The 56,981-nt window shown below is 70.3% G+C and carries 49 protein-coding genes and 1 tRNA gene (1 of these 50 cut by a window edge); 29 read left to right on the forward strand and 21 right to left on the reverse strand.

The features are described from left to right. Positions 1–165: 165 nt before the first annotated feature. The gene (locus tag ACWDEW_RS10440) at positions 166–768 is read right to left on the reverse strand and encodes an SACE_7040 family transcriptional regulator (protein WP_450511490.1); all 603 of its coding nucleotides are present in this window, start codon (positions 766–768) and stop codon (positions 166–168) included. 105 nt (positions 769–873) lie between these two features. Between ACWDEW_RS10440 and ACWDEW_RS10445 the strand changes: the two genes are divergently transcribed. From ACWDEW_RS10445 to ACWDEW_RS10460, 4 genes are read left to right on the forward strand one after another with little or no spacing between them, the layout of a single operon-like run. Beyond that, positions 874–2,490, forward strand: coding sequence for a carboxyl transferase domain-containing protein (locus ACWDEW_RS10445; RefSeq protein ID WP_450511492.1), 1,617 nt, complete (start codon positions 874–876; stop codon positions 2,488–2,490). A gap of 59 nt (positions 2,491–2,549) precedes the next feature. Next, positions 2,550–4,478 carry an acetyl/propionyl/methylcrotonyl-CoA carboxylase subunit alpha gene (locus ACWDEW_RS10450; RefSeq protein ID WP_450511917.1) on the forward strand — a complete coding sequence of 643 codons (1,929 nt, stop codon included), beginning with the start codon at positions 2,550–2,552 and terminating at the stop codon, positions 4,476–4,478. An 8-nt stretch (positions 4,479–4,486) separates the two neighbouring features. Next, the gene (locus tag ACWDEW_RS10455; RefSeq protein WP_450511919.1) at positions 4,487–5,425 is read left to right on the forward strand and encodes a hydroxymethylglutaryl-CoA lyase; all 939 of its coding nucleotides are present in this window, start codon (positions 4,487–4,489) and stop codon (positions 5,423–5,425) included. A 5-nt stretch (positions 5,426–5,430) separates the two neighbouring features. Continuing rightward, positions 5,431–6,591, forward strand: a complete 1,161-nt coding sequence (locus ACWDEW_RS10460; RefSeq protein WP_399118036.1) for an acyl-CoA dehydrogenase family protein — start codon at positions 5,431–5,433, stop codon at positions 6,589–6,591. Between the two features lie 7 nt (positions 6,592–6,598). Here the strand turns inward: ACWDEW_RS10460 and ACWDEW_RS10465 are convergent, their stop codons facing one another. Both ACWDEW_RS10465 and ACWDEW_RS10470 read right to left on the reverse strand, forming a co-directional pair. Continuing rightward, positions 6,599–7,234 carry a biliverdin-producing heme oxygenase gene (locus ACWDEW_RS10465; protein ID WP_450511494.1) on the reverse strand — a complete coding sequence of 212 codons (636 nt, stop codon included), beginning with the start codon at positions 7,232–7,234 and terminating at the stop codon, positions 6,599–6,601. Further along, on the reverse strand, positions 7,231–8,352 hold the full coding sequence (locus tag ACWDEW_RS10470; protein WP_450511496.1) for a polyprenyl synthetase family protein: 1,122 nt from the start codon (positions 8,350–8,352) through the stop codon (positions 7,231–7,233). Before ACWDEW_RS10470 ends, ACWDEW_RS10465 begins: the two co-directional genes overlap by 4 nt. Positions 8,353–8,561: 209 nt before the next feature. Here ACWDEW_RS10470 and ACWDEW_RS10475 point away from each other — a divergent pair, with 209 nt between their 5' ends. The 6 genes from ACWDEW_RS10475 to ACWDEW_RS10500 all read left to right on the forward strand — a co-directional run bounded on the left by ACWDEW_RS10475 (position 8,562) and on the right by ACWDEW_RS10500 (position 15,687). Next, positions 8,562–9,611, forward strand: coding sequence for an ABC transporter substrate-binding protein (locus ACWDEW_RS10475; RefSeq protein WP_450511498.1), 1,050 nt, complete (start codon positions 8,562–8,564; stop codon positions 9,609–9,611). A gap of 137 nt (positions 9,612–9,748) precedes the next feature. Beyond that, positions 9,749–10,570 (forward strand): siderophore-interacting protein, encoded by an 822-nt coding sequence (locus tag ACWDEW_RS10480; protein WP_450511500.1) that lies wholly within the window; start codon positions 9,749–9,751, stop codon positions 10,568–10,570. 102 nt (positions 10,571–10,672) lie between these two features. Further along, positions 10,673–12,115, forward strand: coding sequence for a lysine decarboxylase DesA (gene desA, locus ACWDEW_RS10485; protein ID WP_450511502.1), 1,443 nt, complete (start codon positions 10,673–10,675; stop codon positions 12,113–12,115). After that, complete coding sequence (locus tag ACWDEW_RS10490) at positions 12,099–13,376, forward strand: lysine N(6)-hydroxylase/L-ornithine N(5)-oxygenase family protein (protein WP_450511504.1); 1,278 nt, start codon at positions 12,099–12,101, stop codon at positions 13,374–13,376. Before desA ends, ACWDEW_RS10490 begins: the two co-directional genes overlap by 17 nt. Beyond that, the gene (locus ACWDEW_RS10495; protein WP_450511506.1) at positions 13,373–13,912 is read left to right on the forward strand and encodes a GNAT family N-acetyltransferase; all 540 of its coding nucleotides are present in this window, start codon (positions 13,373–13,375) and stop codon (positions 13,910–13,912) included. The genes ACWDEW_RS10490 and ACWDEW_RS10495 overlap by 4 nt, the downstream gene beginning before the upstream one ends. After that, the gene (locus tag ACWDEW_RS10500; protein WP_450511508.1) at positions 13,909–15,687 is read left to right on the forward strand and encodes an IucA/IucC family protein; all 1,779 of its coding nucleotides are present in this window, start codon (positions 13,909–13,911) and stop codon (positions 15,685–15,687) included. Before ACWDEW_RS10495 ends, ACWDEW_RS10500 begins: the two co-directional genes overlap by 4 nt. Positions 15,688–15,754: 67 nt before the next feature. Here ACWDEW_RS10500 and ACWDEW_RS10505 read toward each other — a convergent pair whose 3' ends face one another. Next, positions 15,755–17,344 (reverse strand): beta-N-acetylhexosaminidase, encoded by a 1,590-nt coding sequence (locus ACWDEW_RS10505; protein ID WP_450511510.1) that lies wholly within the window; start codon positions 17,342–17,344, stop codon positions 15,755–15,757. 83 nt (positions 17,345–17,427) lie between these two features. On the opposite strand from ACWDEW_RS10505, the gene ACWDEW_RS10510 reads away from it, so the two are divergent. Then, positions 17,428–18,306, forward strand: coding sequence for a DUF4429 domain-containing protein (locus ACWDEW_RS10510; protein WP_450511512.1), 879 nt, complete (start codon positions 17,428–17,430; stop codon positions 18,304–18,306). Positions 18,307–18,366: 60 nt separating this feature from the next. Here ACWDEW_RS10510 and ACWDEW_RS10515 read toward each other — a convergent pair whose 3' ends face one another. Next, the gene (locus ACWDEW_RS10515; protein WP_450511514.1) at positions 18,367–19,947 is read right to left on the reverse strand and encodes a purple acid phosphatase family protein; all 1,581 of its coding nucleotides are present in this window, start codon (positions 19,945–19,947) and stop codon (positions 18,367–18,369) included. Between the two features lie 165 nt (positions 19,948–20,112). Here ACWDEW_RS10515 and ACWDEW_RS10520 point away from each other — a divergent pair, with 165 nt between their 5' ends. After that, positions 20,113–20,370, forward strand: coding sequence for a hypothetical protein (locus ACWDEW_RS10520; RefSeq protein ID WP_450511516.1), 258 nt, complete (start codon positions 20,113–20,115; stop codon positions 20,368–20,370). A gap of 12 nt (positions 20,371–20,382) precedes the next feature. After that, positions 20,383–22,200 (forward strand): glutamine--fructose-6-phosphate transaminase (isomerizing), encoded by a 1,818-nt coding sequence (glmS, locus tag ACWDEW_RS10525; RefSeq protein WP_450511518.1) that lies wholly within the window; start codon positions 20,383–20,385, stop codon positions 22,198–22,200. Between the two features lie 124 nt (positions 22,201–22,324). Here glmS and ACWDEW_RS10530 read toward each other — a convergent pair whose 3' ends face one another. After that, positions 22,325–22,888, reverse strand: coding sequence for a GPR1/FUN34/YaaH family transporter (locus ACWDEW_RS10530; protein WP_450511520.1), 564 nt, complete (start codon positions 22,886–22,888; stop codon positions 22,325–22,327). A 120-nt stretch (positions 22,889–23,008) separates the two neighbouring features. Beyond that, positions 23,009–23,536 carry a universal stress protein gene (locus ACWDEW_RS10535; protein ID WP_450511522.1) on the reverse strand — a complete coding sequence of 176 codons (528 nt, stop codon included), beginning with the start codon at positions 23,534–23,536 and terminating at the stop codon, positions 23,009–23,011. Between the two features lie 313 nt (positions 23,537–23,849). Between ACWDEW_RS10535 and ACWDEW_RS10540 the strand changes: the two genes are divergently transcribed. From ACWDEW_RS10540 to ACWDEW_RS10580, 9 genes are all read left to right on the forward strand, one after another. Beyond that, on the forward strand, positions 23,850–24,170 hold the full coding sequence (locus tag ACWDEW_RS10540; RefSeq protein WP_450511524.1) for a hypothetical protein: 321 nt from the start codon (positions 23,850–23,852) through the stop codon (positions 24,168–24,170). 377 nt (positions 24,171–24,547) lie between these two features. After that, positions 24,548–25,816, forward strand: a complete 1,269-nt coding sequence (locus ACWDEW_RS10545) for a helix-turn-helix domain-containing protein (protein ID WP_450511525.1) — start codon at positions 24,548–24,550, stop codon at positions 25,814–25,816. Between the two features lie 169 nt (positions 25,817–25,985). Then, the gene (orn, locus tag ACWDEW_RS10550; protein WP_043259216.1) at positions 25,986–26,588 is read left to right on the forward strand and encodes an oligoribonuclease; all 603 of its coding nucleotides are present in this window, start codon (positions 25,986–25,988) and stop codon (positions 26,586–26,588) included. A gap of 82 nt (positions 26,589–26,670) precedes the next feature. Then, positions 26,671–26,743, forward strand: a tRNA-His gene (locus tag ACWDEW_RS10555). 212 nt (positions 26,744–26,955) lie between these two features. Further along, entirely contained in the window at positions 26,956–27,765 is an 810-nt protein-coding gene (locus ACWDEW_RS10560) for an alpha/beta hydrolase (protein WP_450511528.1), read from the forward strand. Then, complete coding sequence (locus tag ACWDEW_RS10565; protein ID WP_450511530.1) at positions 27,762–28,592, forward strand: SDR family NAD(P)-dependent oxidoreductase; 831 nt, start codon at positions 27,762–27,764, stop codon at positions 28,590–28,592. Before ACWDEW_RS10560 ends, ACWDEW_RS10565 begins: the two co-directional genes overlap by 4 nt. 176 nt (positions 28,593–28,768) lie before the next feature. Beyond that, on the forward strand, positions 28,769–29,758 hold the full coding sequence (locus tag ACWDEW_RS10570) for an alpha/beta fold hydrolase (RefSeq protein ID WP_450511532.1): 990 nt from the start codon (positions 28,769–28,771) through the stop codon (positions 29,756–29,758). A 20-nt stretch (positions 29,759–29,778) separates the two neighbouring features. Continuing rightward, entirely contained in the window at positions 29,779–30,258 is a 480-nt protein-coding gene (locus tag ACWDEW_RS10575; RefSeq protein WP_450511533.1) for a cupin domain-containing protein, read from the forward strand. A gap of 32 nt (positions 30,259–30,290) precedes the next feature. Further along, positions 30,291–31,124, forward strand: a complete 834-nt coding sequence (locus ACWDEW_RS10580) for an alpha/beta fold hydrolase (RefSeq protein WP_450511535.1) — start codon at positions 30,291–30,293, stop codon at positions 31,122–31,124. 207 nt (positions 31,125–31,331) lie between these two features. Here the strand turns inward: ACWDEW_RS10580 and ACWDEW_RS10585 are convergent, their stop codons facing one another. The 8 genes from ACWDEW_RS10585 to ACWDEW_RS10620 form a co-directional block, all read right to left on the reverse strand. After that, positions 31,332–34,106: an AAA family ATPase gene (locus ACWDEW_RS10585; RefSeq protein WP_450511537.1), complete on the reverse strand. Its 2,775-nt coding sequence runs from the start codon at positions 34,104–34,106 to the stop codon at positions 31,332–31,334. Between the two features lie 92 nt (positions 34,107–34,198). Next, positions 34,199–36,913 (reverse strand): ATP-binding protein, encoded by a 2,715-nt coding sequence (locus tag ACWDEW_RS10590; RefSeq protein ID WP_450511539.1) that lies wholly within the window; start codon positions 36,911–36,913, stop codon positions 34,199–34,201. A gap of 149 nt (positions 36,914–37,062) precedes the next feature. Beyond that, positions 37,063–37,836: a serine/threonine protein kinase gene (locus ACWDEW_RS10595; RefSeq protein ID WP_450511541.1), complete on the reverse strand. Its 774-nt coding sequence runs from the start codon at positions 37,834–37,836 to the stop codon at positions 37,063–37,065. Between the two features lie 30 nt (positions 37,837–37,866). After that, complete coding sequence (locus ACWDEW_RS10600) at positions 37,867–38,922, reverse strand: LacI family DNA-binding transcriptional regulator (RefSeq protein ID WP_381249364.1); 1,056 nt, start codon at positions 38,920–38,922, stop codon at positions 37,867–37,869. A gap of 172 nt (positions 38,923–39,094) precedes the next feature. Continuing rightward, on the reverse strand, positions 39,095–40,549 hold the full coding sequence (locus ACWDEW_RS10605) for a GH1 family beta-glucosidase (protein WP_450511543.1): 1,455 nt from the start codon (positions 40,547–40,549) through the stop codon (positions 39,095–39,097). A gap of 161 nt (positions 40,550–40,710) precedes the next feature. Continuing rightward, positions 40,711–41,631 (reverse strand): carbohydrate ABC transporter permease, encoded by a 921-nt coding sequence (locus tag ACWDEW_RS10610; RefSeq protein WP_450511545.1) that lies wholly within the window; start codon positions 41,629–41,631, stop codon positions 40,711–40,713. 14 nt (positions 41,632–41,645) lie between these two features. After that, positions 41,646–42,638: a carbohydrate ABC transporter permease gene (locus ACWDEW_RS10615; RefSeq protein ID WP_381249356.1), complete on the reverse strand. Its 993-nt coding sequence runs from the start codon at positions 42,636–42,638 to the stop codon at positions 41,646–41,648. A 288-nt stretch (positions 42,639–42,926) separates the two neighbouring features. Continuing rightward, on the reverse strand, positions 42,927–44,249 hold the full coding sequence (locus tag ACWDEW_RS10620; RefSeq protein ID WP_450511547.1) for an ABC transporter substrate-binding protein: 1,323 nt from the start codon (positions 44,247–44,249) through the stop codon (positions 42,927–42,929). Positions 44,250–44,741: 492 nt separating this feature from the next. On the opposite strand from ACWDEW_RS10620, the gene ACWDEW_RS10625 reads away from it, so the two are divergent. Further along, positions 44,742–45,785: a LacI family DNA-binding transcriptional regulator gene (locus ACWDEW_RS10625; protein ID WP_450511549.1), complete on the forward strand. Its 1,044-nt coding sequence runs from the start codon at positions 44,742–44,744 to the stop codon at positions 45,783–45,785. Between the two features lie 115 nt (positions 45,786–45,900). After that, entirely contained in the window at positions 45,901–47,325 is a 1,425-nt protein-coding gene (locus ACWDEW_RS10630; protein ID WP_450511551.1) for a GH1 family beta-glucosidase, read from the forward strand. 90 nt (positions 47,326–47,415) lie between these two features. Here ACWDEW_RS10630 and ACWDEW_RS10635 read toward each other — a convergent pair whose 3' ends face one another. The 3 genes from ACWDEW_RS10635 to ACWDEW_RS10645 are packed head-to-tail and all read right to left on the reverse strand — an operon-like array spanning position 47,416 to position 48,510. Continuing rightward, a complete protein-coding gene (locus ACWDEW_RS10635) occupies positions 47,416–47,835 on the reverse strand; it encodes a PIN domain-containing protein (RefSeq protein ID WP_450511553.1) in 420 nt (139 codons plus the stop codon). Then, a complete protein-coding gene (locus ACWDEW_RS10640) occupies positions 47,832–48,041 on the reverse strand; it encodes a type II toxin-antitoxin system VapB family antitoxin (RefSeq protein WP_450511555.1) in 210 nt (69 codons plus the stop codon). Before ACWDEW_RS10640 ends, ACWDEW_RS10635 begins: the two co-directional genes overlap by 4 nt. Positions 48,042–48,093: 52 nt before the next feature. After that, entirely contained in the window at positions 48,094–48,510 is a 417-nt protein-coding gene (locus ACWDEW_RS10645) for an ATP-binding protein (RefSeq protein WP_450511557.1), read from the reverse strand. Between the two features lie 233 nt (positions 48,511–48,743). On the opposite strand from ACWDEW_RS10645, the gene ACWDEW_RS10650 reads away from it, so the two are divergent. From ACWDEW_RS10650 to ACWDEW_RS10670, 5 genes are all read left to right on the forward strand, one after another. After that, positions 48,744–49,625, forward strand: coding sequence for a helix-turn-helix domain-containing protein (locus ACWDEW_RS10650; protein WP_399118014.1), 882 nt, complete (start codon positions 48,744–48,746; stop codon positions 49,623–49,625). Between the two features lie 11 nt (positions 49,626–49,636). Continuing rightward, on the forward strand, positions 49,637–49,840 hold the full coding sequence (locus tag ACWDEW_RS10655; RefSeq protein WP_450511559.1) for a DUF397 domain-containing protein: 204 nt from the start codon (positions 49,637–49,639) through the stop codon (positions 49,838–49,840). Positions 49,841–49,889: 49 nt separating this feature from the next. Beyond that, positions 49,890–51,422, forward strand: a complete 1,533-nt coding sequence (locus tag ACWDEW_RS10660; RefSeq protein WP_450511561.1) for an HAL/PAL/TAL family ammonia-lyase — start codon at positions 49,890–49,892, stop codon at positions 51,420–51,422. Positions 51,423–51,566: 144 nt separating this feature from the next. After that, on the forward strand, positions 51,567–52,169 hold the full coding sequence (locus ACWDEW_RS10665; protein WP_450511562.1) for a DUF4328 domain-containing protein: 603 nt from the start codon (positions 51,567–51,569) through the stop codon (positions 52,167–52,169). A 118-nt stretch (positions 52,170–52,287) separates the two neighbouring features. Continuing rightward, complete coding sequence (locus ACWDEW_RS10670; protein WP_450511564.1) at positions 52,288–52,977, forward strand: hypothetical protein; 690 nt, start codon at positions 52,288–52,290, stop codon at positions 52,975–52,977. Positions 52,978–53,041: 64 nt separating this feature from the next. On the opposite strand, the gene ACWDEW_RS10675 is transcribed toward ACWDEW_RS10670, so the two are convergent. The 3 genes in view from ACWDEW_RS10675 to ACWDEW_RS10685 are tightly spaced (at most 55 nt apart) and all read right to left on the reverse strand, a layout consistent with a single transcriptional unit that may run on beyond the window. Next, entirely contained in the window at positions 53,042–55,042 is a 2,001-nt protein-coding gene (locus ACWDEW_RS10675) for a beta-galactosidase (protein WP_450511566.1), read from the reverse strand. Beyond that, positions 55,039–56,355 carry a glycoside hydrolase family 36 protein gene (locus ACWDEW_RS10680; RefSeq protein ID WP_450511568.1) on the reverse strand — a complete coding sequence of 439 codons (1,317 nt, stop codon included), beginning with the start codon at positions 56,353–56,355 and terminating at the stop codon, positions 55,039–55,041. Before ACWDEW_RS10680 ends, ACWDEW_RS10675 begins: the two co-directional genes overlap by 4 nt. Before the next feature lie 55 nt (positions 56,356–56,410). After that, on the reverse strand, positions 56,411–56,981 hold the 3' portion of the coding sequence (locus tag ACWDEW_RS10685) for a carbohydrate ABC transporter permease (protein ID WP_450511570.1). The gene runs 323 nt beyond the window's last position; the window shows 571 of its 894 coding nt (coding positions 324–894); its start codon lies off the right edge, out of view — the gene reads right to left on this strand; its stop codon occupies positions 56,411–56,413.

The raw sequence follows: 56,981 nt of genomic DNA on the forward strand, positions 1-56,981 counted from the left end.
CGTCGCCAGCCGCGCCCGCCCCGAAGGGCTTCCGGCCCTCGGCTCTTGGCTTTCGGTTTTCGGCTTCGCGCCTCCGGCCTTCGGCTTGCGGCTTGCGGCTTGCGGCTTCCGGCTTCCGGCTTCCCTCTCTCGTCTGTTCGGTTCGCGGTCCCGGATCCGCCCGCGTCACCCCGCCGAAGACGCCGCCCCCAGTGCCCCTCTCGCCATCCGGTGCAGCAGCTCCGCCGTAGCCCCACGCCCGGGCAGCGACCCCGGCCGTCCCAGATGCGGTGTCGAGTTGAGCAGGCCGAACACCGAGTGGACCGCCGACCGCGCGCTGGGTTCGGCCAGGTCCGGGTACACGTCCCGGACGACCTCCACCCACAGTTCGACGTACTGGCGCTGGAGCTGGCGGACCAGCTTGCGGTCGGTGTCGCGGAGGCGGTCCAGTTCGCGGTCGTGGAGGGTGATCAGGGGGCGGTCGTCGAGGGCGAAGTCGATGTGGCCCTCGATGAGGGAGTCGAGGAGGGTCTCCGAGGAGGTCACGCCCTCCGCCTCGGCCAGCCGGCGCTTCGCGCCTGTCAGGAGCTGGCCGCTGATGCCGACCAGGAGTTCCGCGAGCATCGCGTCCTTGCCGGGGAAGTGGCGGTAGAGGCCGGGGCCGCTGATGCCGACCGCGGCGCCTATCTCGTCGACACCGACGCCGTGGAATCCCCGCTCGGCGAAGAGCCGCGCGGCCTCCTTGAGGATCTGCTCGCGGCGGGTGGGGGCGTCGGTTCTCGTGGTCATGAAAGCAATTCTAGACAGGGAGGTTAGCGGTCGTTAACCTGAAGGAAATGGTTAACGCTCATTAACAGTCGAGAGCAGCCGATCGCTGTGCGAGGGGACCACGGAATGCAAGAGGCACCGGAGCTGACGAGCGCGGCGGATCCCGCGTCGGAGGCGTGGCGGGCCAACGAGGCGGCGCACCGCGCGTTGGGCGAGGAGCTGCGCACCAAGCTGGCCGCGGCCCGGCTCGGCGGGGGTGAGCGGGCCCGGGAACGGCACACCGCGCGCGGCAAGCTGCTCCCCCGCGACCGCGTGGACACCCTGCTCGACCCCGGCTCGCCCTTCCTGGAGCTCGCTCCGCTGGCCGCGGACGGGATGTACGACGGGGCCGCCCCGGCCGCCGGTGTCATCGCCGGGATCGGGCGGGTGAGCGGGCGCGAGTGCGTGATCGTCGCCAATGACGCCACGGTCAAGGGCGGGACGTACTACCCGATGACCGTCAAGAAGCATCTGCGCTCCCAGGAGATCGCCCTGGAGAACCGGCTTCCCTGCATCTATCTCGTCGACTCCGGGGGTGCCTTCCTGCCGATGCAGGACGAGGTGTTCCCGGACCGCGAGCACTTCGGGCGGATCTTCTACAACCAGGCCCGGATGTCGGGGGCGGGGATTCCGCAGATCGCGGCCGTGCTCGGGTCGTGTACCGCCGGGGGCGCCTACGTCCCGGCGATGAGCGACGAAGCCGTCATCGTCCGGAATCAGGGGACTATCTTCCTCGGTGGGCCTCCCCTGGTGAAGGCCGCCACCGGTGAGGTCGTCACCGCCGAGGAGCTGGGCGGCGGCGACGTCCACGCGCGTGTGTCGGGCGTCACCGACCACCTCGCGGAGGACGACGCGCACGCGCTGCGGATCGTGCGGAACATCGCCGCCACGCTCCCCGCGCGCGGGCCCCTCCCGTGGGAGGTCACTGAAGCGGTGGAGCCGAAGGTCGACCCCTACGGGATCTACGGCGCCGTCCCGGTCGACTCCCGTACCCCCTACGACGTACGGGAGATCATCGCGCGCGTGGTCGACGGCTCCCGTTTCTCGGAGTTCAAGGCCGAGTTCGGGCAGACCCTGGTCACCGGCTTCGCCCGGATCCACGGCCACCCGGTCGGCATCGTCGCCAACAACGGCATCCTGTTCTCCGAATCCGCCCAGAAGGGCGCCCACTTCATCGAGCTGTGCGACCAGCGCGGCATCCCGCTCGTGTTCCTCCAGAACATCTCGGGGTTCATGGTCGGCAAGGACTACGAGGCGGGCGGCATCGCCAAGCACGGCGCCAAGATGGTCACCGCCGTCGCCTGCGCGCGCGTGCCGAAGCTGACGGTCGTGGTCGGCGGCTCGTACGGCGCGGGCAACTACTCGATGTGCGGCCGGGCCTACTCCCCGCGCTTCCTGTGGATGTGGCCCGGCGCCAAGATCTCCGTCATGGGCGGCGAGCAGGCCGCGTCGGTCCTCGCGACCGTCAAACGGGACCAGTTGGAGACGCGCGGCGAGTCCTGGCCCGCCGAGGACGAGGACGCCTTCAAGGACCCGATCCGGCAGCAGTACGAGCGCCAGGGCAACGCCTACTACGCGACCGCCCGCCTCTGGGACGACGGGGTCATCGACCCTCTGGAGACCCGCCAGGTGCTGGGTCTCGCCCTGACCGCCTGTGCCAACGCGCCGCTGGGGGACCCCCAGTTCGGCGTCTTCCGGATGTGATGAGGATGCCCGAGATGGTCGACACCTTCGCGATTCCCGGGACGCCCGAGGCACCCGGGATGTTCGACACGGTCCTGGTGGCCAACCGGGGCGAGATCGCGGTCCGCGTGATCCGCACCCTGCGCTCGCTCGGTGTGCGCTCGGTGGCCGTCTTCTCCGACGCCGACGCGGACGCCCGGCACGTCAGGGAGGCCGACACGGCGGTACGGATCGGTCCCGCAGCGGCGGCGGAAAGCTATCTGTCCGTGGAGCGGCTGCTGGAGGCCGCCGCCCGCACGGGCGCGCAGGCCGTGCACCCGGGGTACGGCTTCCTCGCCGAGAACGCGGCCTTCGCGCGCGCGTGCGCCGACGCCGGGCTGGTCTTCATCGGTCCCCCGGCGGACGCGATCGCCCTCATGGGCGACAAGATCCGCGCCAAGGAGACGGTGGAGGCGGCCGGTGTCCCGGTCGTCCCCGGCGGACGCGATCCTGAACTGGCCAAGGCGGCACACGAGTTGGGCGCCCCCGTCCTCCTCAAGCCGTCGGCCGGCGGTGGCGGCAAGGGCATGCGCCTGGTCCGCGACCTCACCCTCCTGGACGACGAGATCGCCGCCGCCCGCCGCGAGGCCCGCGCCTCCTTCGGCGACGACACCCTCCTGGTCGAGCGCTGGGTCGACCGCCCCCGCCACATCGAGATCCAGGTCCTGGCCGACGGCCACGGCAACGTCGTCCACCTCGGCGAACGCGAGTGCTCCCTGCAGCGCCGGCACCAGAAGGTCGTCGAGGAGGCCCCGAGCGTCCTCCTGGACGAGGCCACGCGCGCGGCGATGGGCGAGGCGGCTGTCCAGGCGGCCCGCTCGTGCGGGTACGCGGGCGCGGGCACGGTGGAGTTCATCGTCCCCGGGAACGACCCGTCGTCGTACTACTTCATGGAGATGAACACCCGCCTCCAAGTGGAGCATCCGGTAACGGAGTTGGTGACCGGGCTCGACCTGGTGGAGTGGCAGCTGCGGGTCGCGGCGGGCGAGCGGCTGCCCTTCGCGCAGGAGGACATCACGCTCACCGGGCACGCGGTCGAAGCGCGGATCTGCGCCGAGGACCCCGCGCGCGGGTTCCTCCCCTCCGGTGGCACCGTCCTGAAGCTGAACGAACCCTCCGGCGACGGCGTCCGCACCGACTCCGGGCTCTCCGAGGGCACCGAGGTCGGCAGCCTCTACGACCCGATGCTCTCCAAGGTCATCGCCTACGGCCCCGACCGCGCGACCGCGCTCCGGAAACTCCGGGCCGCCCTCGCGGACACGGTCACCCTGGGCGTGCCGACCAACGCCGGGTTCCTACGACGGCTGCTGGCCCATCCGGCCGTCGTGGCGGGCGAGTTGGACACCGGGCTCGTCGAGCGCGAGGCGGACTCCCTCATCGCGGACGAGGTCGCCGAGGAGGTCTACGAGGCGGCAGCCGCCGTACGGCTGGACGCGCTGCGGCCGACGGGTGAGGGCTGGACCGACCCGTTCTCGGTGCCCAGTGGGTGGCGGCTGGGCGGTGCTCCGAAGCCCGTCGGCTTCCAGCTGCGGGTGACCGAGCCCGTGGAGTACGTCCCGCGCGGCACCCACACGGTCACCGCCGACCAGGTCTCCGTCACCCTCGACGGGGTCCGGCACACCTTCCGTCGCGCCGGGGACTGGCTGGGCCGGGACGGGGACGCCTGGCAGGTGCGGGACCACGACCCGGTGGCCGCCTCGCTCAGTGGGGCCGACCGCTCCGGTGCCGGTTCGCTGACCGCGCCGATGCCGGGGACGGTGACCGTGGTGAAGGTCGCCGTAGGGGATCAAGTGACCGCCGGACAGAGCCTGTTGGTGGTCGAGGCGATGAAGATGGAGCACGTCGTCTCCGCGCCGCACGCCGGCACCGTCGCCGAACTCGACGTGACCCCCGGCGCGACGGTCGCCATGGACCAGGTCCTGGCGGTCGTCACACCCATGGTCGTCACACCTGCGGAGGAGGACCAGTGACACTCCCGATGGTCGTACCGGCCCCCGACCTGCCCGCGCGGGTGCGCATCCACGAGGTCGGGGCCCGTGACGGACTCCAGAACGAGAAGTCGACCGTGCCCACCGAGGTCAAGGCCGAGTTCATCCGGCGGCTGGCCGACGCGGGCCTGACCACGATCGAGGCCACCAGCTTCGTCCACCCCAAGTGGGTGCCCCAACTGGCCGACGCCGAGCAGCTGTTCCCGCTCGTGCGGGATCTGAAGGACGTACACCTGCCCGTTCTGGTGCCGAACGGCCGCGGTCTGGACCGGGCCCTGGCCCTGGACGCGACCCGGGTCGCGGTCTTCGCCAGCGCCACCGAGTCCTTCGCCAAGGCCAACCTCAACCGCACGGTGGACGAGTCGCTGACCGTGTTCGCCCCGGTCGTGGCCCGCGCCAAGGAGGCGGGCGCCCATGTGCGCGGCTATCTCTCCATGTGCTTCGGCGACCCCTGGGAGGGCGCGGTCCCCATCGCCCAAGTGGTGCGTGTCTGCCGGGCGCTGGTCGACATGGGCTGCGACGAGCTGAGCCTCGGCGACACGATCGGCGTGGCAACTCCCGGCCATGTCCTGGAACTTCTCTCCGCACTCAACGAACAGCGCGTCCCTACCGACGTGTTGGGGGTGCACTTCCACGACACCTACGGCCAGGCCCTCGCCAACACCCTGGCCGCCCTCCAGCACGGCGTCACCACCGTGGACGCCTCCGCGGGCGGCCTCGGCGGCTGTCCGTTCGCCAAGTCCGCCACCGGCAACCTCGCCACCGAGGACCTGGTGTGGATGCTCCAGGGTCTCGGCATCGACTCCGGAGTCGACCTCGGCCGTCTCACCGCCACCAGCGTGTGGATGGCCGAACAACTGGGCCGACCCAGCCCGTCCCGCACCGTTCGAGCACTCGGCAAAACGACACAGCCCCACAAGGAGCAGTGACCGCCATGGACCACCGTCTCTCCCCCGAGCTGGAAGAACTCCGCCGTACGGTCGAGGAGTTCGCGCACGACGTGGTGGCGCCGAAGATCGGCGACTTCTACGAACGGCACGAGTTCCCGTACGAGATCGTCCGCGAGATGGGCCGCATGGGCCTGTTCGGACTGCCGTTCCCCGAGGAGCACGGCGGGATGGGCGGCGACTATCTGGCGCTGGGCCTGGTCCTTGAGGAGCTGGCCCGGGTCGACTCGTCGGTCGCGATCACCCTGGAGGCGGGCGTCTCGCTCGGCGCGATGCCGATCCATCTCTTCGGCACCGACGCCCAGAAGGCCGAGTGGCTGCCCCGGCTGTGCTCCGGCGAGATCCTCGGCGCCTTCGGGCTGACCGAGCCGGACGGCGGCTCCGACGCGGGGGCGACGCGGACGACGGCCCGGCTCGACCCGGACACCGACGAGTGGGTGATCAACGGTTCGAAGTGCTTCATCACCAACTCCGGTACGGACATCACCGGTCTGGTGACGGTCACCGCGGTCACCGGCCGCAAGCCCGACGGCAAGCCGCTGATCTCGGCGATCATCGTGCCGTCCGGGACGCCAGGCTTCACGGTCGCGGCGCCGTACTCGAAGGTCGGCTGGAACGCCTCGGACACCCGGGAGCTGTCCTTCGCGGACGTCCGGGTCCCGGCGGCGAACCTGCTCGGTGAACAGGGCCGCGGCTACGCCCAGTTCCTGCGCATCCTCGACGAGGGCCGGATCGCCATCGCGGCTCTCGCCACCGGCCTCGCGCAGGGCTGTGTGGACGAGTCGGTGAAGTACGCCAAGGAGCGGCACGCGTTCGGGCGGCCGATCGGCGCCAACCAGGCCATCCAGTTCAAGATCGCCGACATGGAGATGAAGGCCCACACCGCCCGCCTCGCCTGGCGCGACGCGGCCTCCCGCCTGGTGGCGGGCGAGCCCTTCAAGAAGGAGGCGGCGCTCGCCAAGCTGTACTCCTCCACGATCGCCGTCGACAACGCCCGCGACGCCACGCAGGTGCACGGCGGCTACGGCTTCATGAACGAGTACCCGGTGGCCCGGATGTGGCGCGACTCCAAGATCCTGGAGATCGGCGAGGGCACCAGCGAGGTCCAACGGATGCTGATCGCGCGAGAGTTGGGCCTCGCGGGCTGACGGGCGGCTAGACCGGCTCGGGAGCCGGGCTGTCCAGGCCCACCGACAACTCCGCCGAGATCAGAGCCACATGCCGGTAGGCCCGCTCGGCGGCGGCCAGCACCCTTTCCTGTACGTCGCCTTCGCCGAGCGCGCGGTCGAGGCGCTCGGTGAGGGCCGCCCAGCGGGCACGGTCGCCGCTGCCGTAGTACGACGTACCGTTCCCGTCCCTGAGCCGGTACGCCTCGGTGACGTACCGGAGCAGGAAGCGGGCGCCGAGGGTGGAGCCCTCCAACACGTAGAGGAAGCCGAGGAGTTCGGTGGGTTCGGTGGCGGCGGTGCGCCGGATCTCGGCCGCGAACTCCTCGGCGGCCGGGCCGGGGCGGAGGACTGCGCCGAGGGCGAGGAAGTGGCGCAGGTCGCGTTCGAGGAACGGGAGTTTGGCCAGGTCGGGCGACCACACCGAGGCCACTGACGGGCAGGCGGCGCGGGCCAGTTCGGCTTCCAGTGTCGCCAGCACCACGCGGTAGGCGGTGAGTTGGCCGACGTAGCGGTCGAGCGGGAGGCCACCGGCGAGCATCGCGGTGGCGAATCCGGTGCGCTCCAGGGCTTCGTGCCAGGTACGGGTGCCGTTCCTCAGCCGTTGGGTCGCCCTGTCCGTCATAAGCCGCTCCGCTGCCGGACCGTCGCGAGCAGACGGTCGATGAGGTGGCCCTTGCGCTCGATCGTCACGTCGAAGTAGGCGGCGCTGCGGTCCGAGCGGCACACCCCGTGGACGGTGTCCTTCGCGGCGCGCTTGAGGGCCACGGCCTCCTCGGCGAGCGCGAGCAGCGTCCGCTCCAGGTGCGGGTGACCGAGAACGTACCGTTTGAACTCCGCCTCCGGCGGTGCGCCGTCGAGGAGTTCCAGGAGGACCCGGTTGCCGAGGCCGTCGAAGTCCTCGTGGGTGTTGGCGCCGCCGAGTTCCGGCACGAAGTCGGTCAGATCGTTGAACAGCTGGCTGGCGAGGCCGAGTTGGCGCATCGCGCCGTCCAGGGCGAGTCGCTCGTCCTCGACCACCCGCAGTCCCGCGAGCGCCGCGTCCAGCGGCATCCGGAACAGGGTGCCGGTCTTGAGGGCGGCCGTCTCCTCCCAGAAGCCGACCCGGACGGCGCGCGGCGCGGCCAGCAGCTCGGCGCGGGTGAGCGCCGTACGCGAGGACATGTCGACGGCCTGCCCGGTGAAGCCGTCGCCGACCGAGCGCACCAGGCTGTCCACGACGGCCGGGTCGGCCGCGTGCCGCAGCGCGGACATGATCAGCCAGGCGCCGGCGTTGAGGGCGAGCGGTGTGCCGTGGACGGCGTGGAGGGCGGCTTCGCCGTAGCGGACGTCGCTGCCGTCCTGGATGTCGTCGAGGGCGACGGCGGCCTTCAGCAGAATCCTTACGGCAACTGCCGTGCGGCGGACGACGGCCAGTTCGGCGGCCGTGTCGTCCCCCGCTGCCAACTCACCGGGAAAACCCCGGTAGTTGCGGTAGGCCCAGTAGACCATCGAGGGGCGCAGCGGAGCCCGGCCGCCGGGTGTCGCGGCGGTGGGGGGCAGCGCCTGCTGGCCGATCTTGGAACCGACGGCGTCGGCGACCGGTTCGTACAGGGACCGCCGTAGCGCCGTGCCGTAGACGGAGGCCGCCGCCCGCGCCGGGGCGGTCAGCGAGCCGAGGAACTCGGCGAGGTCGTCCTCCAGCAGTGCCGCGTCGCTCCGCACCACCGCGTCCACATCCGTCGCTTCCACCGTGGTAGCCACTCCACCTCCGAATGTCACCGAACATCAGTGCGCAGGGCTCGCTACGAACGAGCATGATCACAACGGACCGATGGGACAAGGTGGTTGAAAGCCAAAGTGCGCGGGGCGCGGGCGGCGGCCACCCCATCCACTGGACATTCAGTGAAGTTAGGCTAACCTACCTTCGAATTGTCCGGCGGGTGCTCCGCCCTGTTCGAAAGCAGCCACACATGTCCAACGCCCGTGCCACCCACCTCTCCCGCCGCGGCATCCTCGCCGCGGGCGGCGCCCTCGGCCTCGGCGCCGTACTCGCGGCCTGCGGCAACGACGACGCGAAAAGCGGTGGCTCGGACAAGGAGACGACGGCCGCGAAGTCCGGGCCGTGGAGCTTCAAGGACGACCGCGGCCAGACCGCGAAGACCGACAGGATCCCGGCGAACATCGTCTCCTTCATCGGTGTCGCCGCCGCGCTGCACGACTACGGCATCGAGTCCAAGGGCGTCTTCGGCCCGACGAAGCTGAAGGACGGCAAGGCCGACGTGCAGGCCGGCGACCTGGACATCGGCAAGGTCACGATCATCGGCAACGAGTGGGGCCAGTTCAACATCGAGAAGTACGCGGCCCTCTCCCCCGACGTTCTCATCACCACGATGTTCGACGCGGCCGGCACGCTCTGGTACGTCCCGGAGGAGTCGAAGAAGAAGATCCTCGCCGTGGGCGCGCCGACCGTCGGCATCTCGGTGTACGACGTCCAGCTGCCGGCGCCGCTCGCGCGCATGCTGGAGCTCGCCAAGTCCCTTGGCGCGGACACCACTTCTTCTACGATCACCTCGGCCAAGAAGCGGTTCGAGGACGCGGCGGCCCGGCTGCGCGCCGCCGCCAGGGCCAAGCCGGACATCAAGGTCCTCGCCGGTTCCGCGAGCCAGGACATCTTCTACGTCTCCGGGTCCAACCTCTCCGTCGACCTGGAGTACTACAAGGCTCTGGGCGTGAACTTCGTCGAGCCGTCGGCGGCCGCGCTCAAGGCGAGCGGTGGCTGGTACGAGAACCTGAGCTGGGAGAACGTCGACAAGTACGGTGCGGACATCATCATGATGGACAACCGGACGTCGGCGATTCAGCCCGCGGACATCGCTGAGGGCACATGGAAGAAGCTGCCTGCGGTGAAGGCGAACCAGGTGATCGCGCGCAATCCTGAGCCGATTCTGTCGTACGCGAAGTGTGCGCCGCTGCTTGAGGATCTGGCTAAGGCGATCGAGAACGCGAAGAAGGTCAGCTGAGTTTTTTGGGGGGGGTCACTTTCGTGGGGAGCTGCGGGCCGGTGGCGGCTGGTCGCGCCCACGCGGCGGAGCCGCAAATCAGATACAGCCCCGCGCCCCTTTGGGGCGCCCTCCTCCCGTTTCTTTGAAGGAACCCCATGACCGGCCCGTTCCGCTTCTTCTCTCTCCACGTCTTGCGGACGGAGCGGCTCGGGCCGTCTCTCGTTCGTGTCTCCTTCGGTGGGGACGACCTGGCGTGCTTCTTTTCCGACGGGTGCGATCAGTCCTTGTCGCTCTTCCTGCCGCAGCCCGGCCAGTCCGAGCCCGCCGTGCCCTACGCGCTCGGGGACGGGTGGTGGCAGGCGTGGCGTGAACTCCCGGGCGACGTACGGGCGGTGATGCGGTCGTACACGCTTCGCGCGCTGCGACGCGAACCCGACGAGATCGACATCGACTTCGTGCTGCACGAACCCGCCGGGCCCGCCTCCCGGTGGGCCTCCCGTGCCTCCGCGGGGGACCGGGTCGTGCTGCTCGGGCCGGGTGTCGCGGACAATCGGGCGATTCGGTTCCGGCCGCCGGAGGACGCCGATCTCGTGGTCCTCTGGGGCGACGAGACCGCCGTGCCGGCTGTGTCCGCCATCCTCGAAGCGCTGCCCGCGGGCATGCGTGCGCGGGTGTGGCTGGAGGTCCAACACACAGGGGACATCCAGGACTTGGCGACCGGGGCCGACGCCGACGTCACCTGGCTGGTGCGGGAGAACGAGGGCGCCGAGGGGTCCCCCATGGCCCTCGACGCCCTGCGCGCGGCCCAACTCCCGCCCGCCGAGCGGCCGTACGTGTGGATCGCGGGCGAGTCCGGTCAAGTGAAGGCGTTGCGGCGGCACTTCGTGGGTGAGCGCGGGCTCGACCGGCGGCGGGTGACCTTCGTGGGGTACTGGCGGCAGGGGCTCAACGAGGAGCAGCTGCGCGAAGCCGGGTGAGGCGCGAGTGACGCCAGTCACGGGTGGGGCGGGTTTCGCAGAAGTTAAGTTAGGTTAGCCTTACCTAAGTTCAAGCCCGTCCCCACCCCGGAGGACCCCCACATGCGCTCGCACCTGCTCAATGACACGACTGCGGAGCACTACCGCCGCTCCGTGACTCAAGGCGTGGAGCGGGTGGCGGCCAAACTCGCCACCACAGAACGGCCGTTCACCGGCGTCACGGTCGACGCCCTCTCCCCCCTCGTCGACCGCATCGACCTCGACCGCCCGCTCCACGACACCGCCGCGGTGCTCGACGAACTGGACGAGGTCTATCTGCGGGACGCGATCTACTTCCACCACCCCCGCTATCTCGCCCACCTCAACTGCCCGGTCGTCATTCCCGCGGTGCTCGGTGAGGCGGTGCTCTCCGCCGTCAACTCCTCCCTGGACACCTGGGACCAGTCGGCCGGCGGCACCCTCATCGAGCGCAAGCTGATCGACTGGACGAACGAGCGGATCGGCCTCGGGCCGCACGCCGACGGGGTGTTCACCTCCGGTGGCAGCCAGTCCAACCTCCAGGCGCTGCTGCTGGCCCGCGAGGAGTCGAAGACCGACAGCCTGGCCAAACTGCGTGTCTTCGCCTCCGAGGTCAGCCACTTCAGCGTGAAGAAGTCCGCGAAACTGCTGGGCCTTGGGCAGGACGCCGTCGTGTCGATACCCGTCGGCGCCGACAAGCGGATGCAGACGGTCGCGCTCGCACGGGAGTTGGAGCGCTGCAAGAGCGCCGGGCTCGTGCCCATGGCCGTCGTCGCCACCGCCGGCACCACCGACTTCGGCTCCATCGACCCATTGCCCGAAATCGCCGCGCTGTGCGAGCAGTTCGGGGTGTGGATGCACGTCGACGCGGCCTACGGCTGCGGGCTGCTCGCCTCCCTCAAGCACCGGAGCCGCATCGACGGCATCGAGCGCGCCGACTCGGTCACCGTGGACTACCACAAGTCCTTCTTCCAGCCGGTGAGTTCGTCCGCCCTGCTGGTCCGCGACGCCGACACCCTGCGCCACGCGACCTACCACGCGGAGTACCTCAACCCGCGCCGCACGGTGCAGGAGCGCATCCCCAACCAGGTCGACAAGTCCCTGCAGACCACCCGCCGTTTCGACGCGCTCAAGCTGTGGATGACGCTACGGGTGATGGGCGCCGACGGCATCGGCCAGCTCTTCGACGAGGTCTGCGACCTGGCGGAGGAAGGGTGGCGACTCCTTGCCGCCGACCCGCGGTTCGACGTGGTCGTCGAGCCCTCGCTCTCCACCCTCGTCTACCGCTACGTCCCGGCCGCCGTCACCGACCCGGCGGAGATCGACCGGGCCAACCTGTACGCCCGCAAGGCCCTGTTCGCCTCCGGTGACGCGGTGGTCGCGGGCACCAAGGTCGCGGGCCGCCACTACCTGAAGTTCACCCTGCTCAACCCCGAGACGACGGCCGACGACATCGCCGCCGTCCTCGACCTGATCGCCGGCCACGCCGAGCAGTACCTGGGAGACTCCCTTGACCGCGCTTCCTGAACCCGCCGGCAGGACCTACGACTTCGTGGGGATCGGGCTCGGGCCCTTCAACCTCGGCCTCGCCTGCCTCACCGAGCCGATCGCCGAACTCGACGGGATCTTCCTGGACTCGAAGCCCGACTTCGAGTGGCACGCCGGCATGTTCCTCGACGGCGCCCACCTCCAGACCCCGTTCATGTCCGACCTGGTCACCCTCGCCGACCCGACCTCGCCGTACTCCTTCCTCAACTACCTGAAGGAGAAGGGGCGTCTGTACCCCTTCTACATCCGCGAGAACTTCTATCCGCTGCGCGTCGAGTACGACGACTACTGCCGGTGGGCCGCCAACAGGCTCACCAACGTGCGCTTCGGCACGACGGTCGACGAAGTGACGTACGAGGACGGGGTCTACGTCGTGCGGACCGAGGCCGGTTACCTCTACCGCGCCCGGCACCTGGTCCTCGGCACCGGCACCCCGCCCTATCTCCCGGAGGCCGTCGCCGGTCTGGGCGGCGACTTCATCCACAACTCCCGCTATGTGCAGCACAAAGCGGAGCTGCAGGCCAAGGAGTCGATCACGCTGGTCGGCAGCGGGCAGTCCGCCGCCGAGATCTACTACGACCTGCTCAGTGAGATCGACGTCCACGGCTACGAGTTGAACTGGGTGACGCGCTCGCCGCGCTTCTTCCCGCTGGAGTACACGAAACTCACGCTGGAGATGACCTCCCCGGAGTACATCGACTACTTCCACGCGCTGCCGGAGCAGACCCGCTACCGCCTCACGGCCGAGCAGAAGGGCCTCTTCAAGGGCATCGACGGCGACCTCGTCAACGACATCTTCGACCTGCTCTACCAGAAGAAGGTCGGCGGGCCCGTTCCTACCCGGCTGCTCACCAACTCCTCGCTGAACGAAGCCACTTACCGCGACGGCGTCTACGAACTCGGTCTGCGTCAGGAGGAACAGGAGAAGGACTACACGCTGCGCTCGCAGGGCCTGATCCTCGCCACCGGCTACAAGTACGCCGAGCCGGAGTTCCTCAAGCCCGTGCACGAGCGCCTGCGTTACGACGCGCGGGGCAACTTCGACATCGCCCGCAACTACTCCATCGACACCACGGGCCGGGGCGTCTTCCTCCAGAACGCCGGCGTCCACGCGCACAGCATCACGTCCCCGGACCTGGGCATGGGCGCGTACCGCAACTCGTACATCATCCGTGAGCTGCTCGGCACCGAGTACTACCCGGTCGAACAGACCATCGCGTTCCAGGAGTTCGCCGTATGACCTTCACCTTCCGCGCCCTCGACCCGCTCCGGGACGCAGAGTTGCTGCACCGGTGGCTCACCCATCCCAAGGCCGCGTTCTGGATGATGCAGGACGCGAAGCTGGAGGACGTCGAGCGCGCCTACATGGAGATCGCGGCCGACGAGCACCAGCACGCGCTGCTCGGGCTCCAGGACGGGGTGCCCGTCTTCCTGATGGAGTACTACGACCCGCGGTACCGCGAACTGGTCGGACTGTACGAGCCGTTGGCCGGTGACGTCGGCATGCACTTCCTGACGCCGGCCACCGCGACGCCCGTCCACGGCTTCACCCGTGCGGTGATCACCGCCGTGCTGGCCCGCCTCTTCGAGGACCCGGCCGTCGCACGGGTCGTCGTGGAGCCGGACGTGTCCAACACCGCCGTGCACGCACTGAACGAAGCGGTCGGGTTCGTGCCCGAGCGCGAGATCCAGAAGCCGGAGAAGAAAGCCTTGTTGAGCTTCTGCACACGGGAACAGTTCCTGACCGCGACGGCCGCGGCGGCGGTGACCGCATGACTCTCGCCGACGCCGTGGCCCACCTCTCCCCCGAGCGCTGGGAGAAGGCCAACCGCCAGCTGATCCGCAAGGCCCTCGCCGAGTTCGCGCACGAGCGGCTGATCACTCCCGAACCGGTCGAGAAGGACGGGGACTTGTACGTCGTCCGCAGCGACGACGGTCTGACGCGCTACCGGTTCACCGCCACCCGGCGCGCCCTCGACCACTGGCAGGTCGACGCCGACTCCATCAGCCGGCACCGCGACGGCGTCGAACTCCCGCTGGCCGCCATGGAGTTCTTCATCGAGCTGCAGAAGTCGCTCGGGCTGAGCGAGGCGGTCCTGCCGGTCTATCTGGAGGAGATCTCCTCCACCCTGTCCGGCACCTGCTACAAGCTCACCAAGCCGCAGCTCCCGGTCGCCGAGCTGGTGACGAGCGGCTTCCAGGCCATCGAGACGGGGATGACCGAGGGCCACCCCTGCTTCGTCGCCAACAACGGGCGGCTCGGCTTCGGCGTCCACGAGTACCTGTCGTACGCCCCCGAGACCGCGAGCCCGGTCCGGCTGGTCTGGCTGGCCGCGCACCGCTCACGGGCGGCGTTCACGGCGGGCGTGGGCATCGAGTACGAGTCCTTCCTCCGGGACGAGCTGGGAGGTGTGACGCTGAACCGTTTCCGCGAGGCACTTCTCGAGAAGGACCTCGACCCCGACGACTACCTCCTCATCCCCGTCCACCCCTGGCAGTGGTGGAACAAGCTCACCGTCACCTTCGCCGCCGAGGTCGCCCGCGGCCACCTCGTCTGCCTCGGCGAGGGCGACGACGAGTACCTCGCCCAGCAGTCCATCCGGACCTTCTTCAACAGGTCGAACCCCGGGAAGCACTACGTGAAGACGGCCCTGTCCGTCATCAACATGGGCTTCATGCGCGGGCTTTCGGCCGCCTACATGGAGGCGACCCCGGCGATCAACGACTGGCTCGCCCAACTCATCGACAACGACCCGGTGTTGAAGTCCACCGGCCTGTCGATCATCCGCGAGCGGGCCGCCGTCGGCTACCGGCACCTGGAGTACGAGGCGGCGACCGACCGCTACTCGCCGTACCGCAAGATGCTCGCCGCCCTGTGGCGCGAGAGCCCGGTCTCCTCGCTCCGGGACGGCGAGTCCCTGGCGACGATGGCCTCGCTGGTGCACCTCGACCACGAGGACGCGTCCTTCGCCGGCGCGCTGATCGAGCGCTCGGGGCTGGCCCCGGTGGAGTGGCTGCGGCGCTATCTGCGGGCGTACTTCACCCCGCTGCTGCACAGCTTCTACGCCTACGACCTGGTGTTCATGCCGCACGGCGAGAACGTGATCCTCGTCCTGAAGGACGGTGTCGTCCAGCGCGCGATCTACAAGGACATCGCCGAGGAGATCGCCGTCATGGACCCGGACGCGGTGCTGCCGCCGACCGTGGACCGGCTGCGGGTCGAGGTCCCCGAGGACAAGAAGCTGCTGTCGATCTTCACCGACGTCTTCGACTGCTTCTTCCGCTTCCTCGCCTCCAACCTGGCCGCCGAAGGCGTCCTGGCGGAGGACGACTTCTGGCGAACGGTCGCGGAGGTCACCCGCGAGTACCAGGACTCGGCGCCCGAACTCGCCGACAAGTTCCGGCAGTACGACATGTTCGCCCCGGAGTTCTCGCTGTCCTGCCTCAACCGGCTCCAGCTGCGCAACAACGAGCAGATGGTGGACCTGGCGGACCCCTCCGGCGCGCTCCAGCTCGTCGGCACCCTGAAGAACCCCGTCGCCGGGTTCTGACCCACAGAGCAGGCGGGCACCCCGGAGTACGGTCCTCCGGGGTGCCCGCCCTCAGGTCAGAAAACAACTACCTTCCGGGCCAAGGGACTTGGGGCGACCGGTAGTAGTCGATCCCGAGCGCGTCCCAGCGCGGGGCCTGCGCCGCGAGCCGCACCTTGTAGGTGTCCCAGTCGTGCGTCGAGGCAGGCGACCAGCCCAGCTCGGCCACGCCGGGCAGCCTCGGGAAGGCCATGTAGTCGATGTTCGCGCCGGTCACGATGGTCTCCGACCACAGCGGTGCCTCGACGCCCCGGATCGCCGAACCCGGCACCCCGGCGAGGTAGTTGCCCGGGTCCCAGTCGTAGGACCGCCTCACCTCGACCAGGCCCGCCCAGTCCTGGCCGAGCGGGGTGTCCTCGGTGTACTTCATGTCGAGGTAGACCCGGTCGGCGGGCGAGAGGATCAGCCCGGTGCCGTTCTTCGCGGCCTCGGCGACCTGCGCCTTCTCGGCGGCGTCGGTGTCGTCGAGACCCCAGTACTGGGCGAGGGCGCCCTTGATCGGATGCGCTCCGGTGATCTGGTGCCAGGCGATCACCGTCTTTCCGTACTTGGCGACGATCGGCTGCACCCTGTCCATGAACTTGACGTAGTCCTCATGGCTGGTGGAGTGCGCCTCGTCGCCGCCGATGTGCAGATAGCGGCCCGGGGTGAGCGCGGCCAGCTCGCGGATCACGTCGTCCACGAAGCTGTACGTGACGTCCTTGCCGACGCACAGCGAGCTGAAGCCGACGTCCGTGCCCGTGTAGAGCGGGGGTGCCACGCCGTCGCAGTTCAGGTCGGCGTAGGAGGCGAGGACCGCGTTGGTGTGGCCGGGCATGTCGATCTCGGGGACCACTTCGAGGAAGCGGGAGGAGGCGTAGCGGACGATCTCCTTGTAGTCGTCCTTGGTGTAGTAGCCGCCCGCGCCGCCGCCGACCTCGGTCGAGCCGCCGTAAGTCGCCAGCCGGGGCCAGGAGTTGATCGCGATGCGCCAGCCCTGGTCGTCGCTGAGGTGCAGATGCAGTTCGTTGATCTTGTAGAGCGCCAACTCGTCGATGTAGCGCTTGACCTGGGCGACCGTGAAGAAGTGCCGGGAGACGTCGAGCATCGCGCCGCGGTAGGCGTAGCGCGGGGAGTCCTCGATGGTGCCGCCCGCGATCCGCCAGGGCCCGCGCTGCACGGAGTCCTTCTCGACGGCGGCGGGCAGGAGTTGGCGCAGGGTCTGGACGCCGTGGAAGAGCCCGGCCGGCCTGCTCGCGGTGATGGTGACACCGGAGGTCCCGCTGACCAGCCGGTAGCCCTCGGCGCCGAACGTGCCCTTGGCCAGCCGGAGTTGGATGCCGCCCTTGCCCCGCGAGGTGACCGGCAGCCGGTAGCCGGTGGAGGGGCGCAGGATGCCCGCGAGGTACTCGCCGATCCGGCGCGACTCGCGTGACTCGCCGACGCGGATACGGGTGGCGCTCGTGATCCGGTACGGCTGTCCTCCGGGGGTGACGGACGCGGGTGCCGGGACCACCCGGCCCAGCGGGGTGACGGCGGGGGGTTCGGCGGAGGGTGCGGCGCCTACGACGGACACGCTCGCGGCGGCGACGAGCAGCAGCGAACCGAAGAGGCGGGTCGTTCTGTGGCGCTGTCTCACAAGGTGTCTCACAAGCGGTCCCTTCCATGCAGCCCGACAGGTACAGACCATTCTGTCGTCAAGGCGATGGAACAATCCCTCCTATGGCGGAAATCATCCAGAAGGACGGCACCTGGATCTTCGACGGCGACGCCCTGCGGCTGACTCCCGGACGGGACAGGAACGTCGGCCTGTTCCTCCGGACGCTGGGCGAACTCGTCGTTCCCCTGGGCGCGTTGGCGGGCGTCTCGTTCGAACAGGGCCGGAAGTCTGGGCGGCTGCGGCTGCGGCTGCGCGACGGCGCCGACCCGCTGCTGCACGCCACCGGCGGCCGGCTCGCCGAGGGCGACGACCCCTATCAACTCACCGTGGAATCGGACCGGTACGGCGTCGCCGAGTACTTCGTGGACGAGGTACGGGGCGCCCTGCTGCTCGACCAGGTACCGGCCGACCCGGTCGACGAGTACCTGCTGCCCGGCCCGGCCGTGCCGCTGTCCGTCTCCGCCGGGGACGGCACGGCGAGCTTCGACGGCGAGTACGTACGGCTGGAGTGGAACTGGAAGACCGAGGACGCCAAGTCCGCCGCCGGCGCCCGCACCCTCGCCGTCACGGACCTCGTCGGTGTGGAGTGGCGGCCGTCGGCCGGTCTGGAGAACGGCTACATCCGTTTCACGGTGCGCCACGCGCCGACCAAGGCGCCGCCCAAGTACGACCCCAACTCCGTCGAGCTGTGGGGCTTCAAGAAGGACCCGCTGATGGCCCTGATCGCCGCGGCCGTCCAGGCCCGGCTCCCGCACCCCGCCGCCGAGCCGGACGTACGACCCGAACGGGCCGCGCACGAGCGGCAGTTGACGGCCGCCGCGGAGGACGGCCATGACGCGCTGCTGCGGCGGCTGCGGGAACTCGGCGAACTGCACCGGGACGGGGTGCTCACGGACGAGGAGTTCACGATGGCCAAACAGGCGGTCCTCAAACACATGTGAGAACCGCCTGCTCGCCGAATTGCGCCCCGCCTTCTGGGCGTAACTCGGTTGCGTCCGGGCTTACTTGGCCTTGCGGGCGACCGTGAAGCGGTCGATCTCGGCGCCGGTCTCGGCGATACCGCGGACCGTCAGGGTGGCCGTACGGCCCTTGTGCGCGGGCTGGACGTCCACACGCAGGAACGAGTAGTTGAGGTAGCGCACGCGCGACCAGGCGACCGTCTCGTTGACCTTGCCGTCCTTCGTGTTGATGAAGGCGGCGACCGAGTCGAGGTCGTTGACGTGACCCTCGTAGGAGTCGGGGGCGGAGAACGCGTACAGGCTGCGGCCGGCCGCGCCCGCCGTCACGTAGACGACACCCTCGGTCTCCGGGTATGCCGTGCCGCCGATCGGCAGCTTCTTGACGACCGCGTTCTTCTTGATGACGTCGGTGCGCTCGTACTGGTGGTTGTGGCCGTTGATGACCATGTCCACCGTGTACTTCTCGAACAGCGGCACCCACTCGTCGCGCACTCCCCCCTCCGAGGAGTGCGCGGTGGAGGTGCAGTACGCGCAGTGGTGGAAGAAGACCACCACGAAGTCGATGTCCTTGGACGCGCGGAACTTCTTGAGCTGCCCCTCGAGCCACGTGGTCTGGGTGCCGCCCGAGATGCCGAGGTTGGCCGGGATCTCGAAGGACACGTCGTTGGCGTCCAGCGAGATGACCGCCGTGTTGCCGTAGACGAAGGAGTAGACGCCCGGGAGGTGCTCCTTGTCCGGGCCGTTGTCCGGCAGGGTCCAGCGGGCGTCCTCGCCGCCGTAGCCGTTGGGCGAGTACCAGGCCTCCATGTCGTGGTTGCCGTAGGCGGGCATCCACGGCACGGACTTGGCGACCGACTCGGTCTGGGCGAGGAACTGGTCCCAGATCCGCGAGTCGAAGCCGGTGTCGGCGGTCTTGCCCTGGCCGGCCGGGTCGGCGTAGGCGATGTCGCCGGCGTGCAGGTGGAAGGCCGGGTTCTGGGCGAGCAGCAGGCTGTCGTTGGCAAGCCCGTGGTAGCCGACGCCCTCGTCACCGAAGGCCGTGAAGGTGAACGGCTTCTTGTGGTCGGGGGCGGTGGTGAAGGTGCCCAGCGTGCCGAGCAGGTGGGCCTCGGCCGGGTCGAAGCCCGCGTGGCCGACGCCGTAGTAGTACGTCTTGCCCGGACGCAGGTGGGTCAGCTTGGCGTGCAGGTAGTACTGGGTGTGGTCGCCGCTCGCGCCGACGCCCGCCGGGGTGTAGAGCGTGCGCACCTCGGCCTCGATCTTGCGGGAGAGGTCCCAGGGGTGCGCGCCGATCCGGACGAACGGCTTCTTGACGTTGGTCGGGACCTGCCAGGAGACCGTGACCTCGGTGCTCGGGTCGTTGCCGAACGCGAGGTGGCGGCCGAACGGGGAGACGAGGGCCCCGTCGATCGACTCGCTGGAGGAGGTGGCGGCATAGGTCGCGGAGGCCTGGCCGGGGACGGCCGCCTGGGCGACCGCGCCCGGCACGAACACGCCACCGGCGACGGCGCCGAGGGTCACGGCGCCGCCTCTGATCATGGTGCGCCGGGAGAATTTCGAGCGTAGGTACTCGTGCTGCTCGGCCATGCTCATGCGCTCGGCGAGCTCTTCGGGTACTCCCATACGAGGAATGTCCATGGCGTCTGAAACTCGTCCATATGAGCGACGTAACACAAGACACAGGATGGACAGCTTGCGAACAGAGTCCCATAAGACATTCAACAGGCCGCTGCCCGATATCGGGCAGGATTCTTGCAAACCTTCCCCCGGTACTCCAGGATCAACCGGGTGCACGACGAACTCGTTGATCATCTGACGCGCTCCACGACCCTCAACCGGGGCGAGGCGCTGCGGGTGATCCAGGACGTGCTCGCGTACTTCGACGAGACGACCGAGGACTACGTCCGTCGCCGCCACCGCGAGCTCCAGACCCAGGGCCTGGTCAACGCGACGATCTTCGACCGGATCGAGGCGGACCTGAAATACCGGGCGGTCGCACCGCCGGAGCTCACGCTCAGGCAGCTGCGCCGCATCGTCTACGGCTAGGAACACCCATATATGTGTGGAATCGTCGGATACATCGGCAAGCGTGACGTTGCTCCGCTTCTGCTGGAGGGCCTGCAGCGGCTGGAGTACCGCGGCTACGACTCCGCGGGCATCGCCATCACGGCCCCCAAGACGGCCGGCCTGAAGGTGGTCAAGGCCAAGGGACGGGTCCGTGACCTGGAGGCCAAGGTCCCGGCACGCTTCAAGGGCACCACCGGCATCGCCCACACCCGCTGGGCCACGCACGGCGCCCCGTCCGACGTGAACGCCCACCCGCACCTGTCCGCCGACAGCAAGGTCGCCGTCGTCCACAACGGCATCATCGACAACGCCTCGGACCTCCGGAAGAAGCTCGAAGCCGACGGCGTCGAGTTCCTCTCCGAGACCGACACCGAGGTCCTCACCCACCTCATCGCCCGCTCCCAGGCGGAGACCCTGGAAGAGAAGGTCCGCCAGGCGCTCCGGGTGATCGAAGGGACGTACGGCATCGCCGTCCTGCACGCCGACTTCCCCGACCGCATCGTGGTGGCTCGAAACGGCTCTCCGGTGGTCCTCGGCATCGGCGAGAAGGAGATGTTCGTAGCCTCGGACATCGCCGCACTGGTGACCCACACCCGTCAGATAGTGACCCTCGACGACGGCGAGATGGCGACCCTCAAGGCCGACGACTTCCGGACATACACCACCGAGGGCACCCGCACCACGTCCGAGCCGACCACCGTCGAGTGGGAGGCCGCCTCCTACGACATGGGCGGCCACGACACCTACATGCACAAGGAGATCTTCGAGCAGGCCGACGCCGTGGACCGCGTGCTGCGCGGCCGCATCGACGACCGCTTCTCCACCGTGCACCTCGGCGGCCTCAACCTGGACGCCCGCGAGGCCCGGCAGATCCGCCGCGTGAAGATCCTCGGCTGCGGCACCTCGTACCACGCGGGCATGATCGGCGCCCAGATGATCGAGGAGCTGGCCCGCATCCCCGCGGACGCCGAGCCGGCTTCGGAGTTCCGCTACCGCAACGCGGTGGTCGACCCCGACACCCTCTACATCGCGGTCTCGCAGTCCGGTGAGACGTACGACGTACTCGCCGCGGTCCAGGAGCTGAAGCGCAAGGGCGCCCGGGTCCTCGGCGTGGTGAACGTCGTCGGCTCGGCGATCGCCCGCGAGGCGGACGGCGGCATGTACGTGCACGCGGGCCCCGAGGTCTGTGTCGTCTCGACCAAGTGCTTCACCAACACCACAGTGGCGTTCGCCCTGTTGGCGCTCCACCTCGGCCGCACCCGTGACCTCTCGGTCCGCGACGGCAAGCGCATCATCGAGGGCCTGCGCAGGCTGCCGGCCCAGATCGCCGAGATCCTCGACCGCGAGGACGAGATCAGGAAGCTGGCCGCCGAGTACGCGGACGCCCGCTCGATGCTCTTCATCGGCCGCGTCCGGGGCTACCCGGTAGCCCGCGAGGCTTCCTTGAAGCTCAAGGAGGTCTCCTACATCCACGCCGAGGCCTACCCCGCCTCGGAGTTGAAGCACGGCCCCCTCGCCCTCATCGAGCCCGCCCTCCCCACGGTCGCGATCGTCCCCGACGACGACCTCCTGGAGAAGAACCGCGCCGCCCTGGAGGAGATCAAGGCCCGCAGCGGCCGCATCCTCGCGGTGGCCCACCAGCGCCAGGAGAAGGCAGACCAGACGATCGTGGTCCCGAAGAACGAGGACGAGTTGGACCCGATCCTGATGGGGATTCCTCTTCAACTCCTGGCGTATCACACGGCGTTGGCACTGGGCCGGGACATCGACAAGCCGAGGAACCTCGCCAAGTCGGTCACGGTCGAGTAGAGGCTTTTGCTTCTAGGGGCGCGGGGAACTGCGCGAGCAACCCCCACCGGCCGGCAGAGGCCGACGAAACCGAAAGGCCCCCCACGTGTGCCTCATACACGTGGGGGGCCTTTCCAACTGCCGGTCAACTGGTAGCCGTCACGCCCCGACCCGCAGTCCGACGAGGAAGAACCGTCGGCCAGTGCGCGAGAGCCGCCGTCGCCGAATACCAGGCAACAGCCCCCGCGGCGACACCGAACCACCCACCGACCTTGCCCAGCCCGTCGTTGCCGGCGAACTGCGCGATGGCAAGCAGCACAAGGGAGACGAAGAACAACCCATAGGTCCCCTGGGTGAGTTGATCCCCACCCGCGAGGGTCACCGAGAGAGCGACCAGGGCGAACAGGACCAGGAACAGCCCCGCCGCGTTGTCCGACACGGAGTTGCCGGCGCTGACGGCCCAGGTGAACCAGAGCGCGCCGAAGGCCGCGAACGCGGTCCCCGTGGCCGTGTCACCGTCGCGGAACGCGAACAGCCCGGCGACGAAGAGCGCAACTCCGCCTACGTAGTGAGCGAGTGACACGGCGTCAGCCGCCGACACTCCGTTGATGACATCCGTGTACCCGAGCCCGAAGGCCAACAGGGTGATTCCCAGGGCGAGTCGGCCGACGATCGTGGTGGTGCTTCCCGCGGAGACGTCATTGTCCACGGCGGGCTCCCTTCATGCATGTGCGGTTGTGCGGTGTGACCGATATATGCCCTTCACAAGGACACAAACACCTCTGCACAACGGCGAATTCAGAAGGAACCCACCCGCGTCACGGGACGACTAGGGGATGACGACGACCGGCCGCTGCGCCCGCTTCGCGAGCCGCCCCGCGACGGAGCCGAAGATGCGTCCGACGATCCCGTGGGTCGAGCCCACGACGATCGCGTCCGCCTCGTACTCCCGCCCCACCTCTTCGAGTTCGTGGCAGATGTCGCCACCGCGCTCGACCAGGATCCAGGGCACCTCGGCGAGGTATTCGGCGCACGCCAGCTCAAGCCCCAGCACCTCGGTGCGGTGATCCGGCACGTCGACGAAGACCGGTGGCTCGCAGCCGGCCCACACCGTGGTGGGCAGCCGGTTGGCGACATGCACGATGACCAGGCCCGAGCCGGAGCGGTGGGCCATGCCGATGGCGTACGCGAGGGCACGTTCACTGGACGTGGAGCCGTCGAAACCGACGACGACGCCGTGCTTGAAGGCGGGATCGCAGGAATGACGTGGCTGTTTCGCCGCCAGGGGCTCGGCCGCCGTGGGATCGGCGACGGGCCGCTTGCGGTCCGCGGGTTCGAAAGATTCGTGACCGGCCATGGGTGTCTCGGCTTTTTGATCCTCTTGGGAGGGGACAACAGTGTGCGGCGGAGCTGTGTCCGGGAATCATCTTCCCAACCCCATACCCCCAAGGGTACGGCGCCAGTCCTCCTTAGCCCATATCCCGCACACGCTCCGGCGGAGTTCCCCGGAGCATGCACGAGGGGGCGCCCGTAACGCAATGGTTGCTGCCCCGTACAGGCGGTTTGCACAGGATTCACTTACCCCCGCGGCCACCCATGGGCTGCCCTACAGTGACCGACGCATCGAACAAGCGTTGAACCCGGCGAACCGCCGCCCCAGGGAGCACGCCATGTCCGGACACCGCACGACCTCCGAGGCACACCCCGGCCCTGACACCGCCACCGATGTGGTCCGCTGGGCGGTCTTCAGCTGTGTCCTCGTCCCCCTGGTCCTCCTCTGGTACGGCACCTCGCTCGCCGGCGCCACCGGCACGGCCCTCGGTCTCGCGGCCGTCACCGCCGCCTGCCGGGTGCTGCTGCGCCGCTCCGAGCGGGGCACGGCCCGGCTGCTGGACGAGCAGGAGCCGCCGCAGCGCGGCCACCGTCACCGGGCGGCGGCGGGGGCACATCGGGGCGGTCGGCACAGCGGAGGAAGTACACCGGTCGACTGACCGGTTTCCGCGCACACGCCCGACGCTTTTCAGCCAACTTCCGGCCACCGTGCATCTGTTGTCCGAACCACCCCCCAACCCCCGTTCCACCTGCACCGAAAGGGTCTGGGAGGCCCTGCGCACCCTACGGGGATTGGCCACTACGGGGAGGCGCACTTCCCTGCACGGCCCACGAGTGCAACGCTTCGTGATCGAATGCTTCACGCCAAGTTGCCATGTCGACAATGTGCCGGTTGCCGAACTGGTCACCCCGGCACCACTGGACACAGTAGATTCGATCTTGACGTCTTACGGCGGGGGACTCGTGCAGGACCGAGGGGAAACGTGCAGGAGCGACACAACCGAGGAGCCGCGACCACCGAGGGGGGCTTAGCAGTATGAGCCACGACTCCACTGCCGCGCCGGAAGCCGCGGCCCGGAAGCTTTCCGGGCGACGCCGCAAGGAGATCGTCGCGGTGCTGCTGTTCAGCGGCGGCCCCATCTTCGAAAGTTCCATACCGCTGTCGGTGTTCGGCATCGACCGGCAGGACGCCGGAGTTCCGCGCTACCGCCTTCTTGTGTGCGGCGGCGAGGACGGTCCGCTGCGCACCACCGGCGGGCTGGAACTCACCACACCGCACGGCCTGGAGGCGATCTCGCGGGCGGGCACCGTCGTCGTGCCTGCCTGGCGGTCGATCACCGCGCCGCCGCCGGAGGAGGCGCTCGACGCACTGCGCCGGGCGCACGAAGAAGGGGCCCGCATAGTAGGCCTGTGCACCGGCGCGTTCGTGCTGGCTGCGGCGGGTCTGCTGGACGGCCGTCCCGCGACCACCCACTGGATGTACGCGCCGACGCTGGCCAAGCGCTATCCGTCGGTGCACGTGGATCCGAGGGAACTCTTCGTCGACGACGGAGACGTACTGACGTCCGCCGGTACGGCGGCCGGAATCGATCTCTGTCTCCACATCGTGCGGACGGACCACGGCAACGAGGCGGCCGGCGCGCTCGCCCGGCGCCTGGTGGTCCCCCCGCGCCGAAGCGGCGGTCAGGAGCGCTATCTCGATCGGTCTTTACCAGAGGAGATCGGCGCCGACCCGCTCGCGGAGGTCGTCGCCTGGGCGCTGGAGCACCTCCACGAACAGTTCGACGTGGAGACGCTGGCGGCACGCGCGTACATGAGCAGGCGTACGTTCGACCGCCGCTTCCGCTCGCTCACGGGGAGCGCTCCCCTGCAGTGGCTGATCACGCAGCGGGTGCTCCAGGCGCAGCGCCTGCTGGAGACGTCGGACTACTCGGTGGACGAGGTCGCGGGCCGCTGCGGCTTCCGTTCGCCGGTGGCGCTGCGCGGTCACTTCCGCCGCCAGCTGGGCTCGTCACCCGCCGCCTACCGGGCCGCGTACCGCGCCCGCAGGCCCCAGGGCGACAAGCAGGTGGACGGCGACGGCGCCCCGGGCCAGCCCGGCGGTCCGTCGTCCCTGGGCCCGGCGGGCCTGCCGCCCTCGCTCCACCCGGAGGGCCCGGTCCCGATGCAGACCCGTCGTACGGCGGCGAGCGCGCTGTCGGCGGCGTCCGCGGCATCCGCCGCTTCGGCGGCGGAGAACGGCCGTGAGGCGTACGCCACGAGCCGTGCGGCGGCGAGCCTGCCCGGCCAGCGCAGCGCGACGTAGCGACAGCATCGCCCCCGGAGGTCTCCGTCAGTCAGGAGATCTCCGGGGGCTTTCGCGCGCCCGGGGGGTTTCGCGCGCCCTCGCACCACGGGGTCACCGCCCCCTCTCGCACCACAAGGTCACCGCACGGTTGGTCCAGCCGGGCGGCGCGCACCTTAGGGTTAGACACATGAACGATCGCATGGTGTGGATCGACTGCGAGATGACCGGCCTCTCGCTGTCGGACGACGCTCTCATCGAGGTGGCCGCCCTCGTCACCGACTCCGAGCTGAACGTGCTCGGCGAAGGGGTGGACATCGTCGTCCGCCCGCCGGACCGGGCGCTGGAGACGATGCCGGACGTAGTACGCCAGATGCACACCGCGTCCGGCCTGCTCGACGAGCTGGCCGGCGGTACGACGCTGGCCGATGCCGAGGAGCAGGTCCTGGCCTACATCCGGGAGCACGTCAAGGAGCCGGGCAAGGCCCCGCTGTGCGGCAACTCGGTCGGCACCGACCGCGGTTTCCTCCTCCGTGACATGCCGACGCTGGAGGAGTACCTGCACTACCGCATCGTGGACGTGTCCTCGGTGAAGGAGCTGGCCCGCCGCTGGTACCCGCGGGCGTACTTCAACAGCCCCGAGAAGAAGGGCAACCACCGCGCCCTCGCCGACATCCGCGAGTCCATCGCGGAGCTGCGCTACTACCGCGAGGCGATCTTCGTCCCGCAGCCCGGCCCCGACTCCGACACGGCCCGCACCATCGCCGCCAAGCACGTCCAGCCCACCCCGTAAAAGCCGTGCGCGAGCACCCCTTCGGACCCTGTACACTTTTTCTCGGCCGGTCGGAAACTCACACAGTGAACGACCGGGCATGGTGGGTGTAGCTCAGCTGGTAGAGCACCTGGTTGTGGTCCAGGAAGTCGCGGGTTCAAGTCCCGTCACTCACCCTCGCAAAAAAGGCCCCCGGCCCGCGGAAACGCGGTCCGGGGGCCTTTTTCGGTTGTCGGCGGAGCGCAGGAGTGTCTCAACTCCCGCCCGGACCAAGGCCCAGAGCATCGCCCCTGAACCACTGGGGTGTCTCCCCAGTGCGATGGCACGGGGATTCCCGGTTTCGTGTGGACATGCCGGGTCAGGACACCCGCAGAAAAGAGGCCCAGCCATGACCGTCCCCCTTCCCGTGGTCTTCATCCACGGGCTCTGGCTGCACAGCACCTCCTGGCAGCCGTGGATCGATCTGTTCCGCGCGGAGGGCTACGACCCCTCCGCGCCCGGATGGCCCGGCGACCCCGCCACTGTCGAGGAGGCGCGCCAGAACCCCGAGAGCATCGCCGGCTACGGCATCGACGACGTCGTCGAGCACTACGCGACCCTGATCGAGGCACTGCCCGCGCCGCCCCTCCTGATCGGCCACTCGTTCGGCGGGATGATCGCGCAGAAGCTGCTCGGCCAGGACCGCGCGGCCGCGGCGGTCGCGATCGACGCCGCTCAGATCAAGGGCGTTCTGCCTCTGCCGCTGTCCGCGTTGAAGGCGACGCTCCCGGTCTTCAAGAACCCGGCCAACAAGCGGCGGGCGGTCTCCCTGACCGCGGAGCAGTTCCGGTTCGCGTTCGGCAACGCCGTCGCGGAGGAGGAATCGGCGGCCCTGTACGAGCGCTGGGCCGTCCCCGCACCGGGCAAGCCGCTGTACGAGGCCGCCTCCGCCAACTTCAACCCCCACTCGCCGGCGAAGGTCGACACGGACAACAGCGGACGCGGCCCGCTGCTGCTCGTCTCCGGCGGCAAGGACCACACGGTGCCCGAGGTCGTCACCCGGGCCACCCTCAAGCAGTACCGGCACTCCGAGGCGGTCACCGACATCGTCAACTTCCCCGACCGCGGGCACTCGTTGACGATCGACGGCGGCTGGCGCGAGGTCGCGGACACCGTACTCACCTGGTTGCGGCAGCAGGGTCAGGAGACCGGGCGATGACCTCCCCTGCGTCCCGGACCGCCGCAACGTCCGATGCCGACGCGGGCCTGGCCGGGCGGACCGTCGTGGTCACCGGCGCCGGGCGGGGCATCGGGCTGGCCGTCGTCGAGGCCTTCCTCGCGGCCGGTTCCCGCGTCGTCGCGGGTTCGAGGGAACGCACCGACGCCCTCGACCGGCACGTGAAGCAGGGGGCCGAGCTCACCGTCGTGGAACTCGACCTCGCGGCACCGGACGGTCCGGCCGCGCTGGTCACCGAGGCCGTGGCGCTCCATGGCGGTGTCGACGTCCTGGTGAACAACGTCGGGGCGGTACGGCCGCGGGTCGACGGCTTCCTCGGCGTGACGGACGAGGACTGGGAGTGGACCTTCACGGTCAACTTCATGGCCGCCGTCCGCGCCACCCGGGCCGCGCTGCCGCACCTGCTCGCCACCGGCGCGGGCCGTATCGTCACCGTCTCCTCGGTCAACGCCCGGCTGCCCGACCCGCTGGTCATCGACTACGGCGCGGCGAAGGCGGCGCTGACCAACTTCTGCAAGGCCCTGTCCAAGGAGGTGGGGCCGCGCGGTGTGCGGGTGAACACCATCGGTCCCGGCCCGGTGGAGACGGCGCTGTGGCAGGGCGCCGACGGGGTCGCCGCCACGGTCGGCCAGTCGCGGGGCGTCGACCCCGGGGAGGTGGCCCGCGGCGCGGCGGACCAGTCGGTGACCGGCCGCTTCACCCGGCCGTCGGAGGTGGCCGATCTCGTGCTCTACCTCGCCGGTCCCCGGGCCGCGAACATCACCGGCGCCGACTTCGTCATCGACGGCGGTCTCGTCGAATCCCTCTGAGCGGCCGTGCCGGCACGGCGGGCGCCCGGGCCGTGTCCGAGAAGTGCCTCCCCCGGAGAGGGTGCCTCCTCGCCGCGGGGCCCGCACTTCGGGCGGACGACGGGACCTCGCGGACACGCCCCGAACCGCCGCACATTCCCTCCCCTCGCCTCCCCTCGCATCCCCTGGAGAGACCCGTGAGATTCCGCCTGTCCGGATCCCGCCGCCTGGCGGCCGCGGTCTTCGCCCTGGCCGTCGGCCTCGGCTCGACCAGCCTCACGGCCGCGGCCTCCGCCGGGCCCGCGACCCCGGCCGGCGAGCACATACCCGCCGGCTTCAGCGAGCACAGGACCCGGGTCGCCGGGACCGGCATCGACTACGTGATCGGCGGCCACGGCCCAACCCTGGTCCTGATCCACGGCTACCCCCAGACCTGGTACGAGTGGCACGCGATCATGCCCGCGCTCGCCGAGCACTACACCGTCGTCGCGCCGGACCTGCCCGGCGCGGGCCGGAGCGACGCCCCGGCGTCCGGCTACGACAAGAAGACCATGGCCGCCACCCTGCACGCGCTCCTGGTCTCGCTCGGCAAGGACCAGGACGTGAACGTCGTCGGCCACGACATCGGCACGATGGTCGCCTACGCCTACGCGGCGCAGTACCCGCACAGCGTCACGAAGCTCGTGCTCAGCGAGGCCCCGATACCGGACCTGGGCATCTACGAGTTCCCGGCGCTGACGGCCAAGGGACCCGGAGTGTGGAACTTCGGCTTCTTCTCCCTGCGGACCGGTCTCCCGGAGAGTCTGATCCGGGGCCGCGAGCTGACCTGGACGACCGGCTTCATGCGGGGCATCGCCGTACACAAGGACGCCCTGACCCCTCAGGACCTGCGGGTCTTCGCCTCCTGCCTGCGCGACTACGCGCACCTGGAAGCGAGCCTCGCGTGGTTCAGGACGTTCCCGCAGGACATCGCCGACAACGCGCGGTTCCGGAAGACGCCCCTGACCATGCCGGTGCTCGCGATCGGCGCCTCCGGCAGCCTCGGTCCGTCGGTCGCGGAGCAGGTGCGCCACTACGCCGCCCATGTCACTCCGGCGGTCGTCGCCGACTCCGGCCACTGGATCTACGAAGAGCACCCGAAAGAGACGACCGCCATGCTGCTGCGTTTCCTGAGCAGCCACCGATGACGTCAGCGTCAGGAGCGGACATGACCAGCTTCTTCCCCACCTTCGGACCGACGGCCGAGCGCGAACCCTTCTGGTTCCTCGGCGGCCAGGCCCGGATCCTGCTGCCCGGCACCGCGACCGACCACCGGCTCAGCGTGATGGAGTTCGCCGACCCGGCCGGCCACGCGCCCCCGCACCACGTCCACGAGGACGAGGAGGAGGTCTGGTTCGTCCTCGACGGCGAGGTGACGTTCTTCGTCGGCGACCAGCGCCACGACCTGGTGCCCGGGCAGGTCGCGTACGGGCCGCGCGGGGTTCCGCACAGCTATCTGGTGCGCTCGCCCGAGGGCGCGCGGATGGCGGTGCTGTTCAGCCCGGCCTGCATAGAGGAGTACTTCCGGGCCAACGGCACCCCGGTGGCCGAGGCCGGGGACCTGCCGCCGGAGTTCGACCTCGCGGCGGTCGTGGCCTCCGCCGAGGCCTTCCACCTGCGCGTCACCGGACCGCCGCCGTCCTTGTGAGCCGGTCCACCAGAGTCACGAAGGGAACCGACATGCCGTACATCACCGTCGGCCGGGAGAACTCCGCCGACATCGAGCTGTACTACGAGGACCACGGGAGCGGGCAGCCCGTCGTGCTGATCCACGGCTACCCGCTGGACGGCCACTCCTGGGAGAAGCAGCTCCCGGCCCTGCTCGACGCGGGCCACCGGGTCATCACCTACGACCGGCGCGGTTTCGGCCGGTCCTCGCAGCCGACCACGGGCTACGACTACGACACCTTCGCCGCCGATCTCGACGCGGTGCTGACCGGGCTGGACCTCACCGACGTGGTACTCGTCGGGTTCTCCATGGGGACCGGGGAAGTCGGCCGCTATCTGGGCACGTACGGCTCGCAGCGGGTCGCCAAGGCGGCCTTCCTCGCCTCCCTCGAACCCTTCCTGGTCAGGACCGACGACCACCCGGACGGCGTCGACCAGTCCGTCTTCGACGGCATCCTGGAGGCGGTCACGAAGGACCGCTACGCCTACTTCACCGGCTTCTACGAGGCGTTCTACAACCTCGACGAGACGCTCGGCAGCCGGATCAGCGAAGAGGCCGTGCGGGCGAGCTGGAACGTGGCGGCGGGCGCGTCGGCGTACGCGTCGGTGGCCTGCGTGCCCACCTGGATCACCGACTTCCGCGCCGACGTCGCCAGGATCGACGTACCGACGCTGATCCTGCACGGCACGGCCGACCGGATCCTGCCGGTCGACTCCACCGGACGGCCCTTCCACGCGCTGCTGCCCTCGGCCCAGTACGTCGAGATCGAGGGTGCCCCGCACGGCCTGCTGTGGACGCACGCCGAAGAGGTCAACGCCGCGCTGCTGGCCTTCCTGGCCAAGTAGTCGCGCGGGGCGGCCGGACGGTGCGGGCGTCGGGGGTCGCGCACTTCGTTGCGTCACTTCACGGTCACCACCACCGTCATCAGGACGGTCGGTGTGGAACACGACCGGTACGGCGTGGTGGGCGAAGACCGGGGTTCCCGGTCTCGGGCCGCTCGCCGCCGAGGATCCCCGCATCGGCCGGCATCGCTCGTTCCTCGGCCTGCCGCACTATCCCGGGTCCGGTTCGCCGATCGCGCGGGGGATCTGCTTCCGGGAGGTGATGTCGAGCTTGCGGAACACCTTGTTCAGATGGAACTCGACGGTCGAGGCGGTGACGAACAACCGCGTCGCGATCTCTCCGTTGGTCAGCCCCGAGGCGGCCATGGAGGCCACCTGCCGTTCCCGCGGTGTGAGGTCGAACCGGGTGTCGACCGTGCGCCTGCGTGCCGTCTCCCCGGTGGCCAGCAACTCGATCCGGGCCCGCTCCGCGTACGGCACCGCGCCGAAGGCGTCGAAGCTCTCGTAGGCCGCGCGCAGCTGCTTCCTGGCATCGGAACGACGCTTGCGGCGGCGCAGCCACTCGCCGAACAGCAGCCGGGCCCGGGCCTGTTCCAGGGCCAGCGGTGCCTGCCCCAGCAGGTCGACCGACTCCTGGTAGAGCTTCTCGGCCTCGTCGCCGTCCGCCGTCAGTGCCCGGCCGAGGGCCAGCGCGCCCAGGGCCCAGGGCGTACCGGCGAGCGGGGCCCGTTCCTCCAGCCGGGACAGTGCCGCGAGGGTGACGGCGCGGTCGCCGGTGCGTACTGCGGCCTCGACGAGCAGCGGGAGAACGAGGTTGCCGCAGGCCGGGGGGTCGCCGTCGAAAACGGCCCGCGCGTGCCGCAGCGCCTGCCCGTAGCGGCCCTGTCCCAGCTCGAACAGGGACAGCGCGTGCTGTGCCAGCAGCTGGAGCAGGCCGTGGCCCATGCTCTTCATCGCCGCGGTCTGCCGCACCGCCTCCCGCAGCTCGGGCTCCCGGCCGGCCAGGGCGAACAGGTGGAGCCGGTTGATGTCTCCGCCGCCGCGGAAGCCGGTGTCGGCCGCGATGTCGTCGAACTCGGCGTAGCGGACCTCCGCCTGCGTGAACCGTCCGTCCCAGAGGTCGCAGCGGGCCGCGACGAGCAGCGTCATGCTCAGCGCGTACAGTGCGCCGGCGTCGCGGTCCGCCGCCGCGAGGCGGTCGGTGAGCTCGCGCTCGGCCCGGACGTCCCAGAGATCGTCGCAGGCCATGGAGAGCACCACCGCGAAGGGGCTGTTCGCGTCCCCGATCTCCGCACCGTCCCGCAGCCGGTCCAGGGCGGTACGCAGCACGGACGCGCCGTGCTCGTAGCCCTCGGCCACGCGCCGGGCCAGACCCTCCATCAGTACGTCACGGCCGTACGCGGCGGTGTCCGGGGCGTGCCGGGCGGCGACGACCGCCACCGCGACCTCGGTCAACGACGTGCCCTGCGGACAGCCGTCGGCGACCAGCGCCGCGTGCAGCGCCTCCTGGAGCAGCTCCCAGGTCAGCCGGGGGTCCCGCGGGCCGAGCCTGCTCACGGCGTCCATCAGCATCGCAGGGACGTCGGCGACGGCGATCCGGAACATCTGCGCGGTCGCCCGCATCCGCAGCTCGCGCGTGCGCATCACCGGGCCGCGGATACCGGCGCCGGCCAGGTCCAGCGCGATCCGCGCCGCCGCCGCGTCGCCGGACACCAGATGGGCCTGCGCCGCGTCGAGCAGCCGTTCGGCCCGCTTGTCCGGGTCGGCGGTGAAATCGGCGGCGCGCGACAGGAAGCGGGCCTGCTGGGAGTGGCCGCCGCGGGAGCGGGCCCGCTCGGAGGCGGCCGCCAGGTCGTCGGCGACGTCGTCGTCCAGGCCCTCGGCGGCCTCGGCCCGGTGCCAGGCGCGGCGGTCGGCGTCCCGTACGGGGTCGCAGGCTGCGGCCAGGGCCGCGTGCGCACGGCGGCGCTCGCCTGGTTCGGCCGCGGCGTAGACCGTCGAGCGGATCAGGGGGTGCCGGAAGGCCGCCGGCGTGTCCCGGCCGAGGATTCCGGCGGCGACCGCCGGCTGGGCGGCCCGGGCGGACAGTCCGAGCCGCCCGGCGGCCCGCCACATCAGTCCCGTGTCGTCCGAGGGGGCCGCCGCGAGCAGCAGCAACAGGGTTCCGGTCTCGGGCGGCAGGGCTCGTACCAGGTGCTGGAAGTGGCTCTCGAGGAGCCGGCCAACCGGCAGCGGATCGGGCAGCGGGGCGATACCGGACAGTTGCTCGGCGGTCAGGGCGTCGGCCAGCTCCAGCAGCGCGAGCGGGTTGCCGCCGGTACCGGTGACGATCCGGTCGGCCACGCCCGCGTCCACCCGCCGGGGCACGGAGAGGAGCAGGTTCCTGGCCTCCGGCTCCGGCAGACCGGTCACGGAGTGTGCGCTCAGTCCGTCGAACAGGCCGTTGTCCCCGAGCCCGTCGCGGACGGCGATGATCAGGCCCAGGGAGTCGGCGTGCAGTCGGCGTGCGACGAACGCGAGTGTCTCGGCCGACTCCCGGTCCAGCCACTGCACATCGTCCAGCAGGAACAGGAGCGCCTGGTCGGCGGCGGCCTCGGACAGCAGGGTCAGTGTCGCGAGCCCGACGAGATAGCGGTCGGCCGGCGGCCCCGGCACCAGGCCCAGGGCCGCGTCCAGCGCGGCCCGCTGCGGCCCGGGCAGCCGGTCCGTCCGGTTCAGGAAGGGCCGCAGCAACCGGTGCAGCGCGCCGAAGCCGAGACCGGTCTCGGGCTCGGCCGCGGTCAGCCGGACCACGCGGAGTTCGGAGGCCCGGGCCGCGGCGTACTCAAGGAGCCGGGTCTTGCCGATCCCGGGTTCGCCGGTGAGGACCAGGACTCCGCTGAGGCCGTCGCGCACCGCGTCGAGCAGCCGCCCGACGGCTTCGCGTTCGGCGTGGCGTCCGACCATGCGCGGCCCGGACGCGTGCCGGCCGCCGTTCCACACCATGGGACCGCTCCCCCCTGTCGATGTCCTGACATGGGGAACGGTAGGAACGCCGGGTCGGCGGAAGCGAGCGTCATGTGACGGTGGTGTGCCGGTCAACGCAGTGCGCTGACGACCGTCCGCAGCTCGGCACGCGAGGCCACGCCCAGCTTGGGGAAGATCCGGTGGAGATGCGAGCTGACGGTGCGATGCGACAGATAGAGCCGCTGCCCTATCTCGCGGTTGGTCAGGCCGTCGGCGGCGAGCCGGACGATCTGCAGCTCGTGGGCTGTCAGCTGGTCCCGGGCGTCCGGGGCCCGGCGTCGGCTGGTCTCGCCCGCGGCGCGCAGTTCCCGGCGGGCCCGCTCCCCCCAGGGAATCACGCCGAGCGCGTCGAACATGTCGCGAGCGGCGCGGAGGTGGTCGCGGGACTCGACACTGCGCCGTCGGCGCCGCAGCCATTCGCCGTAGGCCAGATGGGTACGGGCCCTGATCAGCGGCCAGGCGCCGAGGTCGGCGCGCAGCGCGTCCTCGAAGAGCGGGTCGGCGTCCTCGTCGCCGGCCAGCAGCGCCCGGACCAGCCGCAGATCGGCGTGCAGCACCGGCGCGGAGGTCGTCGTGGCGATCTCCTCCAGCTCCGCCACGACGGGGAGCACGAGCTCCAGCCGCCCGCAGTGCACCGCCGCGTCGACCAGGTCGACCACGGTCGTCAGCCGCAGGGCGACCTGGAACGCGGGATCCGCCGGATCGTGCAGCCGGCGGAAGTGCCCGAATGCCTCCTCGAACCGCCCTGTGCCCAACGCGGCCAGCCCGCGGGCCATCGACGCGGTGGCCAGCACCGGACGCGCCCCGGCGGGCAGCCCGATCTCCTCCGCCTCCTCGGCCAGCCCCAGGGCGGAATCCACCTCCCCGCGCAACGCGGCCAGCTTGGCCGCGGTGGCGGTCATCAACGCGTACATCATCGTCTGGCTGGTTTCGCGCTCCAGTCTTCGCGACTCCTCCGTGGTGGCGATCGCCGCGCCGAGGTCGCCGACCACGAGCGCGCTCCACGCGTCCGCGCCGACCGTGCGCGCCAACAGGCCCAGGCGTCCCTGGGCACGCAGCGGCTCGGCGCCGGCCGCCGAGAACGCCCGCGCCAGGTCGAAGCCGCCGACGAGGAGCGCGGCGGTGCTGAGCATGCGGTAGGCGCGGCCGTCGTCACCCTCCTTCAGGGCGACGCGCCGGGCCCGCTCCAGGACGAAGGTGCCGCGGTCGACCGGCGCGGCGTAGGCGCAGATGGCCAGCCGCCACGGATCGAGTTCGTCGAGTTCCAGCCGCTCCACGGCCGCCAGGACCGCACGACGGCCCTCCGGGCCCGGGTCGGACCAGAAGCACAACTGCGCGGCGCTCCACAGGATCCGCAGCGCGAGCGCGCGGTCCTCCGCTGCGATCTCCTCGGCGAGGGCGGTCAGGGAGTTGGCGCCCGAGGCATGGCTGTGCAGTCCCTCGTCGAAGCTGCCGCGGAGCCAGACCACCGTCGCGTGCTGCCGTCTCGACAGCGGTCCGGTGAGCGCCTGGTCCAGCAGCCGGGTCACGGTCTCGGGCCGGCCGAGCTCCACGGCGAAGTCGGCGGCGCGCAGCAGCCGTTCCACTCGGCGATCGGCGTCCTCGCTGAGCGCGGCGGCCTGTTCGAGGGCCGTGACGGCCGCCGCGATGCCACCACGGCGGGCGGCCCGGTGCGCGGCTTCTTCCAACGCGGCGGCGACCGTCTCCTCCGGTTCGTCGGCCGCGGCGGCCCGGTGCCGCAGCTGCCGGTCCGGGTGTTCCCAGAGCACGGCGGCGAGCGCCGCGTGTGCGGCGTGACGGACACCGGTGGGCGTGGTCTGGTGGATCGCCGACCGCATCAGCGGATGCCCGAACCGCAGTTCGCCGCCGACGACGTGGACGAGGCGGGCGCGCACGGCCGGGTCGAGTTCCGGGGCTCCGGCCGTCGCTCCGGTGAACAGCCGGGTCGCGCGGTAGATCTCGGGAAGCGACGGGCTGTCGTTGAGTGCCGCGATCCGCAGCAGGCTCCGGGTGATGTCGGGCAGGGTCTCCAGGCGGTCGGTGAAGGCCTGTTCGAGCCGCTCGGTGAGCGGCAGTTGGGACATGTACGGATCGGCCGACGCCCCGAGGGAACGGGAGAGCTCGGTCAGGGCCAGGGGGTTGCCGGCGGCCTCGGCCAGCAGCCGGCGGTGCGCGGTCGGCCGCAGATCCGGGGCCTGGTCCGCCAGGATCTCCGCGGCCTGGCCGTCGGTGAGCGGGCCCAGGGGCACGGAGGTGAGTTCGTCGGAGCTCAGGCGCGAGCGGTAGCCGTCGCGCGCGGCCCCGACGATGACCACGGGCTCGGTGCCGACTCGGCGGGCCACGAAGGCCAGGACGCTGGCGGTGGCGTCGTCGAGCCACTGGACGTCGTCGACCAGTACCAGTACGGGCGCGACCGCGGCCGCGTCGGCCAGGAGGTTGAGGACCGCCAGACCGACCAGGAAGACGTCGGGGACACCGGCCCCGGCGAGCCCGAGAGCGGTGTCGAGCGCCTGCCGGTGCGGGGTGGTGAGCTCGGCGGCTCCCGCGGCCAGGGGGCGCAGGACGAGTTGCAGACCGGCATAGGGGATGTCGCTCTCGGCCTCCACACCGCTGGTGCGCAGGACCCGGTGTCCGAGCCCCTCGGCGAGGGCGGCGGTCTCGGCGAGCAACGCCGTCTTCCCGATGCCGGGGGCCCCGCGGACCAGTACCGCGCTCCCGTGGCTCCGCGGCTCGGCCAGCAGCCGGCGCAACAGATCCAGCTGATCGTCCCGACCGATGAGCTCCACATTCCCCCCATCAGCCGGGTCTTCGGACTCGGTCTGCCTGGAAGGTCAGGGTACTGTGCCGCGGCCGACGACCCGTAGCGGAAGACCGTGGCTCGACGGACTCCCGCTTCGCCTCGGCACGGCGCCGGGACCGGGCGTCGTCCGCGAGATCAGGTGGCAGCGCGCCAAGCGTCCGTGAACTCCCGTACGCCCGCGAACCGTTCGGCGGGATCGTCACGGGTCGCCCTTTCCAGTACGGCGAGTTGACCCGCCGTACCGCGCCAGGCCCGCCGTTCACCGCCGTCGAGGAGGACATGGGCACTACGGCCGAGGGCGTAGACCGTCGTACGGATGTCGATGCGGGCGCCCCGGTGCCACTCCTCGGGGGCCATGAAGCGGGCCGAACCCGGGAGGCGGTCCTCGTCGAGGGCGAAGGGGCCGGGGCGGTACTCGTCGAGGTCGACGAGGTGGAGCGTGTCGCCGCCGAAGTCGTACAGGAACGCGCCGTCGTAGAGATCGACCGCCACCATGCCCGCCGCCTCCACCGCGAGATGCGCGTCCAGGACCCGGTCGACCGCGTGCAGGACCGAGGCGAGGGGCAGGGCGCGGAAACGGGCACGGGCGGGACCGTACAGGGACTCCCCGTGGCGCCAGGGCATGACGACCGCCGTACGGCCGTTCGGCACGGCGATCCGGTGCGGTTGCGGGACGATCGCCGGGTGCCGTACCGCCCGATGGAATGCCCAGGCCCGGTCGAGTGAGGCCTGGGCGGGGGCTGTTGTCGCCTCTTTCACGAACCAGCGCTCGCCGTCGGGGAGTTGGACGGCGTACGAGACGCAGCCGGAGTCCTGGTCCCGGAAGGCGCGGAACACGTCGCCCACGGTGCGGAGGTAGGGCTCGGTCGCGGGGATCTCGTCGACTGCCAGCAGCGGATGTGGGGCCATGGGGATCAGCCTGGCCGAGCGACCACCGCCTCATGAAGACGCGCGCGTCACCAACTCCGTTGCCAGTACCGCGTGTTGCCGCTCCAGGTCGCGGGGCGCCGATGGACGGCGGTCCGCGATCTCGGCGAGCAGCAGGTCGATCATCGCGCGGCCCATCTCCTCGATGGGCTGACGGACGCTGGTCAGGGGCGGGTCCATGTGGCGGGCGATGGCCGAGTCGTCGTAACCGACGAGGGCCACGTCCTCCGGAATGCGCAGGCCCTCCTCGCGGAGCACCTGGCGGGCACCGGCCGCCATGACGTCCGAGCCGGCGAAGACCGCGTCGACGTCGGGGCGGCGGGCCAGCAGTTCCTTCATCGCGCGTCGGCCGCCCTCCTCGGTGAAGTCGCCCGGCTGGATGAGGTGTTCGTCCACTTCGTGGCCCGCGTCGAGCAGGGCCTCGCGGTAGCCGTCGACGCGGCGCTGGGCGCCGTAGACGTCGAGGCGGCCGGTGATGTGGGCGATGCGGGTGCGGCCGCGGGACAGCAGGTGCTCCACGGCCGAGCGCCCGCCACCGTAGTTGTCGGAGTCGACCGACGTCAGGGGCTCGCCGGCCGACCGGGGGCCACTGATCACCGCTGGGATCTCCAGCTCGGCCAGCAGGTCCGGCAGCGGGTCGTCCGCGTGGACCGAGACGAGCAGGACGCCGTCCACGCGGTGCGCGGCCAGGTACTGGGCGAGGCGCTGCCGCTCCCGGTCACTGCCTGCGAAGATGAGCAGGAGCTGCATCTCCGTGTCCGACAGCTGGGTGCCGACGCCCTTGAGCATGTCGGAGAAGTACGGTTCCGCGAAGAAGCGGGTCTCCGGCTCGGGGACGACGAGGGCGATCGCGTCCGTACGGTTGGCGGCCAGCGCCCGGGCCGCCGTGTTAGGGACGTAGTCGAGTTCCGCGACCGCCGCCTCGACGGCGGCGCGGGTCGCGTCGCTGACCCTGGGCGAGCCGTTGATCACCCGGGAGACCGTGCCGCGGCCCACACCGGCACGGGCGGCGACCTCCTCCAGGGTCGGCCGTCTGCCGCCCCGGTTCCGCCCACCGCTGACCGCCATGGTCGCCGCCTTCCGTTCGCAGCTTTCAGGCCAGGAATGTAACAGCCCAGGCCCGGACGCCCCGCCTCCATCGTCCCTCGTCGGCCGGGGGCCTCGCCCGCCGAGCCGCGGAACGGCGGGGCGGAACACGGCCGGCGTCCGGGCGGCGCCCCTCAGACCGGGCGGCCGGGCCTCACCCGTCCTCGCCGACGGTCGGCAGCGCGTTCCCCCGGATCACCTCGGCGTACCAGTGGGCGCTCGCCTTGGGGATGCGGCGCTGCGTGGAGTAGTCGACGTAGACGGCGCCGAAACGCTTCGAATAGCCGTAGGACCATTCGAAGTTGTCGAGGAGGGACCAGAGGAAGTAGCCGCGGACATCCGCTCCGTCGGCGACCGCCCGGCGAACAGCGTCCAGGTGGGCGTGGAGGTAGGCGATCCGCTGCGGGTCGTTCACCAGGCCCTCGGGGGAGACGTAGTCGTCGAACGCCGCGCCGTTCTCCGTGACCATCAGCGGCAGCCCGGGGTGCGACGCGGCCAGGTCGGTCAGGAGGGTGTGCAGGCCGCTCGGGTCGATCGCCCAGTTCATCGCCGTCAGCTGGTCGTTGGCGAGGTGGAAGTCCACGTTCTCGGAGCCGGTCCACGGAGAGTGGTCGCTCGCGCCGTGGCCGTCGTTCTTGGTGGCACCGGAGCCGTCGCCCGCCGAGACGACGGTCGGCGCGTAGTAGTTGACGCCGAGCACATCGATGGGCCGGGAGATCTCGGCGAGGTCGCCGTCCCGCACCAGCTCCGTCCAGTCGACGAGGTGCGCGGTGTCGGCGAGCAGGTCCTCGGGGTAGGCGCCGTCCAGGACCGGCCCGGTGAAGATCCTGTTGCCGACCGCGTCGATCCGGCGGGCGGCATCCGTGTCCTCGGCGCTGTCGGTGAGTGGGCGCACCTGGTGCAGGTTGAGGGTGAGGGAGGTCTGCGCGGACGTCGGCAGGATCTCGCGCAGCGCCCCGACCGCCTGGCCGTGGCCCAGGTTGAGGTGGTGGGCGGCGCGCAGGGTGGCCGCCGGGTCGGTGCGACCGGGGGCGTGCACACCGGAGCCGTAGCCCAGGAAGGCGCTGCACCAGGGTTCGTTGAGGGTGGTCCACAGGCCGACACGGTCCCCGAGGGCCCGGCCCATGATCTCGGCGTAGTCGGCGAAGCGGTACGCGGTGTCGCGCTGCGGCCAGCCTCCCGCGTCCTCCAACTCCTGTGGCAGGTCCCAGTGGTAGAGGGTCGCGACGGGGGTGATGCCCGCCGCGAGCAGTTCGTCGGTGAGCTTGCGGTAGAAGTCGAGACCCCGCTCCACGGCCGGTCCGCGGCCGGTGGGCTGTACCCGGGACCAGGAGATCGAGAACCGGTACGCCTTCAGGCCGAGGTCCTTCATCAGCGCCACGTCGTCGCGGTACCGGTGGTAGTGGTCTGCGGCGATGTCGCCGGTGTCGCCGTTGCGCACCTTCCCTGGCGTGTGACTGAAGGTGTCCCAGATGGAGGGGGTCCGGCCGTCCTCGGCGGCGGCGCCCTCCACCTGGTAGGCGGCGGTGGCGGCACCCCAGACGAAGCCCGGGGGGAAGGATGTGGCGGAGGCCGACGCGGCCTTGGTCTCATGTCGTACGGCAGTCATGTGAGCGCTCCCGGAGCTGAGTGAGGAAACGCCGGACGGCGATCCGGCGGTGAGGGGAAGCGGACGGGGGCACGACGACGGGCGCCCGGCCGGGTACGGCCCGCAGCGGGCCGTACAGGACGGTGAACGGAGATTGCGCGACCGGCGGTCGGCGGTCGGCGTCAGCCCTTGACGGCGCCCGCCATGATGCCTCCGATGATCTGCTTGCCGAAGATCACGAACACCAGCAGCAGCGGCAGGGTGCTGATCAGCGCTCCGGCCATGACGATGCTCTGGTCGGGGGTGTAGGAGGCGCTGAGCTGGCCGAGCGCCACCTGGATGGTGGGGTTGTCCTGGTTCAGGGCGAGGAAGGGCCAGAAGAAGTCGTTCCACGCCTGCACGAAGGTGAGCATCCCGAGCACCATCATCGCGGGCCTCGCGGCGGGCAGGACCACGTTCCAGACGATGCGGATGTTGCTCGCCCCGTCCACCTTGGCGGCCTCGATGAGTTCGTAGGGCAGGGCCTCCGACAGGTACTGGCGCATGAAGAAGACACCGAAGGCGCCGACGAGGGTCGGGAAGATCACCGACTCCAGCTTTCCGCCCCAGCCGATGTCCGCCATCATCATGAACAGCGGTACGACGCTGAGTTGGGGCGGGATCGTCAGGGTCGCGATGACCGCGGTCATCAGGACGCTACGGCCGCGGAAACGCATCTTGGAGAAGGCGTAGCCGGCGAGGGTGCAGAAGAACAGCGTGGCGGCGGTGATGCAGCCCGCCACGATCACGGTGTTGACGATCGCCTTCCCCAAGTGGGCCTGTTCCCAGGCCGATTGGAGGTTGCTCCACAGCCGGCCGCCCGGCAGCAGCGGCGGCGGGCTGTCCAGGACCCGCTGCTGGTCGTGCGAGGCGGCCACCAGCGTCCAGTACAGCGGGAAGATCGAAAACAGGCCTACGACGGTCAGGGTGGCGTAGGTGAAAGGGCCGCCCTTGAGCTGCTGGCCGGCGCCGATCTTGAAGCGTCGGCGGCCCTTGCCCGGGGTGACGGAAAGGGGTGCCGGGTCGAGGTCCGGCGCGGTCTTGGTGGGGCTGGTCGTGGTCATCGATATCGCTCCCGTCAGGCCGCGCTGTTGCGCACGAACCGGCCGACGATCCAGTTGATCAGGGCAATGAGCAGGAGCAGGACGAGCATGGCCCAGGCCACGGCCGCCGCCGGGCCCAAGTGCCCCAGCTTCCAGCCGTAGTTGAAGAGATAGATACTGAGCGTCTCGTACTGGTGCTCGCTGCCCCCGGTGGAGCCGAGCGTGCCGCCCTGCAGCAGCAGCGGCTCACCGAACAGCTGCATGGAACCGATGGTCGAGATGACGATGGTGAACAGGATCGTCGGCCGCAGCGAGGGAACGGTCACCTTGCGGAACTGCTGCCAGCGCGTCGCTCCGTCGATCGAGGCCGCTTCGTACAGGTCGGCGGGCACGGCCTGCATGGCCGCCAGGTAGATCAGGGTGTTGTAGCCGGTCCAGCGCCAGATCACGATGACCGAGATGGCGATCTTGGACGTCCACTCCCCGTTGCCCCAGTCGGTGTTGCCGATGCCGACGAAGTGCAGCACCCAGTTGAGCAGACCTCCGTCGGCCCGGAAGACCAGGGCGAAGACAAGGGCCGCGGTCGCCACCGAGGTGGCGTACGGGGTGAGGATCACCGTCCGCCAGACCGTGCTGGCGCGCAGCTTGTAGTTGAGCAGGTGGGCCAGGCCCAGAGCCATCAGGAGCTGCGGAACGGTCGAAATGACGCCGATGACAAAGGTGTTGGTGACAGCCGTCCAGAACTCGGAGTCCTGGAGGATCGTGGCGAAGTTGTGCCAGCCGACCCACTCGGACTGGTTCAGGCTCGTCATCTCCACCCGGTGCAGGGCTATCCAGCCCGTGTACAGCATCGGGTAGAGGCCGAAGGCACCGAAGATGAGGAAGAAGGGGGCGATGTACGCGTACGGCGACGCCTTGTCGTCGAAGCGCCACAGCCGGGTGCGCCACACGCTGGGCGGGTTCGACACGGTGCCGGAGCCGCCGGGTGGCGGGGCGGGGGCACCCCGTGTGGGGGTCGTGGTTGCCACGGAGGAAGTCCTTCCCTGGATCTCGGCCGGGGTACGGGCGGGGCGGGGGCCGGAGATCCGGCCTGGGGCACGTCGTCGAACTCGGGTCGCCGGTCCCGGCGGACACGGTGCGGCGGTGTCCGGTGAGTGTGCGCCGAACACCGCTGAAAGGACCGGCACTTGACGACCGGAGCCGGTGCGGGGCACCGAGGCCGTCCGGGCCCCGCGCCTACGGCAGGAGCCGCCGCACGGTCCCACGCACGTGACGCGGTGCGGGCGCCCGCCGGGTCGCCCGCACCGCGGCCTGTGTCAGCCGATCACCTTGTCGATCGACTCGGTCGCGGCCTTCCACGCCTTGGCGGGCGCGGTGCCCCGCTGCTCCATGTTGTTGATCTGCGTGGAGATCGTGTCCTTGATCGTGCCGTCCTTCGCGCCGAGCACGGCTTCGGGGATGGCCTTCGCCTCGTCGGCGTAGATCTGGCCGATCGGGGCGTTGTTGAAGTACGGCAGGGTCGCGTTCTTCACGCTGGCGAGTTCGTAGGCGCCCTTGTTCGACGGGAAGACACCGATCGCCTTGAACACGGAGGCCTGCTGCTCGGGAGCGGTCAGCCACTTGACCAGGTCGGTGGCTTCCTTGACGTGCTTGCCGCTCTTGGGCACGGCCAGGAAGGAGCCGCCCCAGTTGCCCGCGCTGGTGCCGGGCGCACGGGCGATGTCCCACTTGCCCTTGTAGGCGTCACCGGAGTTGATGGAGATCTGGCCGGCCATCCAGGCGGGGCACGCCACGGTGGCCACGGTGCCCTTGCGCAGCGCCGCCGTCCAGGCGTCGGTGAACTGGGGCAGACCCTCGGTCAGCTTCTTGGACGCGGCTTCCGCGGCCAGGTTCCAGCCCTGCTGCACGGCCGGGCTGTTCTTGTAGATCGCCTTGCCGGAGGCGTCGTAGTACTGCTGCGCGGAGGAACTGACGACCGCGTTGTACATGGCGCTCGCGGAGTCCATGAAGTACGTGCCCTTGGGGGCCTTCGCCTTGAACTTCTCGCCGAGCTTGAGGTAGTCCTCCCAGCCGCCCGCGACGGCCTTGGCGACGGAGTCACGGTCGCTCGCCAGGCCCGCCGCCTTGAAGAGGTCCGAGCGGTAGCACAGGGACATCGGGCCGATGTCGGTGCCGGCGCCGATGACCGAACCGTCCGACGCGGTGGCCTGCTTCTCCTTCCAGGAGACCCAGTCGCTCACGTTGATCGTCTTGCTCAGGTCGGCGAACTTGGCCGCCTGGGTGTCGACGACCTCCTTGATGCGGCCGACCTCGATGCCCGTGACATCGCCCAGGCCACTGCCCGTGTTCAGCTGCTGAAGAAGCTTCGGGTAGTAGTCCTGCTCGTTGGCGGTGGTGTTCTCCTTGACCGTGATGTTCGGGTGCAGCTTGTGGTACTGGGCGAACAGGCCGGCTTCCTTGTAGCCGAACTGCCCGAAGTCGTCCACCGTGAGAGTGATGTTCCCGTTCGAGTCCTTGGCGTCCGAGGAGCTGTCGTCGCTGCTGCAGCCGGTCAGCAACAGGGCAGAGGCCGTCAGGACCGTCGTGGTCACGGCCGCCACTCTGCGGCCGCGGCCGCCGGCGGTACGGGTGATGCTCATTCCACTACTCCTTGTTCCAGTGGGGAACGGGATCTCAGGAATCGGACCGCCGAGGCTCGGCGATCCGGACCTGCCCTCTCGTTTCGAGCAGCGGCCAGCCCACAGCACAGGGCGTGCGGTGAAAAGGTGCTGGTCAACGGTGTGTCATGCGAGATAGAGGGACGGGCCGTTGGTGGTTCGGTCCACACGGGAGGGAGTCCCCGAGATTCCGTGGGACCGCTCCCACGCGGCATGCCGGAAGACTCCTTCGTGCCGGGCCGGGTGTCAAGACTTGAAAACGGCGTTGTTGCGCAAGCGTGTTCAGCACGTCACGGGAACGTGTCGCTCCACGAGCCGTCATCGGCCGGACACGGAGCGGTCCCACACAGAATTCCCGCAGGTCGCTCAGGGGTCCGTCGCACGGACGGGGAGCCAGGGACGTCCGTCCGGGCCGTCGCGCAAATTTCTGGGCCAGAATGAGGCCCGCCCCCACTGATCGCCGGAAGGTGAACGATGACCTCTGCCGAGCAGCCACCTCCGCGCGCGGAGGTCCGGCGCCCGACCCTCAACGCCGTGGCCGCCCTCGCCGGCGTCGGCCGCGGCACGGTCTCCCGGGTCATCAACGGCTCCCCGAAAGTGAGCGCCCCCACCCGAGCGGCCGTGGAGCAGGCGATCGCCGAACTCGGCTACATCCCCAACCCGGCCGCCCGTTCGCTGGCCAGCCGCCGCACCGACTCGGTCGCCGTGGTCGTTCCCGAGGGCGAGGCCCGGCTCTTCTCCGAGCCCTACTTCTCGGAGATCATCCGCGGCGTCTCCGCCGAACTCTCGGCCGCCGGGATGCAGTTGCTGCTGGTCCTGGTGCCGGACGAGAAGGAGTACGCACGGCTCGCCACGTACCTGTCCGCGCATCGGGTGGACGGCGTGCTGATGCTCTCGGTCCACAGCGGCGACACGCTCCCCGACCGCCTTCACGAACTCGCCGTACCGACCGTGCTCGCCGGCCGGCGCGGCGCCGGGGAGCCGCTCGGGCATGTCCGCGCGGACAACAGCGGCGGCGCCAGAATCGCGGTCGAGCACCTGCTGACCGAAGGACGCCGGACCATCGGCACCATCACGGGCCCGCTGGACATGGACGCCGCCCGGGCCCGGCTCGACGGCTACCGCGAGGCGTTGGAGCACGGGGGCATGACCGTCGACGATGACCTGATCGCGTACGGCGACTTCCGGGAGGAGGGCGGACGCGCGGCCATGCGGGAGTTGCTGCGCCGACGGCCCGGTCTCGACGCGGTCTTCGCCGCCTCCGACGTGATGGCGTCGGGCGCCATGCTGGAACTGCGCGCATCGGGCCTGCGGGTGCCCCACGACGTCGCCGTCGTCGGTTTCGACGACTCGATCGTGGCCCGGCACACTGATCCCCCGCTGACCAGCGTCCGCCAGCCGCTGGAAGAGATGGGCCGGACCATGGCACACCTCCTGCTGCACGAGATCGCCCACCGCGACGGCGATCACCGCGGAGTGGTCCTGCCGACGCGGCTCGTGGTGCGGGAGTCCGCGTGAGCGGAGTACCGGCAGCACCCGAGCGGGTCGACGTACGGAAAGGGCCGGACACCCTTTGTGCATGGGAGCGCTCCCATGCATAATGGTCGCCACCCGACCCCATGGGAGCGATTCCATGTCCGACCTGACGACCGCGGCCTTCCCTCCCGCCTTCCTCTGGGGCGCCGCGACCTCCGCGTACCAGATCGAGGGGGCGGTGCGGGAGGACGGCCGTACGCCCTCGATCTGGGACACCTTCAGTCATACGCCGGGCCGTACGGCCGGTGGTGAGCACGGTGACATCGCTGTCGACCACTACCACCGCTACCGCGACGACGTGGCGCTGATGGCGGACCTCGGCCTGACGGCGTATCGCTTCTCGGTCTCCTGGCCACGGGTGCAGCCGACCGGCCGGGGCCCGGCGGTCCAGGTGGGCCTGGACTTCTACCGCCGCCTGGTGGACGAGCTGCTGGCGGTCGGCATCAAGCCGGCCCTCACCCTCTACCACTGGGACCTGCCGCAGGAGTTGGAGGACGCGGGCGGCTGGCCGGAGCGCGACACGGCGTACCGCTTCGCCGAGTACGCGCAGATCGTGGGCGAGGCGCTGGGCGACCGCGTGGAGCAGTGGACCACGCTCAACGAGCCGTGGTGCAGCGCGTTTCTGGGCTACGGCTCGGGGGTGCACGCGCCGGGCCGCACGGACGCGGCGGCTTCACTGAAGGCGGCCCACCACTTGAACCTGGCGCACGGGCTGGCCACTTCGGCGCTGCGGACCGCGATCCCGGCTCGCGACTCGATCGCGGTGAGCCTCAACTCGTCGGTGGTCAGGCCCGCTTCGCAGTCGCCGGCGGACCTGGCGGCGGCCCGCAAGATCGACGACCTGGCCAACGGGGTGTTCCACGGCCCGATGCTGCACGGTTCGTATCCGCAGTCCCTCTTCGAGGCGACGAGGTCGATCGCGGACTGGTCGTACGTCCGGGACGGCGACCTGACGCTGATTCACCAGCCGCTGGACGCACTGGGGTTGAACTACTACACGCCGACGCTGGTGGAGGCGACGGCCTCGACTTCGGCGGGTCCGCGCGCCGACGGCCATGGCGTGAGCGCGTACTCCCCCTGGCCGGGCGCGGACGACGTGGCGTTCCTCCAGCCGCCGGGCGAGCGCACGGAGATGGGCTGGACGATCGACCCGACGGGCCTGTACGACCTGATCGCGCGGTACACGAGGGAGGCCCCGGGCCTGCCGCTGTACGTGACAGAGAACGGCGCGGCGTACGACGACAAGCCGGACCCCGAGGGGCGCGTGCACGACCCGGAACGGATCGCGTACCTCCACGGCCACCTGTCGGCCGTGCGGCGGGCCATCGCGGACGGGGCGGACGTGCGGGGCTATTACCTGTGGTCGCTCATGGACAACTTCGAGTGGGCGTACGGCTACGAGAAGCGGTTCGGGGCGGTGTACGTGGACTACGCGACGCTGGAGCGGACGCCGAAGTCGAGCGCGCGGTGGTACGGGGAGGCGGCGCGGACGGGCGTACTGCCGACGGTGGGGGAAGCCTGACCGACGGGGGACTCCGGGGGACGGGGCGCGGCACGCCTAGGGGACGTGCCGCGCCCCGGCGGTGTGCGGCCGTTCACGGTGTGCGGCCGTTCAGAGACTGCCCGCGGGAGCCAGCCACTGGGTCGGCTGCCCTGTGACCGAGGCGATGGTCTCGAAGTCGTTGTCGTAGTGCAGCATGGTCAGCCCCTGGAGTTCGGCGGTCGCGGCGACGAGCAGGCCCACGGCGCCCGCGGACCGGTGGCGGCCCTTCTCCGTGAGTTCGCGTTGCACGTCCCAGGCGCGAGTGACGGCCCGGTCGTCCAGGGGGGTCCAGCAGAACAGGGCGTCGAGGTCGTCGACCAGGGCGGCCCGGTCCTCCGCGTTCTTGGCGCTGTTCAGGAACTCCACCTCGGTGAGCGGACAGCGGGCGATCAGCCCCTCCTCCAAAGGCTTCTCCCACAGGGCACGCGCGGGCCGCTTCAGGATACGGACCAGGGCGCTGGTGTCGATGAGATAGGCCGCCGCGCTCATCGACGGTAGTTCTCCTTGTCCAGCAACAGGTCGAAGTCACCCACGTCCGCGCGGGCCGCGAGCCGGGCCAGGGCGAGCGCACGCTTCTTGCGTTCGACGCCCTCCTTGAGCGCGGCGGTGACCGTGTCCTTCTTGGTCCTGGTCCCGAACGCTATGGCGGCCTCGGCGAGCAGGTCCTCGTCGATGTCGATCAGCGTCTTGGTCATGGAGACCTCCTGGATATACAGACCAGACTCCAGTATATCCACCCCGCCCCGATCAGCGGTTCCCCAGCTCGAACCAGGTCGCCTTCCCCCGGCCTGGCCCGTGCGCGCACACGCCCCAGGCGTCGGCGCCGTAGGCGATGAGCTGCATGCCGCGGCCCTCCTCGTCCGTGGGGGCGGGGGTACGGCAGGTGGGGAGACCCGGGGCCTCGTCATGGATGAGGACGCGGAAGCTGCGGGGGGTGGACCAGCCTGCGTAGAGGGTTACGGGGGTTGGGTTGCCCTCCAGCTTGCAGGCGTTGATGGCGTTGGTGACGGCTTCCGAGGTCAACAGCAGGGCCGTGTCGGTGAGTTCGGGGCGGTGGGAGGTGGCGAGGAGGGTGCGGACCGTTTCACGGGCGGTGCGGACCCAGGCGGGGTGGGGCGGGAAGACGAGGGAGACGTCGGTGGGGGGTGGGGGGTCGTCGGCCACTGGGGGGCTCCTTCGGCGTGGGGTGCGCTCACGCGGTGACCAGGTCCGGGTCCCTCTTGCCAAGTGGCTTGAGGGCGGGGGTACTTCCGGGTGGCGCCGTTGTCTTCGACGGTAGGGAACCCGTTCCGGGAGTTGCAACCGTTTCCGTTTCGCTTCACCCTCGCGAGTGACTACCGAACTACCTTGTGACCCCCGGGAGTTCGGCTGTGCAGACTGCCCGGAGGAGGTCGCTCATGCCACCCAGGAACAACCCCAGCGAGCGTCAGCGGCGACTCGGCCTGGAACTCCGTAAGCTGCGCAACCGCGCCGGGCTGTCCGGAGACCGGGCCGGCGAACTGCTCGACGCCGACCGCACCCGGATCAGCAACATCGAGGCAGGCCGCATCGACGTGTCGCGCAACCGCCTCTACAAGCTGCTGCGCGAGTACGGCTGCCCGCCCGGCCCCCTGTTCGACGGGATCATGGCGATGGCCCAGGAGAGCGGCAAGGGGTGGTGGGACGAGTTCAACGACACGATCGGCCCTGCGGCCCGGAACCTGGCCGAGCTGGAATCCCGGTCGACGGTGCTGCGGACCCACAACCCCCTGGTGATCCCCGGCATGCTGCAGACCGACGACTACGCGCGTGCGGTGCTGGCCGCCACCGAATCGGCCCCTCAACACGCCGACCGGTACGCCGAGTTCCGACTGGCCCGCCAACGCGTACTGACCGGCGACTCCCCCGTCACGTACCGCGCCGTCATCCACGAATCCGCGCTCCACACACGGGTGGGCGGCCCGGCGGTCATGCGCAGGCAACTGGTGCGACTGATGGAGGTCTCCCGGCTGCCCAACGTGACCGTTCAGGTCTACCCGTTCGAAGCCGGCGTCTACTCCGCACACACCCGCTCCTTCGTCCTCTTCGGTGGTGGAGCCCCCGAACTGGACACGGTCTACCTGGAGCATCCGACGACCTCGCTCTTCCTGCGGGATGGAGAGCAACTCGACGAGTACGCCAAGATGTTCGAGCGACTCTCGGAGCTGGCACTGGCGCCGGTCGACCCGGAATCGGCGCCGGAGTCGCACGAGTCACGCGACTCGCTGAGCCTGATCCAGCACGTCATGTACGCCCTCTGAGAGGACCCGCCATGCCCCACCCCGTCTGGCAGAAGTCGTCGTTCAGCACCGGCGGCGAGGGCGAGTGCGTGGAGCTGGCGGCAGCGACACCCGGCTCCCACATCCACCTCCGCGAGAGCGACCACCCCCACCGCATCGCCACACTCCCGCCCCACACCCTCGCCGCCCTCCTCCACGCGGTGAAGTCCCTTCCTCCCTTGCCAAGCGCTAAATAAAGTGATTCATTCGCCACGCAAGTGAATGGATGCACACCATGCGCGGGAGATGTCCGTGACCGCTGTCACCTTGGGCAAGGAGCCGATCACCGTCGAGCAGTTCGTCGCGGTCGCCCGCCACGGCGCCCGCGTCGAGTTCGACGCGACCTACGTCGACCGCGTCCGCAAGTCCCGCGCACTGGTCGAACGCTTCCTCGCCGAGAACCGCCTCGTCTACGGCGTCACCACCGGCTTCGGCGACAACGTCACGGAGGTCATCGACCCGGCGGACGCCGAGCAGCTCCAGCGCAACATAGTCCGCTCGCATGCCGTGTCCGTAGGCGAACCGCTGCCCACCGAGATAGTCCGAGCCATCGCACTCATGGAACTGGTCGGCCTGGGCGAGGGCTACTCCGGCATCCGCTTCGAGACCCTGGAACTGATCCGGCGCATGCTCAACGCCGGCGTCACCCCGCACGTCCCCGGCGAGGGCTCCGTCGGCTACCTCGCCCCCGAGGCCCACATGGCCCTCGTACTCCTGGGCGAGGGCAGGGCGACGTACGACGGTCAACTCCTCCCCGGCGCCGAGGCGTTGGCCCGCATCGGCGAACAACCGACCCGGCTCGCCTGCAAGGAGGGCCTGTCGCTGACGAACGGCACGCACTCCGTCACCGCGACAGCCGTCCTCGCCGCCCACGACGCCGGAGTCGCAGCCACCACCGCCGACATCGCCGCGAGCCTGTCGGTGCAGGCGCTGAAAGGCACGGTCCGCGCCTACGACGCCCGGTTGCAGGTCCGCAAGCGCCACCCCGAGCAGGCCGCCGTAGCGGAGAACCTACGACGTCTCACCGCATCCAGCGCGATCAGCACCGAATTCCTCGACCACCGCCTCCAGGACAGCCTCTCCCTGCGCGCCGTCCCGCAGATCCACGGCGGCGCGAAGCGGGCGCTGGCGCAGGCCAGGGAGGTCATCGTCGAGGAGTTGCACTCCGTGGGCGACAACCCGGTCATCCACCCGGAGGGCGAGGACGGGGTGGCGCTGAGCGGCGCGAACTGCGACAGCACCTACGTCGGCATCCAGGCCGACACCATGGTCAACGCGATGACAGTCCTCGCCAAGGTCTCCGAACGCCGCACCGACCGCATGGTCAACAGCAACTTCAGCGAACTGCCCGCCTTCCTGGCACCGCAGCCCGGCCTCAACAGCGGCTACATGATCGCCCAGTACACGGCCGCGGCACTGACGATGGAGCTGCGGGGCATGGCAGTCCCGGCGTCGGCCGACAGCATCACCACCTCCGCCAACCAGGAAGACGCGGTCAGCAACGGCTACTTGGCGGCCCTGAAGGCCTACCGCGCGGCCCGCAAACTCGCCTACGTCATCGCGATCGAGCTGATGTGCGCGGCCCAGGCCCTCGATCTCCTCGCACCGCTCGCCCCCTCCCCGGCGGCAGAGGCCCTGCGGACCCGGATCCGGGCCGCCGTACCGACTGTCACCGAGGACCGGGTCTTCCACACAGACATCGAGCACATCGCCGAACTGGTCCGGAGCGGCGAGGCGTTGCGCGTCGTCGAGGACGTGGTCGGCCGCTTGCAGCACTGAGGGTGGGGACTCGCACTCCGGAGTGCCGACCGGCTTGTGATCGAGGACCCGAAAATCGTACGCGCGTACGGCGATCGGACCCTATGATCACTCAGACCCAGCGTCCCCTACGGCCGCCCCCACCTCCGAGACAGGCCAGCGACGATGACGAGTTCCACCTCCAAAACCCCCTGGATCCTCGCCCGTTCCGCGCAGGTGGCGGTAGCGACGGCGGCCGTGGTGGACGTGTTCCGGGCGGCGGCGGTCCGCGATCACTACCTGCACCGCACGGACGCGTCCCTGCACAGATCGGGCCTGATCTCCATGATCTTCGTCTATCTGATGACTGTGACGATCGTGCTGTTCCTCGTGTGGCTCGCGCGCTCCCGGCGCAACGCCCAGGAGTTGTCCCCCGAGGCCACGCTCCCGAGTCCGGGCTGGACGATCGGCGCGTGGTTCATACCGTTGGTCAACCTCGTCGTCCCGCGCGGGATCGTCCTCGCTGTCGGGCGCGCCGGCTCCGTGTCGTGGGAGGAGAGGCGAGACACGACACTGGTGAATCTGTGGTGGGCCGCCTGTGTCACGCACGCACTGCTGATCGTGGTCACGAACCAGGTGGCGCCGGGGTCCATGGCCCTCCTCGTGGTGGCGGAGGTGCTCATGATCGCGGCGGCCGCACTGCTGGGGCTCGTCATCCAGCGCATCACCACGCTGCAGAACTCCGCGCTCGGCGTCACCGTCCCCGTCGCGCCGCCCGCCCAGGTGTGAGGCGGTCCGCCCCGCACTCACAGCAACCCCTCAGACCCCCCGCAGCGACCTCTCAGCCCCAAGTCGTCCAATCCCTGTGTACGGGGTGATTCGATCCCGGCGCGGACGGGAGGACGTCATGTTTTTCATCGTGTTGGTGCTGCTGGCCCTGATCGTCGGCGGCGCGGTCGCCTACGGCAAGCGGCAGGCGGGCAGGGGGAGTTCGGGGTACGGGACCGGGAACGCTCAGCAGGTCTACGACGCCGACGCGGGCGCCGAGGCCACCCGCTGGGTGGAGCGGCTGGGCGGGAGCCTGTCCACGCTGGACGCGGGTGGCAACAGCGCCGCCCGGCAGGCCCTCGCCGACGCGGCCGAGCGGCACCGTGCCGCCGAGGGGCAACTCGCCGTCGCCTACTCCCCCATGCAGTACGGGCTGGTGACACAGACCGCCATCGAGGGGCTGCACCACATCCGCACCGCCCGTGCCGCGCTGGGGCTCGACCCGGGGCCCGAGCTGCCCGCGCAGGGTACCGGCGGGCAGGTCACGGTCGGCGGACAGACGTACACCGCATCCGCGCGGCCCGGCGCGAACACGCCGTACTACTACCCCGGCGGGGTCGTCAACGGCCGTTCCATGCCCGGGGGTTGGTACACCACCCCGTGGTGGAAGACCGCCCTCGTCGCGGGCGCCGCGGGAGTCGGCGGCATGCTGCTCGCGGACGCGCTCTTCGACGGCTTCCACCATCACGGGCCGGGTGGTGGGATGTTCGGCGGCGGACCTGGTGGGCCGGGTGGGTTCGGGGGGTTCGGCGGCCCGGGGCCGTTCTGAGCCGCCCGGCCGTTCCCGGCCCCGCGCCACCCGGCTGTTGCGAGCCCCCGCGCCGTCCTCCGGGTCAGCCGGCCCGACGCGGCTCCCGGACCACCGCCACCCCGCCCGGCGGCACGCTCACCGATCCGCCCGACACGGGCTTGCCGGTGAGGAGTTCGACCGCGTCGGCCCCGACGACCGGGACCTCGGCGCCCTGTCCCGCGTGGTCGATGAGGAACAGATAGTCCGCGTCCGCCCCGCGCCGCAGTACCGCCTCCACGCCCTCCGGCGTCACCCGCACCGGCTTCACTCCCGCCTCGCGGCGGATGAGGTCCAGGAGTCCGGCGAGGGTCGTCGGGTCGGGGCGGGTGGCCACGTACCAGGCCGTGCCCTCGCCGTACGCGTTCCGCGTCACCGCCGGGATGCCGGTCAGCGGGCCCTCCGCGTACGACGTGATCGCCTCGGCGCCCGCCAGGGCGACCCGCTCCGACCACAGGGACGCCGTACCGCCGCCGCTGCTCAGTGCGAGCGACTCCCCGGGGAGCAGCGGGAACAGTTCGTCCGTGCGGACGCCGAGCACCTCGCGGAACGCACCGGGGTAACCCCCCAGCCGCACATGGCAGTTCTCGTCAACGGCCCCGCTGTGGAAGCCCACCGCGAGTGTGCCGCCGGACGAGGCGAAGTCGGAGAGGTTGGCCGCGTCGGCATCGTCCACCAGGTACAGGCTGGGGGCCAGGACCAGGCGGTACGGCGACAGGTCGGCGTCGGGGCGGACGAAGTCCACCGCTATGCCCGAGCGCCACAACGGCTCGTACCAGGAGCGGACCTGGTCCAGGTAGCGGACCTCCTCGCTGGGCTGGGACGGGAGTTCCAGGGCCCAGCGGGCGTTCCAGTCCCAGACGACAGCCACCTCAGCCGTGCCCGTGCTGCCCCGCACCTCCGCCAACGCCCGCAGGTCCGCGCCCAGTTGGACGACGTCCTCCCAGATCCGGCTGTCCGTGCCCGCGTGCGGCAGCATCGCCGAGTGCCACTGTTCGGCGCCCGCCTTGGCCGCCCGCCACTGGAAGTAGGCGATGCCGTCCGCGCCGTGCGCGACATGGGCGAGCGCGTTGCGTCTCAACTCACCGGGGTTCTTTGCCCTGTTGACCTGCTGCCAGTTCACGGCGCCGGTCGAATGCTCCATCAGCAGCCAGGGCCGGCCACTCGCCAGCGAGCGGACCAGGTCGCCGCTCATCGCGATGTCGATCTCCGACTCGGGGTCCGTGGAGCGGAGGTAGTGGTCGTTGGAGACGACGTCCAACTCCGGTGCCCAGCGCCAGTAGTCCAGCGCGTCGAAGTTGAACATCACCATGAAGTTGGTGGTGGCGGGGATCGCCGGGGCCGCCTCCCGCAGTACGTCCCGTTCCGCCTTGTACAGGGACAGGAGCGCGTCGCTGCAGAAGCGGCGCCAGTCCAGCTGGTGGGTGGGGTTGGGGACCGCGCCGGTCGCGCGCGGGGGCAGGACCTCCGCCCAGTCGTAGTACCACTGGCTCCAGAAGGCCGTGCCCCAGGCGTTGTTGAGCGCCGGCAGGCTGTCGCCGTACTTCGCGCGCAGCCACACCCGGAACGCCTCGGCGCTCTCGTCGCAGTAGCAGGCCGGGTTGTGGCAGCCGTACTCGTTGTGGATGTGCCACATCGCGACCGCGGGGTGGCCGGCGTAGCGGCGCCCCAACTCGCCCGCGATGCGCAGGGCCGCCGTACGGTACGCGGGGCTCGATGGGCAGAACGTCTGGCGGCTGCCGTACGACAGTCTCCGGCCGTCCCGGTCCACCGGCAGCGCCTCGGGGTGGGCGCGGAAGAACCAGGCCGGTGGGGCCGCCGTCGGTGTCGCCAAGTCGGCGGCTACGCCGTTCTGCTGGAGCAGGTCCAGGACCTTGTCCAGGAGGGTGAAGTCGTAGACGCCCTCGGCCGGTTCGAGCAGTGCCCACGAGAAGATGCCGATGCTGACCATGGTCACCCCGGCCTCGCGCATCAGGCGCATGTCCTCGGCCCAGACCTCCTCGGGCCACTGCTCGGGGTTGTAGTCGCCACCGTAGGAAATGGTCATTGTTCAACTCCCGTCAGGAGGCGACGGGTTGTCGTCACACCCCACTGGTCCAGGGACAGCAGGCGGTCGCTCGACGCCATCAGGCCGCCGGTGGCCTCCACATGGGCGGCCCAGCGTTCGCGGGTCTCCACGGCCGGGCGGGCCATCAGGCAGTCGGGGTCGTTGGTCCAGAGGCGGCCGTGCTGCCACTGGCGGGCGAATCCCGTGAACTCGGCGGAGTCCTGGCCGGGTTGGGAGTGGTCGTCGGCCTCGGGGCGGCGGTGCGGCGCGGTGTCGGGGCTGATCCGCATCGCGTCGAACAGGCCGAGGGAGGGGAGGATCGGCGCGCCGCAGCCCAGGAGGTAGGCGTCCGGGCCGATCGCCTCGCGGATCAGGGCGATCCCGGCCCGGTAGGCCTCGATGGCGTCAACTTCCTTGTGGCGTACGCCGTCCAGGGCGCCGGCGTAGAGGAAGTCGGCCTTGAAGTAGTCGTAGCCCTCGGTGCGGAGGGTGGCGTAGACCTCGGTCAGGTACGCCGCCGCGCCGGGGTGGGTGGAGTCCAGGACGCAGAGGTCGTGGCCCCAGTTGCGGCCGGCGTGGGCGAAGCCGCCGGCCGGGTCGCGCACCAGCCACTCGGGGTGTTCGGCGGCCAGGTCGCTCGCCGGGTCGACCAGGAAGGGGGCCGTCCAGATGCCCGCCCTGCGGCCACGCCCGCGGATGGTGTCGGCGATCGAGGCCCGTGAGCGGAAGCGGCCGGAGAGGGTCAGCCAGTCGCCCAGCGCCTTCTGGTAGCCGTCGTCGATCTGGACGACGTCGATGGGCAGGTCGAGGGTGTCCATCGCGCGGAGGTTCTCGTGGATGTCCTCCTCGGTGACGGCGGTGAAGTACTCGTACCAGGAGCACCAGACCGTAGGCGCGGGGCGGGGGGACGGCAGGGCCACGCTGTCGGCCCAGTCCCGCAGCACCGACTGGATGCCGGTCCCCGTCCACTCCTTCACCGGGCCGTCGGCGGCGATCTCCGCCACCCCGTCCCGTACCGACAGCCGGATCGACGGGACCGATCCGGTGGGGTCGACCGCCGCCCACAGACGGGCCGGTGAGCCGTCGCCGGGGTCGAGGGCGAGCAGACCCTCGCCCTGGAAGACATCGGCGGGGACGGTGACACCTGGGCGGTAGCACACCGTCGCCCAGTTGGCGTTGGCCGGCCGGTACGGGCGCGCCCCGAGGGGATAGGCGCCGCTCGGGCTCCAGGACTGCCAGCCCTCCTCGTGGACCCGGGCGGTGCGTGGATTCACGGGGACGGAGGCGAGCGCGGTGAAGGGGCGGTCGTGCACGGTGGTTCTCTTTCAACGGGCCGGGCGCAACGGGAAAGACGCGACAGGTCGGGCGTCAGCCCTTGTTGGCGCCCAGCGTGAGACCGCTGACGAACTGGCGCTGGAGCGCGAAGTACACGATCAGGGTCGGGATCGCGGTGAGCAGGGCGCCGGCCGCGACCAGGTTGGGGTCGGTGAAGTACTGGCCGGAGAGGTTGTTCAGCGCGGAGGTGATCGGCATGTTCTCGCCGGTCGAGATCAGCACGATCGCCCAGAAGAAGTCGTTGTAGATCCAGATGGAGAGCAGGGTGGCCAGGGCCGCCATCGCCGGCTTGCACAGCGGCAGCACGATCTGCCAGTACTGGCGCCACACGGAGGCGCCGTCCACCAGGGCCGCCTCGGTCAGCTCGTGCGGCAGCATCCGCATGTAGTTGCTGAGCACGAAGGCGCAGAACCCGGACTGGAACGCCACATGGATGAGGACCAGGCCCAGCGCGGAGTCGTAGAGCTTGCCGCTCATCGTGATGCCCGGCAGGTCGATCAGCAGGTAGAGGCGGTACAGCGGGGTGATGATGACCTGCTGCGGCAGCAGGTTGCCGGCCGTGAACACCAGCAGCAGGGCGATGTTGAAGCGGAAGTCGAAGCGG

The sequence above is a fragment of the Streptomyces sp. NPDC001100 genome (genome assembly GCF_053598575.1).

Bases quoted from the DNA above. Each gene is read 5' to 3' on its own strand.
- ACWDEW_RS10440 (WP_450511490.1), bottom strand. From the start codon at position 768: ATGACCACGAGAACCGACGCCCCCACCCGCCGCGAGCAGATCCTCAAG.
- ACWDEW_RS10445 (WP_450511492.1), top strand. From the start codon at position 874: ATGCAAGAGGCACCGGAGCTGACGAGCGCGGCGGATCCCGCGTCGGAG.
- ACWDEW_RS10450 (WP_450511917.1), top strand. From the start codon at position 2,550: ATGTTCGACACGGTCCTGGTGGCCAACCGGGGCGAGATCGCGGTCCGC.
- ACWDEW_RS10455 (WP_450511919.1), top strand. From the start codon at position 4,487: ATGGTCGTACCGGCCCCCGACCTGCCCGCGCGGGTGCGCATCCACGAG.
- ACWDEW_RS10460 (WP_399118036.1), top strand. From the start codon at position 5,431: ATGGACCACCGTCTCTCCCCCGAGCTGGAAGAACTCCGCCGTACGGTC.
- ACWDEW_RS10465 (WP_450511494.1), bottom strand. From the start codon at position 7,234: ATGACGGACAGGGCGACCCAACGGCTGAGGAACGGCACCCGTACCTGG.
- ACWDEW_RS10475 (WP_450511498.1), top strand. From the start codon at position 8,562: ATGTCCAACGCCCGTGCCACCCACCTCTCCCGCCGCGGCATCCTCGCC.
- ACWDEW_RS10480 (WP_450511500.1), top strand. From the start codon at position 9,749: ATGACCGGCCCGTTCCGCTTCTTCTCTCTCCACGTCTTGCGGACGGAG.
- desA (WP_450511502.1), top strand. From the start codon at position 10,673: ATGCGCTCGCACCTGCTCAATGACACGACTGCGGAGCACTACCGCCGC.
- ACWDEW_RS10495 (WP_450511506.1), top strand. From the start codon at position 13,373: ATGACCTTCACCTTCCGCGCCCTCGACCCGCTCCGGGACGCAGAGTTG.
- ACWDEW_RS10500 (WP_450511508.1), top strand. From the start codon at position 13,909: ATGACTCTCGCCGACGCCGTGGCCCACCTCTCCCCCGAGCGCTGGGAG.
- ACWDEW_RS10510 (WP_450511512.1), top strand. From the start codon at position 17,428: ATGGCGGAAATCATCCAGAAGGACGGCACCTGGATCTTCGACGGCGAC.
- ACWDEW_RS10515 (WP_450511514.1), bottom strand. From the start codon at position 19,947: ATGGGAGTACCCGAAGAGCTCGCCGAGCGCATGAGCATGGCCGAGCAG.
- glmS (WP_450511518.1), top strand. From the start codon at position 20,383: ATGTGTGGAATCGTCGGATACATCGGCAAGCGTGACGTTGCTCCGCTT.
- ACWDEW_RS10535 (WP_450511522.1), bottom strand. From the start codon at position 23,536: ATGGCCGGTCACGAATCTTTCGAACCCGCGGACCGCAAGCGGCCCGTC.
- ACWDEW_RS10540 (WP_450511524.1), top strand. From the start codon at position 23,850: ATGTCCGGACACCGCACGACCTCCGAGGCACACCCCGGCCCTGACACC.
- ACWDEW_RS10545 (WP_450511525.1), top strand. From the start codon at position 24,548: ATGAGCCACGACTCCACTGCCGCGCCGGAAGCCGCGGCCCGGAAGCTT.
- orn (WP_043259216.1), top strand. From the start codon at position 25,986: ATGAACGATCGCATGGTGTGGATCGACTGCGAGATGACCGGCCTCTCG.
- ACWDEW_RS10560 (WP_450511528.1), top strand. From the start codon at position 26,956: ATGACCGTCCCCCTTCCCGTGGTCTTCATCCACGGGCTCTGGCTGCAC.
- ACWDEW_RS10565 (WP_450511530.1), top strand. From the start codon at position 27,762: ATGACCTCCCCTGCGTCCCGGACCGCCGCAACGTCCGATGCCGACGCG.
- ACWDEW_RS10575 (WP_450511533.1), top strand. From the start codon at position 29,779: ATGACCAGCTTCTTCCCCACCTTCGGACCGACGGCCGAGCGCGAACCC.
- ACWDEW_RS10580 (WP_450511535.1), top strand. From the start codon at position 30,291: ATGCCGTACATCACCGTCGGCCGGGAGAACTCCGCCGACATCGAGCTG.
- ACWDEW_RS10585 (WP_450511537.1), bottom strand. From the start codon at position 34,106: ATGGTGTGGAACGGCGGCCGGCACGCGTCCGGGCCGCGCATGGTCGGA.
- ACWDEW_RS10595 (WP_450511541.1), bottom strand. From the start codon at position 37,836: ATGGCCCCACATCCGCTGCTGGCAGTCGACGAGATCCCCGCGACCGAG.
- ACWDEW_RS10600 (WP_381249364.1), bottom strand. From the start codon at position 38,922: ATGGCGGTCAGCGGTGGGCGGAACCGGGGCGGCAGACGGCCGACCCTG.
- ACWDEW_RS10605 (WP_450511543.1), bottom strand. From the start codon at position 40,549: ATGACTGCCGTACGACATGAGACCAAGGCCGCGTCGGCCTCCGCCACA.
- ACWDEW_RS10610 (WP_450511545.1), bottom strand. From the start codon at position 41,631: ATGACCACGACCAGCCCCACCAAGACCGCGCCGGACCTCGACCCGGCA.
- ACWDEW_RS10620 (WP_450511547.1), bottom strand. From the start codon at position 44,249: ATGAGCATCACCCGTACCGCCGGCGGCCGCGGCCGCAGAGTGGCGGCC.
- ACWDEW_RS10625 (WP_450511549.1), top strand. From the start codon at position 44,742: ATGACCTCTGCCGAGCAGCCACCTCCGCGCGCGGAGGTCCGGCGCCCG.
- ACWDEW_RS10630 (WP_450511551.1), top strand. From the start codon at position 45,901: ATGTCCGACCTGACGACCGCGGCCTTCCCTCCCGCCTTCCTCTGGGGC.
- ACWDEW_RS10635 (WP_450511553.1), bottom strand. From the start codon at position 47,835: ATGAGCGCGGCGGCCTATCTCATCGACACCAGCGCCCTGGTCCGTATC.
- ACWDEW_RS10640 (WP_450511555.1), bottom strand. From the start codon at position 48,041: ATGACCAAGACGCTGATCGACATCGACGAGGACCTGCTCGCCGAGGCC.
- ACWDEW_RS10650 (WP_399118014.1), top strand. From the start codon at position 48,744: ATGCCACCCAGGAACAACCCCAGCGAGCGTCAGCGGCGACTCGGCCTG.
- ACWDEW_RS10655 (WP_450511559.1), top strand. From the start codon at position 49,637: ATGCCCCACCCCGTCTGGCAGAAGTCGTCGTTCAGCACCGGCGGCGAG.
- ACWDEW_RS10660 (WP_450511561.1), top strand. From the start codon at position 49,890: ATGTCCGTGACCGCTGTCACCTTGGGCAAGGAGCCGATCACCGTCGAG.
- ACWDEW_RS10665 (WP_450511562.1), top strand. From the start codon at position 51,567: ATGACGAGTTCCACCTCCAAAACCCCCTGGATCCTCGCCCGTTCCGCG.
- ACWDEW_RS10670 (WP_450511564.1), top strand. From the start codon at position 52,288: ATGTTTTTCATCGTGTTGGTGCTGCTGGCCCTGATCGTCGGCGGCGCG.
- ACWDEW_RS10675 (WP_450511566.1), bottom strand. From the start codon at position 55,042: ATGACCATTTCCTACGGTGGCGACTACAACCCCGAGCAGTGGCCCGAG.